Below are 54,254 nucleotides of genomic sequence, written 5' to 3'. Positions count from 1 at the left end.
TGGTCTGGCTGACGGCTGACCGTGTTACGCCGAGCCTGTCCGCCGTAGCCCGAAAATTGCGTTCCTCGGCAACCATGCAGAAGGTGGAAAGCGCGTTGAGATCAACATTCATTGGTTAGTAAATCTATCCATGGAGGTTATAATTAAGGTAATTATCACGACAATGGCAAAGCTTTATCTTTCCTGCAACGGCCTCCTCTCGAAAAAGCGGGCCGTAAAGCCAAGGAGAAAGCCATGACATTGAACAAAGTTATTCTCATAACAGGTGCGTCGAGCGGGATAGGTGAGGGTATCGCCAGAGAACTTGCCGCTGCAGGCGCGAAACTGGTTCTGGGTGCGCGCCGCATGGACCGTTTGCAGGCTTTGGCCGACGAACTGCGCCAAACGGGCGCTGAGGTTGTCGTCCATCCCCTTAATGTCACGGAAAGGCAGAGTGTCGAGGATTTTGCCGAGGCGGGACGCAAGGCGTTCGGACGGATCGACGTCATCGTCAACAATGCCGGCATCATGCCACTATCGTTGATGTCGTCCCTCAAGGTCGATGAATGGGACCGCATGATCGACGTCAACATCAAGGGCGTGCTTTATGGCGTCGCCGCCGTTCTGCCTGAGATGACCGCGCGTGCTTCCGGCCACATCGTCAACATCGCTTCCATCGGCGCACTGGCCGTTTCGCCCACGGCTGCCGTTTATTGCGCGACGAAATTTGCGGTGCGGGCGATTTCGGACGGGCTGCGACAGGAAAACCGCGACCTGCGGGTCACCTGCGTTCATCCCGGGGTGGTGGAAAGCGAACTTGCCGACACCATCACCGATCCGGCCGCTGCGGAGCTGATGCAAAGCTACCGAGCCATAGCATTGAAGCCGGACGCCATTGGCCGCGCAGTCCGCTATGCCATCGAACAACCCGACGACGTGGACGTCAATGAAATCGTCGTCCGCCCGACCGCCGCATAGGGAGGATCGGGCCGTGAAAGGGAATATGGACAAGATGGCCCAGACCGAAAGCCACCCCTATATCGGCATGTGGGTCACCGGCGACGGCCATATCCGTCAGGAGCTTTTGCCTGATGGCCGCTACGACGAGGCGCGCGGCCAACGCAAAAGCGCCTATCAGGGGCGTTACGAGGTGAGGGGCAACCATATCGACTATTGGGATGATACTGGCTTTACCGCCGATGGCGAGTTCATCGACGATGTGCTTTACCACGGCGGCATGATTTTCTATCGCGAGCCTTGAACCGTCACGCTAACAGGAAAAAATCCGTCCGGCTGATCGAGGCCGGGCGGATTATCTGTTTTAACGCTTCAGGCTTCCCAGTATGCCGCGCACGATGGCGCGGCCCACGGATGTGGCAACCGAGCGGGCGGCACTTTTCATTGCCGCCTCGATCACGGTTTCGCGCTGATAACCGCTCGTCTTGCGGGCGCCGGTGGTGGAGGCCTTTGTGGGTTCCTCGTCGCCGAAACCGGGCAGGCGCCAGCGTCCCGAGGCACTGTCGGACTGGCTGGAGGCATTTTCCTCTTCCGCGCGCTTGGCGGCTTCGGCTTCCGCAGCCTTCTGGGCGCGTGCGTTGAGGATTTCAAAGGCCGATTCCCGGTCCACATCCCTGTCGTATTGACCGGCAAGCGGGCCGGTATCCATCAGCAATTTGCGCTCGGCATCGGTGAGCGGCCCGACGCGGCCCGAGGGCGGCCGCACAAGGGTGCGCTCGACGATGGAGGGCGCGCCCTTGTCATGCAGGGTCGAAATCAGAGCCTCGCCCGTACCGAGCGTGGTGATGATGTCGGCTGTGTTGAAGGCGGGGTTCTGGCGGAACGTATCGGCTGCGGTGCGCACAGCCTTCTGCTCGCGCGGCGTATAGGCGCGAAGCGCATGCTGCACGCGGTTGCCCAGCTGGGCAAGAACGGTTTCCGGCACGTCCAGCGGGTTCTGCGTCACGAAGTAGACGCCCACACCCTTGGAGCGGATAAGCCGCACCACCTGCTCTACGCGCTCGACGAGCACCCTTGGCGCGTCGTTAAACAGCAGATGCGCCTCATCGAAAAAGAACACCAGACGCGGCTTTTCCGGGTCGCCCACTTCCGGCAGTTCCTCGAAGAGCTCCGAGAGCATCCACAACAGGAAGGTGGCGTAAAGGCGCGGGTTCATCATCAGCTTGTCGGCGGCGAGAACTGAAACCGTGCCACGCCCGTCCGTGCCGACGCGCATGATGTCGGCAATATTCAGCGCCGGCTCGCCGAAGAAGTTTGCGGCACCCTGCTGTTCGAGAACCAGCAGCCCGCGTTGCAGTGAACCGACAGAGGTCTTGGAAATCAGGCCGAACTGGCTGGACAGCGCACTAGCATTCTCGCCCATGTAGTTGAGCAGCGATTGCAGGTCTTTGAGATCGAGCAGCGGCAACCCGCCCTGATCGGCGATCTTGAAGGCGATGTTGAGCACGCCTTCCTGGGCTTCCGAAGCATCCATCAGTCGCGCCAGCAGCAGCGGGCCCATTTCGGCAATGGTGGCGCGCACGCGATGGCCTTTTTCACCGTAGAGATCCCAGAAGATCACCGGCGATTTGCCATAGGAAAAATCCGTGAAACCGATCTGTTCGGCACGTTTCTGCACCCAGTCCTTGGTTTCGCCCTGGGCGGCGATGCCGGAAAGGTCGCCCTTGATATCGGCGCAGAAAACGGGAACGCCGGCTTGCGAGAAACCTTCGGCAAGAACCTGCAGGGTCACGGTCTTGCCCGTGCCCGTTGCGCCGGTGATCAGGCCGTGGCGGTTGCCGAATTTCAGCTCCAGATATTCACCCTTATTCAGGCTGTCGTCCGGATTGCGGCTGGTCCCGATATAGATCTGTCCGTCCTGCAACATCGACCATTTTCTCCTGCGACTGATGCATGCCCCTTAAATCGCGATCGATTTGAAGATGGTCATGTCCGAATTGAACTTTTACGGCACCCTCTGGCCGCTACTGCCAAAGCGGCCTTTTCATAGTATGGTTGTGATGATCTTATAAGGACAGTTTCAAGGCGCAACAACTGCTTGATGGCGATGAAGAAAAACCGCTTCATGAAAGTTGCCGCACCCGCCTGCCGCCCGCTTGAATGCGGCATGAGATTGTTTTACGTTGACGTTAACGTCAGTTATTCGGTGTTGGCGTCGTTTTTCAACAGGAGGCAAGAATGAACGAAGTCGTTGACCAGATCGCCGCAAAGGCGGGCATAGACCCTGCGCTGGCCGAAAAGGCTGTTGGCATGATTCTGGGTTTTCTCCAGCGCGAGGCGGCAGATGGTCCGATCGCCCGCATGATCGAAGCCATTCCGGGTGCCAGCGATCTCGTGGCACAGTATAATGGCGAGGGCGCTGGCGGCGGCGGTCTGCTGGGCGGATTGATGAGCGCGATCGGCGGCGGCGGCATCATGGGTCTCGGCCAGCAACTGATGAGCCAGGGCATCGGCATGAGCGAAATCACCACGCTCGCCAAGGAAACCATCGCCGTTGCTCGCCAGCACGCGGGCGATGAGACTGTCGATCAGGTGATCGCTTCGGTTCCGGGCCTCAGCCAGTTCGCGTAAGGCGACATTTTATTCGATAGCGGGGCGCGGCGGCTGTTCATTGAACCGGCGCCGCGCCTCTTCTATTTCCGCATGGTGGGTTTCCGCCCATATCCACACGCCGCAAAAGGCGCTGCCAAGGGTCTCTCCGAGAGACGTGAGGCCATAATCCACATGCGGTGGAATGACTGGGTGCACGGTGCGGCGCACCAGTCCGTCGCTTTCCATCTGCCTCAGCGTTTTCGTCAGCATCTTCTGGCTGATGGTGCCGACCAGCCTGCCGATCTGCGTAAAGCGAAGCGTGCCATGCTCTTCCAGCACCTCAAGGATCAGCATCGTCCATTTGTCCGCCACTTTCGCGATGATATCCTCAACCAGCGCCTCGATGACCGGATCGGTTTCCGTGGACGGCGGAGACTTGCGCCTGTTCTCGATCATGGGATCGGCGGCATACCGTTTCATCTCACACTCTCCTTTGGGTAAGTATAATTCTTTTGGGTGCCTACTTACGAATGGAGAGTATAGCCGCTAATTTCCCGTCATCCAACAGGCAGAGGATTTTTCGATGAAAACGACAGGCAACACCATTCTCATCACCGGTGGCGGCTCCGGCATCGGCCGGGCGCTGGCGGAAGCGTTTCACCGGCTGGGCAACAAGGTCGTCATTTCCGGCCGCCGTCAGAATGTGCTGGATGAGGTAACGGCCGCCAATCCCGGCATGGCCGCGATGGTCATGGACGCGACCGACGCCGAAGGCATCCGCTCTTTCGCCGACAATCTCATCAAGACACATCCGACGCTCAACGCCGTCATCAACAATGCCGGCATCATGCGGCCGGAGGACATCTCCTCGGCCCCGGACTATCTGGATACGGCGGAGGAAACCATCGCCACCAACCTTCTGGCGCCCATTCGCCTGACGGCGGCGTTGCTGCCGCATTTCCTCAAGCAGCCTGAAGCGACAGTGCTGACCGTATCCTCCGGCTTGGCCTTCGTGCCCATGGTGGTCACCCCAACCTACAGCGCCACCAAATCGGCCATCCATGCCTACTCGGTCGCACTTCGCGAACAGCTGAAAGAAACCTCGGTTGAGGTCATCGAAATCGTGCCGCCCTATGTGCAGACGACGCTGATGGGGGAAGGCCAGGCAAGCGACGAAAGAGCCATGCCGCTCGAGGCCTTCATTTCGGAAGTGATGGACATTCTCGGCGGTCGCCCGGATGAGAAGGAAGTGGTTGTGGAACGCTGCAAGCCGCTGCGTTTCGCCGCGCAGAACGGCAATTTCGATCAGGTGTTTTCGATGGTCAACGGCATGCATCCGTAAGACTCGGCCCTGTCTCGGACGCATCGCCTGTGATAGCGTGGCGCTCTTTAAAGGGAGCGCCAGCTTTTCATGGGCAGCCGTCAATTCCTCATGCCGAAAACCGCCATGCCCGGTATTGCTGCCGTGGTTGCGGATAGCGACCGCTCTTTTCCACGTCACATGCACGACCAGTTCGGCATCGGCCTTGTGGAGCGCGGCGCACAGAAATCGCTGAGCGGGCGCGGCATGGTGGAGGCTGAAGCCGGCCATGTCATCACCGTCAATCCGGGTGAGGTTCATGACGGCATTCCGCTGGGAGAGGGCGGGCGCGCCTGGCGGATGATCTATCTCGACATCGATATCGTGCAGGCCGCCATTGCCGATATCATCGAAAAGGATCATGGCTTTTTCGAATTCGCCTATCCGGTCGACATCAGGCCTCTGGCGGACCGGTTCCGTGCGCTTTTTTCAGCCGTGACGGCAACTGATCGCCCGGGTGACACCCTTCGCTGCGACGAGACCCTCCTTATGCTGCTCGTGGGTGCAATGGAAACGGTGGCAACACCACGCGAGACGGCAGCGCCCGATAGCATAAGACGGGCGAAAAGCAGGATCGATGACGATCCTGCCCTGCCATTGCGCCTAACCGATCTGGCGCAGGAGGCCGGCATGAGCCAGTTCCGCTTCCTGCGATCCTTCAGCAAGACCACGGGGCTGACGCCGCACAGCTACCTTTTGCAGCGACGCCTGCATCTGGCACGGGGTGCGCTGGCCAGGGGTGCTCCACCCGCAGATGTGGCGTTTTTCGCCGGTTTCTCCGACCAGAGCCATTTGAACAGGTTTTTCGTACGGCAGTTCGGAGTGACGCCCGCGGCGTATAGGGCGGCGGCTTCGTAGCGCAGGTTGGGGTAATAGGGCTACAGACGCGAGCCTCCAAGCCTCAACGCTGCAATTTCATCCAAGACCCCCGCGCCGGACACAGTCATGCTCCTGTCCTCCGTTCAACAGGACCTGCAGAATCCATGACGCCCGAATTCCTCATCACATCCCTGATCATCGCCGCTTCTCCCGGAACAGGCGTGGTTTACACGCTGGCCGCCGGCCTGTCCCAAGGGTCGAAGGCGAGCGTCGTCGCGGCTTTCGGCTGCACGCTCGGCATCGTGCCGCATCTGCTGGCCGCCATCACCGGACTTGCCGCCATTCTGCACGCGAGCGCCCTTGCCTTCGGCGTGATCAAATATCTGGGTGTCGCCTACCTGCTCTACATGGCGTGGAACACGCTTCGGGAAGATGGGGCGCTGAAGATCGACGACAAGCAGGAGCACCGCAAGGCAGGGCGGGTCATCGGTGAGGCTATCCTCATCAATCTCCTGAACCCGAAACTGTCGATCTTCTTTTTTGCTTTCCTGCCGCAATTCATCGCGCCGGAGGAGGTTTCTCCGACGTGGCGCATGGTCGATCTCGGGCTGATCTTCATGGCCATGACGTTTCTGGTCTTTGCGCTTTACGGCTGTTTTGCCGCCTCGGTCAGGCGGCAGGTTGTGGCGCGCCCGGCCGTACTCACCTGGCTGAGACGCAGTTTCGCCGCCGCGTTTGTGGCGCTCGGGGCGAAACTGGCGTTGACGCAGCGGTGAGACCGGACCGGGTTCACGCAGTCAATCGTCCCAGTCGGGCGCGAGGTGACCGGGGTTGACGATGCGGCCATCGGGTTTGGCAAGCGCGTGGATCGCCTGCATTTCCTCTTCCGAGAGCGCAAAATCGAAAATGTCGAAATTCTCCTTGAGGCGGCTTTCGGTTGCGGTCTTGGAAAGCGCCACGACATCCGGCTGCTGCACCGCCCAGCGCAGCGCCACCTGTGCGGCCGTCTTGCCGTGCCTTGCACCAATATCCTTCAGAACCGAATCGTCGGGCACCTTGCCATCCGCCATCAGATAATAGGCAGTGACCGAAAGCCCGTGTTTGCGCGCGGCCGCAATCACCTTCGTCTGGTCCAGATAGGGGTGGTATTCGATCTGGTTAGTGGCAAGCGGCGTGTCGGAGAGTTTGACCGCCTCTTCCGTAAGCGCCACGTTGAAGTTGGAAATGCCGATATTGCGCACCTTTCCGGCCTTGCGCACGTCGTTCAGCGCGCCGATCCTTTCCGCCAGCGGCACATCGCTTTTCGGCCAGTGCAGCAGCAGGAGATCGACATAATCCGTCTTCAGCTTTTGCAGGCTTTCATCGACGGAGGCGAGAAAATCAGCGTGGCGGTAGCGGTCCACCCAGACCTTGGTGGTCAGGAAAATATCGTGCCGGGAAATGCCGGACTTTGCGATCACTTCGCCAACCGCACCTTCATTCTTGTAGATCTGGGCCGTATCGACATGGCGGAAACCGAGTTTCAGCGCCTCCGGCAAAATGCGCCTGATATCCTCTTCCGGAATGCGGAAGGTGCCGAAACCGAGGGCGGGAATGTTCGCGCCATTCGCGTTGACGTCATACATGCATGTCTCTCCTGTTTATTGCAAACATGGCCGGCAAGGACTGCCGGATGGGGAAGCGGTCTTTTATTAACTGGTGTCCGCGCCATTGGTTTCAAGCGTCTCGCCATTGCGAGGCGCTGTGCGCGAGGCTACCAGTCGATGGCGAAACGTCGTAGATGGCATGATCGGAATGTGGAGGAACCACGCGTGTCGCGCTCACAACGGCTTCTTGATCTGTTGCAGATCCTGCGCGCCCACCGCATGCCGGTCAGCGGTACGGCGCTGGCCGCTCAAACCGGCGTCAGCCTGCGCACGCTTTACCGCGATATAGCAACGCTTCAGGCGCAGGGTGCTGACATCGAGGGCGAGGCGGGTGTGGGTTATGTGCTGCGTCCCGGTTTTTTGCTGCCGCCGCTGATGTTTTCGCAGCAGGAGATCGAGGCGCTTGTGCTCGGGTCGCGATGGGTCGCGGGCCGTGCCGATGAGGGGTTGGCGCAGGCCGCCCGCGCAGCACTCGTCAAGATCGCCGCCGTTTTGCCCGATGCCCTGCGTGAGGAGCTCGATAATTCCACCCTGCTTGTCGGCCCCGGGCAGGCCATGGCCACCATCCACGTCGATCTCGTCGCCATTCGCGATATTATTCGCAAGGAGAGCAAGGTCGTGATGACCTATCGCGACGAGAAGGGAGAATTGACGGAGCGGGTGATCTGGCCCTTCGCGCTCGCTTTTTTCGATCTGGTGCGGGTGGTGCTGGCATGGTGCGAGACGCGGCAGGATTTCCGCAGTTTCCGGGCCGACCGCATCGAGAGCTTCAACCCTCTGGACAAGCGTTATCCCCGCCGCCGCCAGTCCCTGCTGAAGGAGTGGCGCGAGCGGGAAAAACAGCGACGGCAACAAAATCATGCTGACAAAAACTGACAGCACGGGGGTCTAGAACCTGTTCATCCGCAACTCAAGGAGAACAGCCATGACCCACCCCGATTTCACCATTCTCTACGTCGACAACCCGCCGGCCAGCACGGAATTTTATAAAGCCCTGCTCGGCGCAGAGCCGGTCGAAGCCTCTCCGACATTCTCCCTTTTCGTGCTTCAAAACGGCATGAAGCTCGGCCTCTGGTCGAGGCATACGGTGGAGCCGAAGGCATCGGTCACGGGCGGTGGCGGCGAGCTTGCCTTCCGCGTCGAAAGTGATGCGCAGGTGGATGAAGCCTTCGCCGACTGGAAGACAAAGGGCATCGCCATTTTGCAGCAGCCCGGCACGATGGACTTCGGCTACACATTCACTGCGGCCGACCCCGACGGCCATCGTCTGAGGGTCTACGCCTTCGCGGGTTAGAGATAATGCGTTGAGGCCGATTGGCTAAATAGTGTCGTAGCCATGTCGTACTCTAAGCTCTCCTCATCCCTGTGCTTGTCACAGGGATCCAGCCGCCGCGCGTCTGCGCGGCGAGAGAGCCTTTCCAGCCCAAGGACTTGGGCTGGCTGGATTCCTGTGACAGGCACAGGAATGAGGGGAGGCGAAAACTACGCTACTTCTTCACCGCCACCACGAACAGGCGCGGAAAACGCAACAGCAGCCGGCCGTCCGCCATGGGCGGATAGGCGGCTGCGATGCGCCTCGTATAGTCGTTGAGGAAGGCCTCGCGGTGTTCCTCGCCGGCGGCGGCAAGATATGGGCGCAGACCCGTGCCCTTCACCCATTCCACAATGCTTTCCGCATCCTTCATGGGGTGGTTGTAGATGGTGTGCCACACATCCACCCGCGCGGATTTCGGTGTCAGCGCATCGAAATAGGCTGATGGCGCGGGCAGGGGTTTGCGGCGTAATTTGCCATCCGCAAACTTGTCCTTCCAGGGGCCGTCTGCTCCCGTTTCCTCCATGGCGCGATGTGTCGGCTCCTGCAGATTGTCAGGCATCTGCACGGCAAGAACGCCGCCGCTTTCCAGCTGGTCCATCAGCTGCGAAAGAACGGCAAGATGATCCGGCACCCATTGGAACACCGCATTGGCATAAAGCAGGTCCGCCTTCTGGCTGGGCCGCCAGTTGCCGAGATCGGCCTTGCCGAAACGGGTGTTGGGCAGCCGGTCCGCCGCCTTTTCCAGCATGTCGTCGTCGCTGTCGATGCCGGTGATGACGTTAACGCCGTAACGATCGGTCAAAAGCTCGGTGGAATTGCCCGGGCCGCAGCCCAGATCGTAACCGTTCAGCACGCGCTCCAGCGGCACCTGCGCCAGAAGATCCCTTGCCGGGCGTGTCCGCTCGTCTTCAAATTTCAGATATTGCTGGGCGGACCATGCCATGATTTTCTCCTGCTGACGTGTTGCATTCGGATCGGCGAACAAGAATTGTAAAGGGCGTTGCAAGCGCCGTCAGACTGCCAGCATCGCATGGGCGAAATCCCCCCGCCATCATCCAATGCATGAATTATTGTGATGGATCTATTCATCAACCTTTTGTTTCGCCTCACAAAACGTCTTTGTCAGGGCATGCATTTGTTATTTTCCGTCAAAATAAGACATGGCGGCAATTAAAACTTGACCTCACCCGGTCAGAGGCATTCACTCCCGCCGATTTCAGAGCATTGCCAGCAAAAGTGCGGAGCGGTTTTGCGTGCGGCAATGTGGCAGGACGAAAAAGATGGAGCTCTTTCGCTTTTTGCAGAAAGGCGGAGATGCTCAAGACAGGAGACAGTCATGACCGTCGATACCGCACCCCGATCAACCACCTGGACCTATGTTGATGGTCAATGGCTGCCCGGCAATCCGCCGCTCATCGGCCCGACCTCGCATGCCATGTGGCTGGCCTCCACGGTGTTTGACGGCGCGCGCTGGTTCGATGGCGTGGCTCCCGATCTCGATCTGCATTGCCAGCGCGTCAACCGCTCGGCCATTAACATGGGCATGAAGCCGACCATGACGGCGGAAGAGATCGAGGCATTGGCGCTGGAAGGCGTCAATAAATTCGACGGCAAGACTGAAATCTACATCAAGCCGATGTATTGGGCAGAACACGGTTCGCCGGGCAGCGTCGTCGCGCCCGATGCCAATTCCACCCGTTTTGCGCTGTGCCTTTTCGAAGCGCCGATGAATGCCGGCGCATCGCTGACACTCACCGTCTCGCCGCTGCGCCGTCCTTCACCGGAAACCGCGATGACGGATGCCAAGGCCGGTAGCCTTTACCCCAATAGCGGCCGCGCCATTCTGGAAGCCCGTGCACGCGGTTTCGACAACGCCCTGATGTGCGACATGAACGGCAATGTCGCTGAATCGGCATCGTCCAACGTCTTCATGGTCAAGGACGGCGTCGTCTTCACCCCGGTTCCGAACCGCACCTTCCTTGCCGGCATCACCCGTTCGCGGGTGATGGGCCTTCTGCGCCAGGCCGGTTTCGAAGTGCGCGAAGCGACCCTGTCGGTCGAGGATTTCCGCGGGGCCGATGAAATCTTCTGCTCGGGCAATTATTCCAAGGTTTCCCCTGTTGTGAAACTGGATGACCGCGCATTGCAGGCAGGCCCGGTCGCCCGCAAGGCGCTCGATCTTTACATGGATTGGTCACGTCTCGGCGCAGACGTCTAGAGCGCCGTGAGTCCCGCCGGACGCTCTGACTCTCTTTGATCTGCGCATCGTTACGGACGAAAATCGAATGTGATTTTCTGTCTGGTGGGCAAAGCTGACACGTATTTCGATCAGGGCCACGGCAGGCGTTCCGTTTGCCGTGGCCTTTTGTTTTTTGCAGTGCAGTATTTTCCCGCGAAAACTGAGGGGAATTTAATCAATTTTAGACAAACCACACGTAGTTTGCAGCATCTTCCCTTCCGGCTAACGAGGGCCGCCAGATGTCTTTCAGCATTCGTAATGTACTTGTAGGATTTTTTCTTACCATCAGCCTCGCGCTGGCCGGTTTGGTCGGAAACGAGTTGTGGCGGTCGGCCAATCGCGCCGGCACCTTTTCAGAGGTTGCGCAACTCGTCTCGCTCGACAAGCTTCTTTTCAACGCTCTTTTGAATTTCCGCAGTGAACGCGGCGACAGCGCCACGGCACTGACGCTCGATCCGTCGAAATCGACGGGCAGCGTCGCCAGCGTGCAGGCCGCACGCCAGAAGGTGGATGCTGCCATGACGGCATTCCTCACGCAGTCTTCGTCGCTTGAAGACACGCAGCTTCAGGCACCGCTGAAGCGCGTGAAAGATGTCTACGCGCAGTTCGTCGAATTGCGAAAGAAGGTTGACGCCAACGTTTCGCTGCCGCTTGACCGGCGCGAAGGCGGTCTCGACAAGACGGTCATGGCGCTCGGCGGCGATTTCCTCGCCTCGCTCGAGGCGGGCTCGACGGCGCTTGAAGGCACCGTTCGCTCTCTCGATCAGGGTCAGACCGGTTTGATCCAGTTGCGGTCTTACGGCTGGTCTGCCCGTGCCCTTGGCGGCAGCGCCACCGTCATTCTCAACGCTGCCGTTGCCCAGAACCGTCCACTGACGGCGCAGGAGATGCAGCAGCTCGGCGCATTCGATGCCGGTGCGGCTTTCGCCTGGAAAGCGACCGGCGATCTGGTTACGCATGAATCGACGCCACAATCGCTCAAGGATATCTACGCCACGGCGGACAAGACTTACTTCAAGGGCGATTTCAGCACGCAGCGCGCCAAGCTCATCGACGATCTCATGAATGGTCGCACGCCTGCCTTCACCATGGACAGCTGGCGCACCACCGTCACCGAAAACCTCGGCACGATTGCGAAAATCGCTTCTGCCGCCATGGTTGTTCTGGACGCAAATGCCGCACAGGCCAAACAGGACGCCTTCATCGATGCGATGATCTATCTCGTCGTCTTCATCGCGACGCTGGCGCTCTGTATCCTCTCGCTTGCCGTCATCGTCGGCCGCGTCACCCGGCCGATCAGCCGCCTGACCAACGCGATGATGGAGCTTTCGGGCGGCAATCTTTCGATCGATGTCGCCGGCGCAAAACGCGGCGACGAGATCGGCGAGATGGCCCGCGCCGTGGAAATCTTCCGCGAGGCGGCAATCCGCAACAGGCAGCTGGAATCCGAAGCCCTGGCCAACCGCGAGCGGGCCGAGCGGGACCGTATCGAGTTGCAGCAGCGCGCCGAGGCCGAGGCCGAAGAACGGCTCAATCAGGCCACGGGTTCGCTGGCGGGCGGTCTTCGTCGTCTCGCTTCCGGCGACATGGTCTGCGAGATCGCCACGCCGTTCGCACCGCAATTCGAGGCGCTGCGGCACGATTTCAACAGCTCCGTCGTTCAACTGCGCGAAGCGCTGACAAGTGTCGGCCAGTCCGTGCAGACGGTAAATGGCGGCGCTCACGAGGTTTCGTCGGCATCCGACGATCTTTCCCGCCGCACGGAGCAGCAGGCTGCCTCTCTGGAAGAGACCGCTGCCGCGCTGGAAGAGATCACCGCCAATGTTTCGGCCACCTCCAAGCGGGCAGGCGATGCGCGTGACACGGTGCGTGAGGCAAGGGCAAAGGCCGATCTTTCCGGCAAGGTGGTGCGCGATGCCGTTTCCGCCATGGAACGCATCGAGCATTCCTCGCGCCAGATCGGCCAGATCATCGGTGTTATTGACGAAATCGCCTTCCAGACCAACCTTCTGGCGCTGAATGCGGGCGTCGAGGCGGCGCGGGCGGGCGATGCGGGCAAGGGTTTTGCAGTCGTTGCACAGGAAGTGCGCGAACTGGCCCAGCGTTCCGCCAAGGCCGCCAAGGAAATCAAGCAGCTCATCAACACGTCAGCCGTTGCGGTGGGTGAAGGCGTGAAGCTTGTCGCCGATACTGGCGTCGGGCTTTCCGAGATCGAGCAGCTCGTACTGTCCGTCAACACCCATATGGACGCCATCGCCACCGCGGCGCAGGAACAGTCCGCCGGTCTCTCCGAGGTCAACACCGCCGTCAACCACATGGATCAGGCTACGCAGCAGAACGCCGCGATGGTTGAGGAAATGAATGCGGCCGGTGCGGGTCTTGCGCAGGAATGTGCCAATCTCCAGGCTTTGTTGGCGCAGTTCCAGCTCGGCCAGCAGACCTCCGCATTGCGCGAGACGGCAAGGCACATGCGAGAGGCAAGCCCCGCACGTGCACCCGTCTCCCAGCCGTCCAGATCCCGCCCGGTCACTGCTTCGCGTGGCAATGCCGCGCTGGCCGTGAAGGGTGATGACTGGACCGAGTTCTGAGGACGAGATTGCCTTTGGCTTCGGGGTCCAGCGCGGTCAAGTCTCTGATCGCGTACGACTCTTCTCACGGCGCAGACGCGCCGTGGCTGGATGCCGGATCCAGTCCGGCATGACGATATAAAAAAGTCGCAAGCATCAACAGATCGAAGCCCGCGTCCGAAACCGACGCGGGCTTCATCGTTTCTGCAGGTTTGGCAATGCAGCAGCGAGCGCCCTTAGTGACGCGGTCATGTGCTTGTCGCGTCTGAGGGCAAGGGCGATCCGCCGTTCGAGCGGCGGCTCGAGCGAGCGCCATTCAAGCCCCGATGCAGCACCTTCATGCTCCATCGCCATGCGTGGCACGATGGCAAGGCCAAGGCCCGCACCCGCCAGTTTCTTGATGGCCTCGACGCTGCCCAGTTCCATGGCGGGTTGAACGGTGCGGCCGCTTGCCGAAAACCATTGATCCACGAGCTTGCGCGTATTGCCGCCCTCGTAAAGCAGCAATGGCTGTGTCGAAAGCGTCTCGGCATTCAGGATTGTTGCGTCGCTGATGGTTCCAAGCGGGAAAACCGCGACCAGTTCATCGAGATGGATGTCGCTGATATCGAAGCTGCGGCCGCTGGCCGGCAGGGCCACCACCGCCGCATCGATCGTATTGGCTTCGAGAAGCCTCAGTATATCGTGGGTATTGCCGGTCTGCACGACGATGTCTATCCCCGGCATCACCTGGCGGATTTTGCCCAGCACTGGCGGCAGAAGATAGATGCAGGCGGTGGCGCCCGTGCCGATGCGCAGGCGTCCCGTCACGCCGCTGCGATGAGGGGCTACGGTATCGATGGCATGCGCCACTTCTTCCGCAATCCGTCTTGCGTGGATGAGAAAGTCCCGGCCCGCCGCCGTCGGCTGCGCGCGCCTGCCGACCCGTTCGATCAGCCGCACACCGAGCTGCTTTTCCAGCAGCCGGATGTGCAGGCTGATGGCCGGCTGCGTCAGCCCCGCCTTATCGGCTGCGGCGGAAAAGCTGCCGAGATCGGCGACATCCATGAAGCTGCGCACCTGCCGCAGATCGAGGTCCATCATCAAAGAAAACCTTATCGTTTGTATAAGACAGATAATCTTTATTTTGACTGAGCCGCAATGCACAATAATGCCGTGAATGACCACAGGACACGAGAATGACCCTTCCCACAATTTCCAGCCTTACCATCCGCCCCTGCAAGGAGGCGGATATTCCAGCCATTACCGAAATCTACCGGGATGCCGTGCTGCATGGCCGCGCCAGCTTCGAGATCGATCCGCCAAGCGTGGATATGATGCTTGAGCGCCGCCGACTGCTGGTGGAAGGCAACTACTCCTATCTCGTCGCCGAAATCGACGGAAAGGTAGCCGGATATGCCTATGCCGGCGCCTATCGTCCGCGCCCGGCCTATGGTGCTGTTGTGGAGAATTCCGTTTATATCGATCCGGCCAAGAAGGGCATGGGAATTGGCCGCAAGCTGCTCGATGCGCTGATCGAGGATGCGACTTCGCGCGGCTTCCGGCAGATGATTGCGGTCATCGGCGATAGCGCCAACGCCGCGTCCATCGGTGTGCACCGCGCCGCCGGTTTCGAGCATGTCGGCACATTCAAGTCCATCGGCTGGAAACACGGCCAGTGGCTGGACACGGTGCTGATGCAGCGCGCGCTGGGCGATGGCGACACCACGCCCCGTTTCTGAAACCTCAGGGCTTGGTGGAACCAGGGATTTCAACCTTCAGCGTATCGCCGGCAAGCTCGCTGCCGAGTTCGACGGCCTTGGTCTTCTTGTCGTAAACGCAGATATGGCTGATCGTCGCATCCGCGCCCTTGGCCTTGCCGGTGAGGACGGCGAGGCCATAATTCTCGCTGCCCACCGGATCGACCACCACCTTGGCGTCCTCGATCATGTCTTTGCCGGCGCCAAGGCACGCCGTCTGCACATCCGCCACGAATTCCTTCCAGGCATCGTCAGACGATGCGACGGCCGGAAGCGCCAGCGAGGAGAAGGCGGCGAGAAGCAGCGCCCGATGGATCATGGAGCGGGTCATGGAATTTCCTTCCTGCAATTTCATCAAAAGCGAACCGATAGGGTGGAAAACGGTACGCCAGGGTTGTGAAACAAATGTGGTGGCGGCTGGCTTGAGAGGAATTTTCTCTTTTGTCGGAACATTTTGATATTTCACAGGTTGCCCAAACAGAGGTTCGCTCCTATGGTCCGCTCACACGGTTTCTAGGAGCGGTAACCCGCTGCAAAAAGGAGTAAAAACCATGGCCTTCGAACTTCCTGAACTCCCCTACGACTACGACGCGCTTGCACCATACATGTCGCGCGAGACGCTCGAGTTCCATCACGACAAGCACCACAAGGCATATGTCGACAACGGCAACAAGCTGGCGGCGGAAGCCGGTCTTTCCGACCTTTCGCTTGAGGAAGTCGTGAAGAAGTCCTTTGGCACCAATGCTGGTCTCTTCAACAATGCTGCCCAGCATTACAACCACGTCCATTTCTGGAAGTGGCTGAAGAAGGACGGCGGCGGCAACAAGCTGCCGGGCAAGCTGGAACAGGCATTCGCCTCCGATCTCGGCGGTTACGACAAGTTCAAGGCTGATTTCATCGCTGCCGGCACCACGCAGTTCGGCTCCGGCTGGGCATGGGTTTCCGTCAAGAACGGCAAGCTCGAAATCTCCAAGACCCCGAACGGCGAAAACCCGCTGGTTCATGGTGCAGAACCGATCCTCGGCGTCGACGTATGGGAACACTCCTACTACATCGACTACCGCAACCTGCGTCCGAAGTACCTCGAAGCCTTCGTCGACAACCTCATCAACTGGGACTACGTCCTGGAGCGTTACGAAGCCGCTTCCAAGTAAGTTTTGCGGATTGTAATTTTTTGAGCACCCGGCCCCCCAAAGGCCGGGTGTTCTGCTTTTGAGATCGACAATCCAGCGTGTCGCTCCCATTTGTCACAAGCCTGTCATCCGCCCGGTTTATCGCGGCGCATCATGACTGAAAAAACCACACCGCTCTTCTCATTCGGCATCGTTGCCGATCCCCAATATGCCGATGCCGAACCCCGCCCGGATATGGGCCGGTATTATGCCGAAAGCCCGAAAAAGCTTGGCGAAGCGATCGACGCCTTCAATCGCGAGGAACTGGCCTTCGTGGTAACGCTGGGCGATATCATCGATCGCGGTTTTGAAAATTTCGATGCGATCCTTGGCGTCTACGAGCAGCTTCGCCACCCTTCGGTGATGCTGCCGGGAAATCACGATTTCGCCGTTGCCGCCGAACACTTGTCGGCCATTCATGCCCGCCTCGGCATGGCGTCGCCCTGGCATGATTTCACCATCGGTGAGATACGTTTCGTGGTGCTTGACGGCAACGAGGTCAGCCTGTTTGCCCCGCCGCCGGGCGATCCGCGCCGCACGCTGGCGCAAGAGCGTCTGAGGCGCCTGCAAGAGGTGGGTGCGATCAATGCGCAGGACTGGAATGCGTCGCTCAGCGACGAACAGTTCGAATGGCTGCGGACCGTTCTGCAAAAGGCGGATGCGGCGGGTGAAAAAGTGGTCATTCTCTGCCACTATCCGGTCTATCCGGACAACGCCCATAATATGTGGGACGCGCCCCGCATCGTTGATCTTCTTGATGTACACCCTTCGGTCGTCGCATGGTTCAGCGGCCATAATCATGAGGGCAATTACGGGGTGCAGGGCAACACTCACTTCGTCAACTTTAAGGGCATGGTGGATACGCCCGACCAGAACACCTTCGCCATTGCCGATGTGTTTGCCGACCGAATCGTCATCCGCGGTTTCGGGCGGGAAGACGATAGGGTGCTGGAGCATTTGCGGCATAACGCTGCCGTGCTTTGAAGTCAGCACCACCCTCTCAACCGTCATTACTGTCACAGGAATGGCGGTTGAGACGGGGGCACCGACACACAACGAAGATTGAAAGACGCGCTAAATCAGTTGCTTTTACGCGCCGGCTTGATTCGTCGTTCGTTCCGAAGTCCCAAGCTGATTGCTCTGCCAGCCGCTCATCCACAATTGCCGCAACCTTTCGCCTTCCATCTTGAAAAAGCTGCCGGTTGTCTTGCAGGTCAGAACGCGGTCGGAGCGGAAATTGCGGATCGCTTGCCTGAGTTCGCACCAGGCGACGATATTGGTCGTCTCCGAATAATAGATCGTGGCGATGGGCCGGATCTGCCGCCGGGTCTCGGTGCCGGTTTCATCGCCATAGGTTATGTCCAACCGCTCCTCGTCGCGCACCGCCCGCCTGACCATGGCAAGATCGACGCCGGCGGGTGAGGGCGCGATGCTGCCCCAGGCGTGCAGGGCATTGGCCGACAGGGTTTTCGACAGGGGTTCGGGCAGGGATGCGGCAATCTTGTCGCTGACCTTTTTGGCCGCCTGCCGCAATTCGGTATCGCCCGTGCGCGCGACCATGGCGAGCGCAAGCACGATCGCCTCCGTCTCCTCGATGGAAAACATCAGTGGCGGCAGGTTGAAGCCGGGACGCAGGATGTAACCGACGCCGCGTTCGCCTTCGATCGGCACGCGCATGGTTTGAAGGGCCGAAATATCGCGATAGACCGAGCGCACCGTGACCTCCAGTGCCTCGGCAATGGTCTGCGCGGTGATCGGCCTGCGCGCCACCCGCAGGATCTGGATGATCTCGAACAGTCTCGATGCCTTGCGCATTGCCGTTTTTCCCGGTGGTTTCCCAACGCAACTGACACAACGCTGTCAGTTGGCTTTTCCTATAAGCAGCAAAACACATTGAGAAACATGAGTTTTCCCGAATGTGTCGAAAACTGTTTTGGGAGATACTGACATGAGTTACGCCGAAAATCTCTGGCTTTTCTTTCTGGTCCTGTTCGGCATCATCATCCTGCCGGGCATGGATATGCTGTTCGTGCTGGCAAGTGCGTTGACGGGTGGCAAAAGAACCGGGCTTTCCGCCGCAAGCGGCATGAGCGCCGGCGGCATGGTGCATTCACTTTACGGTGCGTTGGGCGTCGGCATGCTCGCCGCCTGGATGCCGTCGCTGTTCCTGCCGCTGCTGGTCGCCGGCGCCGCTTACATGGTCTGGATCGGCGTCGGCCTGATGCGCAGCGCCATCACCGTCAATGGCGATGAGGCGCAGGCGAGCGCCTCTGTCAGAAAGGCGTTCTGGCGGGCCGTTCTCACCTGCCTTTCCAATCCGAAAGCCTATCTCTTCATGATGGCGATCTATCCGCAATTCCTCAAACCTGACTATGGTCCAATCTGGATGCAGGGTCTGGTAATGGGCGCGATGGTGGCCATCACGCAGTTCACGGTCTATGGCGCTCTGGCGCTGACGGCGGATAAAAGCCGGGCATGGCTCGTTTCCTCGCCTGCCGCGACGATTTTCATCGGCCGCGCCGCCGGTTTCATGCTGATTGCCGCAGCCCTGGTTACGCTTTGGGAAGCACTCTCCTAGACTTCTGTTTTCTTGGGGAAATTCACTGCAATGTGACTTCTTTTCGCCATGCGGAAAGGGCATCCTCGCGCCGTTATCGCGCGTTCAGCATCTGCCGGAATCAAGGAGAGAGTGTATGAAACTGAAAACCATCGCGGCGGCCATGCTTTTCGGCTGTCTTTGCGCCGGAGCGGTCTTCGCTGCCGGCGAAGTCGAAAAACGTGAAGGCATGATGAAGCAGATCGGCGGCTCCATGGGGGCGCTTGCTGCCATCTCCAAGGGCCAGAAGCCTTATGACGCCGAAGCCGTAAAGGCTGCCGTGACGACCATCAGCACCAACGCCAAGGCTTTCCCCGACCAGTTTCCCCCGGGCAGCGAGACCGGCAGTGCTGCGGCACCCGCGATCTGGGAAAATTTCGATGACTTCAAGTCCAAGGCCGCCAAGCTCGGTGCCGATGCGGACAAGGTCCTCGCCAGCCTTCCCGCCGATCAGGCAGGCGTCACCGCCGCCATGCAGACCCTCGGTGCCGATTGTGGTGCGTGCCACCAGACCTACCGTCTGAAGAAGTGATCCTATTAAGAACGCCGCTTCCCGGCGGCGTTTTTTTCAGCGGGAATGATGCCTGATCTCATCAGGTAATAATGGGGAGAGGGGTCATGGCCTCCATTTGGACGAAGCTCGCGGGCGGGATCGCGGTGGCGGCCATTGCCGGTTTCGGCATTTTCGCCTGGGTCACCGCGCCTGTGCGTCAGGCACCCAGCCACTGGGTGAGCCTTGGCGAGCCGGACCTTGCCAATGGCGAAACGCTGTTCTGGGCGGGTGGCTGCGCAAGTTGCCATGCGGCACCAGATGCCAAGGGCGATGCGCTTTTGACGCTTTCGGGCGGGCAAGCGTTGAAAAGCCCCTTCGGCACCTTCCATGTGCCCAATATTTCCTCCGATCCGCAGCATGGCATTGGCGGCTGGACGCTTTCGGAATTCGGCGATGCGATGACGCGCGGCGTCGGCAAGAACGGCGAACATCTTTACCCGTCCTTCCCTTACGCCTCCTATGCCCGCATGACGCAGAAGGACATCAACGACCTCTTCGGTTATTTGCGGGTTCTGCCCGCCAGCCAGAATGACGCGCCGGATCACGAACTGCCGTTCCCCTTCAACATGCGCATGGCATTGGGCGGCTGGAAATTCCTCTATTTCGATACATCCGCGCCACCCCGCGTCGAGCTTGCCGATGCCAATGCCGAATTGCTGCGCGGCCAATATCTGGTGGAAGGCCCGGGCCATTGCGGCGAATGTCACACGCCGCGCAATGCGCTTGGCGGTTTTCTCGATGGCAAATGGCTGGCCGGTGGTCCCAATCCCGAAGGCGAGGGCCGCATTCCCGATATCACCCCCGGCTCGCAGAGCGTCGGAAGCTGGGAGGCGGCCGATATTGCCAACTATCTGGAAACCGGCTTCACCCCGGAATTCGACAGCGTCGGCGGCTCCATGGTCAAGGTGCAGCAGAACATGGCGCATCTGACGGCCGATGATCGAAATGCGATCGCCGCCTATCTAAAGGCCATCCCGGCACGGTAGCCTTTTGCCGTCATGCCGGACTTGATCCGGCATCCAGCCACGGCGCGCAATTCTCACGCTGGCCTGCCATTGACTCCAACCCACACCCATCGGATAACGATCCTGTGATGGTTCCTTCCGGGCGTTCCGGAAGGTGAAAAGGGAACACGATAGGGAGACATCCTCATTCGTGGCTGCCCCCGCAACTGTGAGCGGAGAGCCTGAAACGAAATGCCACTGGTAAGCATCTCGCCGAATATGGGCGAGGGCAATGCCGGGAAGGTGTTTCAGGTTTTGACCCGTAAGCCAGGAGACCTGCCATCACGGAAATGTCCATGCCGGCGGGGTGTCCGGAAGAGCGGAATTTCAGGGTGGTGGCGCTTGGACGTGCCGCCCTGTGTCAGTCTCGTATCCCCGTGGTGAAGTGTATCGCATGCGGCTGCACGGCGTTTTGCCGTTCCGCCGCGTCTAAAGGCGCGGGGTCGCGCCGTAAGAGGGGTCACCATGTCTATCAACCAGAATACGGCAAATGCCGCCGTTTCAGCAAAAACGGGCAGCTTCGCGCAATCGCTGACGGCGATCGTGCTTGGTCTGTTCGTCGTCGGTTTTGTCGGCTTTTCGCATGTGGAAGCCGTTCACAACGCCGCGCATGACACACGTCATGCCAATGCTTTCCCTTGCCATTGAGGTGGGAAGCATGTCGTTCTTTCGCAGTATAGTTTTTACCGCCGTCCTCGTCGGCATCGTTGGCGGCTTCGCCGTTTCGGCCATGCAGGCTTTCGGCACCACGCCGCTGATCCTGAAGGCGGAAACCTATGAAAATGCGGGTGGCGAAGCGCCCCACAGCCACGATGCTCCGGCCACGACCGGCGCTGCCGTTCCCGCGCACGAACATAACGAGGAAGCCTGGTCTCCGGCCGACGGCTTCGAGCGCACCGCCTATACGGTCGCCGCCAACGTGCTGACCGCCATCGGTTATGCGCTGGTGCTGACCGGCCTCATCTCGCTGCGCGGCACCGATGCCGGCTGGCGCGAAGGCCTTTTGTGGGGTGTGGCCGGTTTTGCCGCCGTCATGCTTGCGCCGATGATCGGCCTGCCGCCGGAACTACCGGGCAGCCCGGCGGCCGCGCTTGAGGCGCGTCAAATCTGGTGGCTTTCGACGGTTGCGGCGACCGCAGGCGGCATTGCGCTGATCGCATTCCGCCGCGAACCCTGGGCAATCGTGCTCGCACTGGTGTTGATCGTTGCACCACATGTGGTGGGCGCGCCCCTGCCGCCGGAAGGTGAACATGCGCTGGCACCGCTGCCGCTGGAACGGCAGTTCATCGTCGCCGCCACCGTGACCAGCTTTGTCTTCTGGGCCTTGCTCGGAACATTGAGCGCGTTTTTCCTGAAGCGCTTCCAGCAGGCTTAAATCCATGCAGGACGCAGCCGAATGGAGTGAGGAACTCGACGCGCTGCGTTTTGCCGTTCCCGGTCACGGCGCTTTCTGCGCCGTGCACCGCCTTGCATTCAAGGCAGTCCTTGGCGCCAGTCCGGAACGGGAAGCGGCGCTCGCCTATTTTCATGAGAATGAGGCTGCCTTTACGGCCGCAGCCCTTGCCAAGATAAAACGCTCGGCTTTGCCGGCCGGTCGCAGTCTGCATCTCAACAGCCGCGATATCCGCCGTGCGATTGCGGGGGAGTGCGGGGATGTCGCGCCCCGTGTCTGCCGGGTGCTTGATCGGGGGTGATTTGTGATGGTCTCGCGGCTTAACTTCCCCACCACCTCATTCCTGTGACAAGCACAGGAATGAGGTGGGAGGATCCGCAAAACTCCCGACACCAAGCTGAGCCTCACCGGTGCTCCGCCGCAAAAACCTGAAGTTCCGCCTCGGCTTCCGGACCAAAGAGGCCGAGGTGTTTCAGAATTTCCACTGCGAAACTGACCGGTGCACTGCCGGCTGCGGTTACGATGCCGCCATCGCTGACCGCCTTCGGCTGGTCGCGATAGAGCGCTTCGCCGCGATAGGACGGAGAGGCCTTGTGAGAGGCGAGCGAATTGCCGGTATGGGCGACGTCATCAAGGGCGCCCGTGCCTGCAAGCGCGCTGGCAGCCGCGCAGATGCCGGCAACCAGTCGGCCCTTCTCGCGAAACCGCTGTACCAGCCCGCCAAGATCGACAGCCGTTCCCTTTTCCCAGCCGAGGCCGCCGGGAATGACGAGCGCATCGATGTTAGCAGGATCAAGCGCATCATAGGATGTGTCGGGCGTAACGTTGAGCCCGCCCATTGAAACCACGGGCCGGCCGTCCGGGGTTGCGTAAACGATCTCGACGCCGAGATAGCCGCGCGCGGCGGCGGCAAGCAGCGCCGGTTCCCAGTCCGCAAAATCCTGCGCAAGCGCAATGGCAATCCGTGTCATGACCGTCTCCGAAGGTTGCAATCAGGCGATAGACTGCATGTAGCGCATGCCGGTGACCGGGCGCGGCGCGAAATCCATGCTTTCGTAGAAACGATGCGCGGCGACATTGCCGGTCGTGGCGCTGACGGAAAGATAGTCGCAACCGAGGCGCTTGGCGATATCGCGGGCGCGGGAAACCAGGTGCTGGCCGGTGCCATGGCCGCGGTGACCGTCACGCACGAAAAGATGGTGCAGCTCAAGCCCGCGGCGGCCTTCCTGCGCCCTGTAGAGCGGCAGCATCAGGGCGTAACCGATCAATGCGCCGTCGGCTTCCGCCACCAGCCCATGCACCCAGGGAAGCGGGCCGAACAGGTCGCGTTCCAGTTTCGCCGGCGTAATCGCCGCCGCATCGCCATGAAAGGTGGCAAGCAGGGTGATCATCTCATTGAGCTCAGGCAAATCGGTCTTGCGTGCGCCACGAATGATGACGACGGGCGGTCTTTCCAGTGTAAGGGAACTATCTTCGGTCATTTTTCTGGTCCTTCGGTTTTATCGGTGCCGTCAGGACGCTTGAAAAACAACAAAGCCGCCTGACGGCGGCTTGTTGACAAAATGATCTGTCGAGCCGCCCTTTACAGGTAGGCCCAAAAGTACGAGCAGGAGATGGGTGCGCGTTCGTTGATCATGTCCATGCAATGCGCTCGAATCTGAAATCTGTCAAGCCTGCTGTTTAGCCTCAATGCTCGCCTTCGCACATGCCATGGTCGGAAAGTGCGCGGATGACGTAACAATCCTCGATCGAATGACCATGGCAATGAGAGACGATACGTTCCAGCTCATGCTCGAGCTTCTTGAGGCTGCTGATTTTTTCGCGCACATGGGCGAGGTGTTCGGCGGCAATGCGATCCGCACCCTCGCACGGCATTTGCCGGTGCTGGCTGAGCGCGATCAATTCTCTGATGGCGTCGATATTGAGCCCGATATCGCGGGCATGGCGGATGAAAGCCAGCCTTTCGAGATCGGATTTTTCGTAACGGCGCTGGTTGCCTTCCGAGCGGTCTGCCTCGCGGATGAGGCCCATCTGCTCATAATAGCGGATCGTCGGAACCTTCACGCCGGTACGTTTGGACAATTCACCGATGGACAGCATTGCCTTCTCCATATCCTCAAGAGCAGCCGGGACAAGAACGAACCGGATGCTCTAGTCTCTAGAGATATAGCTTTTCAGCCTGCCGTTCAATGGGTGTCAGGCGGCGGCATCCACGCCGAGTGCCTGCGCCAGGGCTTTGAGAACTTCTGTCTCGATGCTGGAGGCGGCGTCAGGCTGCGCTGATGCGGCGATATCTACCGCCGGTTCGGTTCTGGCCTGTGCGCCGCTGTCCAGGTTCCAAAGTGCTGCGGCAAGGCCGGCGGAAACGCTGGCGGCGGCAGGTGCGGCGGAAACGGCAACGCTCTCGGCGCTGGAAATCGCGCGGTGTGCCGCCCGTGTCAGTTCCAGCAGGGCCTCGGTGGTTGCATTGGTTTCCCTGGTCTTTGTCGGCTCAAGGGTCCGGACCGGAGTTGCGTAATAGCTGCTGGTTGTTGCTGCGATAGTCGTCATGACTGAGTCCCCTAAGTTTCATGGGGTATTTTTAGGGGTCGAAACATTCGCGAAGATTGCGTCGCGCAGGGCTTGAACCAAAAAACGTCGCAATATAGTATACCCCCCTATAGTATATGAGGTATTCATGTCCCATACGATCCGCAACAAGGAGAAGCTTCTCGCTCGCATCCGTCGCCTCAAGGGGCAGATGGAGGCGGTGGAGCGTGCCCTGGACGATTCCAAGCCCTGCGGCGAGGTGCTGCAATTGCTGGCCTCGGTGCGCGGTGCGCTTTCCGGCCTGACGGGGGAGGTGATGCAGGAACATCTGCATGAGCACGTCGTGCACGCCGAAAATGAAGACGAGCGGGCGCGTGCGGCGGAAGAGCTGGCCCAGGTGCTGAAGACCTACATCCGCTAACCTCTCTCCCAAAAGTGTCCGCGGCTTTGGGAAAAGACATGCGTGAAACAGAATATTCCAGGATCGAACAGGATTAGCGACATGACGACGACATCCGAATTTTCCGCAGCGTCCGGCCACGACCATGTTTTCCTAGGCCGGAACCATGAGCGCAATGAAAAGCGCGTGTGGATGGTGATTGCGCTGACCACAGTCATGATGGTGGCGGAGATCGTCGCCGGCCACTGGTTCGGTTCCATGGCGCTGACGGCGGATGGCTGGCACATGTCCACCCATGCGGGCGCAATGCTCATCTCGGCGCTGGCCTATCTCTATGCCCGGCGTGAGGCGCGCAATCCGCGCTTCACGTTCGGCACCGGCAAGTTCGGTGATCTCGCCGGTTTTGCCAGCGCCATCGTGCTGGCGGTGGTGGCGCTGCTCATCGCCGTCGAAAGTGCGATGCGGCTTTTCAATCCTGTTCAGATCGACTTCAATCAGGCGATCCTCGTCGCCGTCATCGGTCTTATCGTCAATCTCGTCAGCGCCGTGCTGTTGAAGGATAACCACGATCACGGCCATGGCCATGGCCATGGTCACGCACATGGTTCGCATGCCCATCACGGCCATGGCAGCCACGCCCATCACGATCACGGCTCGCACGCGCATCACGGCGAGCACGGTGCGAAGGGCGGCAGGGACAATAATCTGCGCGCAGCCTATCTGCATGTACTCGCCGATGCGCTGACTTCCGTTCTCGCCATTGTCGCGCTGCTGCTCGGCAAGTGGAACGGCTGGTCCTTCCTCGATCCGTTGATGGGTATTGTCGGCGGTGTGGTGATTGCCCGCTGGTCATGGGGACTCATTCGCTCCACGGCAACGACGCTGGTTGATGCGGTTCCGCTGACGGAGGACTTGCCGCAGGAAATTCGTGAAAGCGTGGAAACGGAAGAAGATCGCATCACCGACCTGCACGTCTGGCAGGTGGGGCCTGGGCATCACGCCGCCATTGTCGCCATCCACTCGCAGGTGCCGAAGGCGCCGGCTTTCTACAAGCAGAAGCTTGCAGCCATACATGAACTCTCACATGTAACGGTGGAGGTCAGCCCGGCAAGGGCCTGATCGGAATCATCTATTCGTATTCGGAATAGGCGCTGCGCACCCATTCGGCCTGCGCTTCTGCCTTGTCTTCGGCGGAGGTCGCAGCCGGCGTGTGGGCCGGCGCGCTGCCATTGCCGACGGCCCACAGCACGTTGGCCAGCGAACGGGAAAGAACGGTGCTGGAAACGGTCGGGTTGCCGGGGCCGCGTTTAACGGCCTGTTCCTCGGGCGCGCTCTGCGCGCTGCCGGGTTTTTCGATGTCGCGGACACGAGCCTGATAATTGTATCCGCCAATATTGCTTTCGATCTGCATGCCAGTGATTCCGCGTTCAAAAGTTAACAAATGGTTAACGGCGGCGGCTTGCCCGAAGCTTGCGCTTGCTGCATTGCAATGTCTTTCCCGGCTTGACACGTGGCAAAGGGGTGCTTCGTTTTTGCATGGTTGGATGGGAAGGCGGGCATTGCCGGCCTTGCCCACACTTCGCGTCGTGCTCGCCATGGCGACCCTGTTGTGCCGCTCAAACTCTGGCGCCAAACACCCCAACTCCCGTCATGCCGGCTCTAGGCCGGTATGACGAAAGAGTTTGGACGCGGCCAGGCAGCTCCGATGTCTTTTGCGCAGCGGGGCTGGGGCTTTTTCGGTCCTCTGAAAGAAAGGCAAATCCTGTTGGTGCCGGATTACGCGGTTTCCTTCTCCACAGGCGCCGCCGGTTCCGGGATTTTTTCCGCTTCCTCCACGACTGCCAACCTGAGATCTGCCTCCTGAGGTGCCGGCGTGACCATCGCCGCCACCAGCGTGTCGAGGCCGATGGCGCCGACTGGCTTGCCGTCTTCATCCACCACATGGGCGCTGGTTTCGTTCGCCTCCGACATATCGCGGGCGATGGTTTCCAGAGTCGCGTTTTCCGGCACCGACATGCCCTCGGGTTTCGCCGTCAGCGGTTCCATCACGGTGGTCGCCTGAAGCACGCGGCTGCGGTTGACGTCGCGCACGAAGTCGGTGACGTAACCATCCGCAGGGGAAAGGATGATGCTCTGGCCGTCGCCCTGCTGCACCACTTCGCCGTCTTTCAGAATGGCAATATGGTCGCCGAGCCGCAAAGCCTCATCCAGATCGTGAGTGATGAACACCACGGTCTTTTTCAGCTCCTGCTGAAGGTCCAGCAGCATCGTCTGCATATCGACACGGATCAGCGGATCGAGAGCCGAATAAGCCTCGTCCATCAGGAGAATATCGGCATCGTTGGCAAGCGCGCGGGCAAGGCCGACACGCTGCTGCATGCCGCCGGAAAGCTGGTTCGGATAATAATCCTCATAGCCGGCAAGACCGACACGATCCAGCCAGTAACGGCCTTTCTCTTCGCTGTCCTTGCGTGGCATGCCCTGAATATCGAGGCCGTAGACGCTGTTTTCCAGCACGGTACGATGCGGCAGGAGGCCGAATTTCTGGAACACCATCGCCGTTTTGTGACGGCGGAATTTCCGCAGCGCCGAAGTGCTCATGCCGCAAATGTCCTCGCCGTCGTAGAGAACCTCACCTGCGGTCGGGTCGATCAGCCGGTTGATGTGGCGGATCAGCGTCGACTTGCCGGAACCGGAAAGCCCCATGACCACGGTGATCTTGCCGCCCGGCATGGTGATGTTGATGTTGTTGAGACCGAGCACATGGTTGTGTTTGTCGTTCAGCTCGACCTTGTCCATGCCTGATCGCACCGCTTCGAGATATTTCTCGGGATGCTTGCCGAAGATCTTGTAAAGATTCCTGATTTCAATGCTTTTAGCCATGGGAGACCTCGCGGTATTTCTGCAGGCGCTTGCCGAAAGCCTGGCTTGCCCGGTCGAACATGATGGCGATGGCGACCAGAGCGAAACCGTTCAGGAAGCCCACCGTGAAAAACTGGTTGTTGATGGCCTGCAGCACATTCTTGCCGAGCCCGCCGACACCGACCATGGAGGCGACGACGACCATGGCGAGTGCCATCATGATGGTCTGGTTGATGCCGGTCATGATGGTGGGCAACGCCAGCGGCAGCTGCACATTGAACAGCTTCTGGCCGTTGGAGGAGCCGAAGGCATCGGCGGCTTCCAGCACTTCCCGGTCTACCAGGCGGATGCCGAGGCTGGTCAGGCGGATGACGGGTGGAATGGCGTAGATCACCACTGCGATCAGGCCCGGTACCTTGCCGATGCCGAAAATCACCACCACGGGGATGAGATAAACGAAGCTTGGCAGGGTCTGCATCACGTCGAGCACGGGATTGATGATACGCTGCAACCGTTCGGAGCGTCCCATCAAAATGCCGAGCGGCAGGCCGATGACGATGGCGATCAGCGTGGCGATGGCGACGATGGAAAGCGTCGTCATGGCGTCGCGCCAGAGGCCGACTGCGCCGATCATGAGCAGGGAGATGGCCGTGCCACCGGTGATCTTGAAGCTGCGCCCGGCCAGATGCACGATCGCCAGAATGACCAGCATGGTGACGATCCACGGGGTCTGGATGAACAGCCGCTCCGAGGAGTTGAGAAAGAGCTGCAGTGGATGCACGATCACATCGATCGCATCGCCGTAATTGCGCACGATATCGCGAAAACCGTCATCGATGGTCTTGCGTGCCACACGCATCGTGCCGTTATCGATGGCCGGAAACTTGCACAGCATATCCGGCAGATAGTTACAGAGGGCCATTATTGTTATTTTCCCTTTGGTTTGGATGAATGGGAGGGACAATGGAGTCGCTGGAGCGTGCGGGCACCCCCCTCTGTCCTGCCGGACATCTCCCCCTCAAGGGGGGAGATCGGCAAGACGCGCCACATCGCTTCATCCGCTAGGTTGGAGTGGAGCGAGGCCTTGCCGCAGGTCGATCTCCCCCCTTGAGGGGGAGATGCCCGGCAGGGCAGAGGGGGGGTAAGCTACGGATACAAACCCAAGCTTTTCCCTCCTGCGGATGCGTTACATCGAAGCCTTGATCTTCTCCGCCACCTCGGGCGAAACCCACTTCGTCCAGATATCCTCGTTGTTCTCGAGGAAATATTCCGCGCCGTCTTCGTTGGTGCCCTGGTTTTCATCCATCCAGGCAAGAACCTTGGCGACGGTCTCGTTGTCCCACTGCCGCTCGCGGATGTAGTCGATGGAAGGACCGGCCTTCTCGGCGAAGTCCTTGGTGACAACAGTGAATACCTCTGCCACCGGATAGGCGTTTGGCTTGGGATCGGCGCAATCAGGCTTGGCGATGCAATTGTCGTAGGCCTCGCGGTCGAGTGCCACGCCATCGTCCAGTTTCACCATGTCGTACTTGCCAAGAATGGCCGTCGGGGACCAGTAATAGCCGAGCCAGCCCTGCTTTTTCTCATAGGCATTGGAGATCGAGCCATCGAGGCCCGCGGCGGAGCCGGTATCGATCAGGGCGAAGCCCTTCTCATCGGCCTTGCGTGCCTTGAACAGGTTGGCGGTCGTTGGCTGGCAGCCCCAGCCCGGCGGGCAGCCAAACACGGCACCCTTGCTGGCGTCTTCCGGCGCCGGGAAAAGCTCGGGATGCTTGAGTGCGTCTTCAACTGTCTTGATATCGGGGTGTTCGTCGGCGAGATATTTGGGAATCCACCAGCCTTCAACGCCACCTTCACTCAGGATTTTGCTTTCCTGGATCAGGTTGCCCTTCTTGACGGCGTCCTCATAGGGGGCGCCAAGGGTATTCACCCACATTTCGGGCGCCATATCCGGCTGGCCCTTTTCATTCATGGAGGTGAATGTGGGAGTGGTGTCGCCGCTGATGACGTTGACCGTGCAATCATAGCCGTTTTCCATGATGAACTTGTCGACGTAAGCCGCAACACCGGCGGACGCCCAGTTCATTTCGGCGATGGTGACGCTGCCGCATGTTTCTGCGGCGTTGGCGGAATTTGCTGCACCGGCAGCGATGGTAAAGCCCGTTACGAGAATGGTCGAGGCCAGGAGTTTCTTCATGGGAGACCTCCAAGTCTGATGCAGTGTTTTCAATTGGCAAAGCGGGAGCACTGCAAAGCCCGGATTGCCAAGGGCGAACTGACATGGCGCATGAAAAAGCCGAAAAAATCCGGCGATAAGATTATCCGCAAGACGTGCTGCAGGATTGCCGCGAGAAAGGCGGCGAAAAGGCGCATGAATATGTCAACGGCCCGGATAATACGGCCGAAAAGTGATATTGCAATGCGAAATGGCGCAACGCAGCCATGCGTTCGATTTCCGGAACATTTTTTCCGGTGACGTAATACATGGGAATTATTTGCGTTTGCGGAAGATATATTATGAGTTGCGGCAACTGGAAATAAAAATTCAATGTCGATAAAGATGTTATTTAAATAAAAGATGCGTATGATAATTTGTGGAAAAAATATTCAATAACGAGATTTTTGCAGGTATTTTCGTCCAAAATGAGATCGGGCGACGATTGGATCGCCGCCCGTTTCTGCATTGAGCGTGTCAGACGGTGTCCTTGCCCGCCACCTTCAGTGCGAAGGCATATTCGAAGGCAATTTCTTCCAGCCGCTGGAAACGGCCCGACTTGCCGCCATGGCCAGCCGCCATGTTGGTCTTGAGCAGGATCGGGGCTTCCCCCGTCGTCTTTTCGCGCAGTTTCGCCACCCATTTGGTCGGTTCCCAATAGGTCACGCGCGGGTCGGTGAGGCCGGAAAGCGCAAGCAGCGGCGGATAGGGCTTTTCCCCGACATTGTCATAGGGGCTGTAGGCGGCGATCCACTGATATTCCTCTTCCGATTCCAGCGGATTGCCCCATTCCGGCCATTCCGGCGGGGTTAGCGGCAGCGTGTCATCAAGCATGGTCGTCAGCACGTCCACGAAGGGAACCGCAGCGATGATGCCGGCAAATTTTTCCGGGGCCATGTTGGCGACGGCGCCCATCAGCATTCCCCCTGCCGAACCGCCTTCCGCGATAATGCGATCGTAGGAGGTAAAGCCTTCCTTGACCAGATGATCGGCAGCCGCGATGAAATCCTTAAACGTGTTCTGTTTGTCTTTCATCTTGCCGGTTTCATACCACTCGAAACCCTTGTCCTTGCCGCCGCGAATGTGGGCGATGGCATAGATGAAGCCACGGTCTGCCAAAGACAGCGTTGTGGTGGAGAAGGAAGCGGGGATGGTGATGCCATAGGCGCCGTAGCCATAAAGCAGGCAGGGGGCAGAACCGTCGAGCACTACATCCTTGCGGTAAAGCAGCGAGACCGGCACCAACTCGCCGTCATGGGCAGGCGCCATGATGCGGCGGGTAATGTAATCGTCGGGATTGTGGCCGGAAGGCACTTCCTGCGTTTTCAGCAGCGTGCGGTCGCGCGTCACCATATTGTAGTCGAACAACTGGCTCGGCGTCGTCATCGAGGAGTAGGAGAAGCGGATGACATCGGTGTCGTATTCTGCAGCGCCATGCAGGCCAAGCGAATAGGCTTCCTCGGCAAAGGCGATGGAATGCTCCTGGCCCGTGCGGCGATCGCGGATAACGATGCGCGGCAGGCCGTCGCGGCGCTCCAGCCAGATCAGATGGCGGGCATAGGCATCGACGGAGAGAATGAGGCGACCCGGCTCATGCGGCACGACCTCCTTCCAGTTTTCCTTGCCCGGCGCGGTAACCGGCGCTTCCATGATACGGAAATCCTTGGCATCGCCGTCATTGGTGAGGATGTAGAAGACATCGCCGCCTTCGCACATCGAATATTCGATACCTTCCTCGCGCTCCGCAACCACGACAGGCTCGGCCATCAGGTCCTTGGTGGAAAGAATGCGGTATTCGCTGGTCTCATGGTCGTGAATGTCGATGAAGATGAATTCGTCGAGCACGGACGCGCCAACGCCCATGAAGAAGCCGGGGTCCTTTTCCTCATAGACCAGCCGGTCGGCCGACTGCGGCTCGCCGATGATGTGGTGGAAGACCTTCGAGGGGCGGTGGTTTTCGTCCTGCAGCGTATAGAAAAAGCTCTTGCCGTCAGGCGCCCATGCCCCGCCGCCGCCGGTATTTTCCACGACATCGGCAAGGTCTTCACCGGTTTCGAGATTACGGATGCGCAGCGTGAAATATTCCGAACCCTTGTCGTCATAACCCCAGATGCCGTGACTGTGATCGGACGACTGGTCGAGGCCGGCAAGACGGAAATAATCCTTGCCTTGCGCTTCCCTGTCGCCATCAAGCAGCACGTGCTTTTCGCCGCCATCACGCGGGGTGCGGAAATAATGCGGTTGCTCGCCGCCGGTCACGAACAGCGTGCCATAGGCATAAGGTCCATCATTGACCGGAACAGAGGAATCATCCTGCTTGATACGGCCTTTCATCTCCTCGAACAGCTTTTCCTGAAGCGCCTTGGTGTCGCCCATTGCGGCTTCCATATAGGTATTCTCGGCCGCCAGATGGGCGCGGATGGCTGGGTCGAGCAGGGTAGGGTCCTTGAACATGGCCTGCCAGTTATCGGCCCGGAACCATGCGTAGTCATCGGTGCGGGTGATGCCGTGATGCGTATCCTGGACGGGCCGTTTTTCGGCGGTCGGGGCGGCGGGCAGGTTCTTGAAAATCGGCAAGGGAAACTCGCTTTCGTATGAAAAATGCGTGGGCGGCACCCAAGATGTAGAGTGCCCCTCACCACCGATCAAGTTTCAAATCTCCACAGGTGAAATGAGGCTTGGGCACAATTTCGTCAGTTTTCGATCACATTTTGGCAATATCCGGCAAATCAGCGATGATACGCGCCTGCCACCGGCCTGCCGTGCATCGATAAGAACAAACGAAAACTGACAGGATCCCATGCGAAAGTTTCTTCCCGCTGCTCTTTCTGCGTTTTTCCTTGCCTTGCAGGCATCTACACCCGCTTTCGCAATAGACGCCAACGTCATGCGGCAGCTGAACGTGCTCGCCCCCGAGGAGCGTCTGGAGCAGCGTTGCGACATAGAGGCGATGGAGCGGATCGCGACCGAGCAGAAGGGCATGAAGCCGGATAAGGTCATTGCCTATACCTTCGGTGATCCCGAGGTTGGCAAGAATTCGATCAAGGCGTCGGGTGCAGTCTTCAGAAGCGCCGGTGAATGGTACAAGCTCAAATACAAGTGCCAGCTGAAAAGCGACAGCCTCTCCATCCAGTCCTTCGATTACCGTGTCGGCGACAAGATTCCCGAAGAGCAGTGGAAGAAGTTGTATCTTTATGACTGATCGGGGAATTCTTCGTCCGCGGTCGCCGGTTTAACCCCCGCTTTTCTTGCCGCCCTGCCAATGGGTCTGTAACGCTGTCCTTCGATCGAATTGAGGGGCGAGAACATGGCGAAGCAATTCAAGGGACTTTCGGCTTTTCCGATCACGCCCGCCGACGAGGCCGGGCAGGTGGATAGCCAAGCCTTTTCCGCCCTCGTCGAGCGGCTGGATGCGGCGGAGGTCGATTCCATCGGCATTCTCGGCAGCACCGGAACCTATATGTATCTGTCGCGTGCCGAGAGGCGGCGCGCGGTTGAGGCAGCCCATGCCGTCCTCAAGGGCAGGCGCACATTGATGGCAGGCGTCGGCGCGTTGCGCACCGATGAGGCCGTGGCGCTGGCGAAAGACGCCGAAGCTGCCGGTGCCGATGCGCTGCTTCTGGCGCCCGTTTCCTATACGCCGCTGACTAAGGAAGAGGCCTATCACCATTTCGCCGCCGTCGCCGGCGCAACCGATTTGCCGCTCGCCATTTACAACAACCCGACGACGACGCGATTCTCCTTCAGCGATGAGCTTCTGGTCAGGCTCGCCTATATCCCGAATATCCGTGCCATAAAGATGCCGCTGCCGGCCGATTCCGACTATGCGGGAGAGCTTGCGCGGCTGCGGCCGAAACTGACGGATGATTTCGCCATCGGTTACAGCGGCGACTGGGGATGTGCGGAAGCAACGCTTGCCGGTGGCGATGCCTGGTACAGCGTCGTTGCGGGCCTGCTGCCGGTTCCGGCATTGCGGTTGATGCGCGCCGCTCAGGCCGGGGATGCGGAGGAGACGCGCAGGCTCGATCTGGCCTTCCAGCCGCTCTGGGCGCTCTTCAAGGAATTCGGCAGTATCCGCGTGATCTACGCCGCCGCCAATGCTTTGTCGGTAACGGCATGTGAGCCGCCCCGGCCAATCCTGTCGCTCACCAGCGCGGAGCGCCAGCGGGTGGAAGAGGTGCTGAACGCTCTGTCAACGCTGGAAGCCGCGCCATAATTCGGGCGTTTTGCAGGCGGATTGCCACATCTTACCCTTCGGAAACTGAAAAATGCTGCGTAGCCTGCCCTTTGCCGCTCTCTTCCTGTCGCTCTCCACGGCCGCCTTCGCGGGGACGGGTCTCGTCGAGCCGACGCTGAAAATGACGCCGAGGCATGACGGCAGGGTGCTGGTGGCGATGACTCTCGACGCCTGCATGGGCAAGACTGACCATCGCATTCTCGATACGCTGGTGCAGGAAAAGATACCGGCGACGATCTTTGTCACTGCCCGCTGGCTGAAGCACAATAGCGAAGCGCTTGCCGTAATGATGGCGCATCCGGATCTGTTCGAGATTGAAAACCACGGCGAAAACCATGTGCCAGCGGTGGATAAGCCCGTTGCCATCTATGGCATTGCCGCTGCCGGTTCGGAAGCGGCAGTCGAGCAGGAGGTCGAGGGCGGCAGGCAGGCAATTGTCGCCATGACCGGTCTTCAACCGCAATGGTTTCGCGGTGCGACGGCGAAATACACCACCTCGTCCATGGCCACCATCAACAGGCTCGGCATGCGGGTGGCGGGTTATTCCGTCAATGGCGATGGCGGCTCGCTTCTGGGCGCGGCCGCCACGGCAAAGCACATCGCTTCGGCCAGGGACGGCGACGTCATCATCTCCCACATCAATCAGCCTACCCACGAAGCGGGTGAGGGCGTGGTGAGGGGCCTTCTGGCGCTGAAGGCGCGCGGCGTGGTGTTCACAAGGCTGGACGACCCGTCGTTTACGCCGCCGGGTAATTGAGCGGGGCGGCTCTCTCCTCATTCCTGTAACAAGCACGGGAAGGAGGGAAATGAGCATCCCACATCCACGCCCGTTTTTCGGCGGCATACCGCGCAAATTTGCGCTAGCATCCTCCCATGCTGTTCAAACGCCCCGACACCGAAACCCTATATTCCGCCCTTGTGAACAAGGACCCCGCCTATGAGGGCGTGGCCTATGTGTGCGTGACCTCGACGAAGATTTTCTGTCGCTTTACCTGTACGGCGCGAAAGCCGAAGATCGAAAACTGCCGGTTTCGCGAAACCATCGCCGAATGTCTGGAAGCTGGCTTCCGCCCCTGCAAGCGCTGCAAGCCGATGCTTTCCTATGGCACGGCGGATGAAACCGTCACCACCCTTCTGACGGCGCTGGAAAGCGAACCGGCGCGGCGCTGGCGTGAGGAGGATGTGGTGGCGATGGGCCATGACCCTTCCACCGTGCGCCGCACCTTCAAACGCCGTTTCGGCATGAGTTTTCTGGAAATCGCAAGGTTGCGGCGGCTGGGAGATGCGGCGACAAGCCTCGCATCAGGAGAAGCCGTGATCGGCGCGCAGATCGATGCCGGATATGAATCCGGCAGCGGTTTCCGCTCGGCCATCAACCAGTTCTTCGGCACCTCTCCCGCCGCCATGAAGGGCAAGGGGTTTCTGAAGGGCGACTGGATCGACACGCCGATCGGTCCGATGCTGGTGGTTGCCGATGATCACGCCCTGCATCTTCTCGAATTTGCCGACCGTCCAGCGCTTCCGGCCGAATTGAAGCGGCTGAAGGCCCGCACCGGCGCGGATATGGTGCTGGGCAGGACGCCGGTCACCGGCCAGATCGCAGCAGAACTCGCGGCCTATTTCGCCGGGCATTCGGCTGACTTCGAAACCCGGCTTGCCGGACACGGCACACCCTTCGAGCGCGATGTCTGGCACGCATTGCGGGAGATACCGGCGGGAGAGATCGTCAGCTATTCTTCGCTTGAGACGTCGATGCAACGGCCATCCGCCGTGCGTGCCGTCGCCCGCGCCAATGGCGCCAACCAGATTGCCATCGTCGTTCCCTGCCACCGGGTGCTGGGCGCAGATGGCAGCCTGACCGGGTATGGCGGTGGGCTGTGGCGCAAGAAATGGCTGATCGAGCACGAGCGGCGCATGGCCGATAAGCTCCGCATCCCTCTCGCCTCTTGACCGGCCATCAGGCCGGCAGGTTTGGAACGATGCGGCGTGAAGGAAACAGCTCGCGCGTTACTGTCATGGCGATCAGCGACAGCGGCAGTGCCAGCATGGCGCCCGCAGCACCCCACATCCACGTCCAGAAGATGATCATCACGAAGACGAGGAAGGGGTTGATCTCCATGTTGCGGCCCACCACTGCCGGAAAGGCCAGGTTTTCCATCAACAGGTGAATGGTGAAGAAGATCGCGGATGGCAGCAACGCCAGCACCATGTTGTCATGCGTGATGATGCCTGCCACCGCCAGCGACACCGTCATGGCGGTGATGCCGAGAAATGGCACGAAGCTGGAGAGGAAGGCGAAGAGCCCCCACAGAAGCGGCATGGCCAGCCCGCCGAAATAGGCGATCGCCACCATCGTCACGCCCAGCGCCGCATAGATCAGCGCTGCCGTGGCAAAATAGGTGCCGAGCACTTCTTCCACCGAAGCGATGATCCGAATGGCCCTCAGCCGCTGGTGCCGGGCCGGAAAGGCCATGATGATCGCCTTGCGCAGCCGCAGGCGGCTGTAGAGGAACATCAAAAGCGCGGCGAGGAAGATCATGCCCTGAACGACTGCGGGGGTGACGTTGGAACCGAGCAGGGAAATTATCTCGCCGCTGCGCGAAATGAGCGACTCCATTGAAATCGACCCCATGCTGAAGGTCGCTGCCGAAATGTTCAGCCATCGGATGCTTTGAAGATAGGGCAGGAAGCGGTCCATACTGCGTTCGATCAGCGCTGGTCCTTCGGATGCGAGCTGCGACAAAGGGTCGATCAGCGAATTGATCACGAAAAACATGACGGCCGCGACAAGGCCGGAGAGAATGACCGCCACACCGGCACCGGGAATGCCATAGGAACTAAGCTTTTCCGCCGCGATGCCGAGGATCATGCCCACGACAATCGCCAGCACCACCGGTATGAGGATCAGAGACAATTCATGAATGACCGCCATCATGACGACGAGAAAAATGCCGATAACCGACCATGCAACGGCCACATCGAGCGCTTCTCGGCCAAGCGGTTGCTGGCTGCGCGCGTCGTCACGGTGCGACCCGGACGCCAGACCCTCGAAAGGGTCGGCCTTCGTCGACGGAGCGTTTGCGGCGCGCCGCCCGATATTGCCCAATATGCCGGTTTTTTCCGGCCTGGCATTCTCATTCATCGAACTGTCCCCCAATAAGACATCAAACGTTCGAAAAATGAGGCGGTTCCGGAGCGGCAAAAATTTCTGCCGCCCCGTGGTCTTTACGCGGAAAGCTTCAGGCCTATGCCCCACGGGTCTTTGAGAACAATACCGTCGCTCTGCCGTTCCGTAGCTATTTCCAGCCGGTCTAGAGCAGCCATTGCAGTATCGAGCGCCGCACTATCGTTGAACTTCAGCGAGTAGCCCGAAAGGCCGGTCATATTGTCCGTGCGGGCCGTGGCGCCGCGGCTGTTCCAGATATTGGCGGCCACATGGTGATGATAAGCGCCTGAGCCGAAGAAGCTGGCACCCGGATAACGCGCCATGATCTTCAACCCCAGCACATCCTGATAAAACTCATCCGCCTGCGGAATATTGCCGACCTGCAGATGCATGTGGCCGATGGCCGTTCCATCGGCAGCGCCCTCGAACGCCGTTTTCGGCGCACTGTCATACAGCGCCTGTAGGTCGAGGCGGAGCGTGGCCATCTCCACCGTGCCGTCCTGCTGGTAGGTCCATTCCGAGGGCGACCGGTCGCGATAGACCTCGATGCCGTTGCCTTCGGGGTCGGCCAGATAGATTGCTTCACTCACCAGATGGTCGGATGCGCCCTGAAGCTGGATATTGTTGTGCGCGGCATGGGCCAGCCAATGGGCCAGATCCTCGCGGCGCGGCATCAGGAAGGCGGTGTGGAACAGGCCTGCGGCATTGCGCGGCGCGCGTTCAACCGTGCCGGAGGTGGAAAGTGTCAGCAGCGGCTGGCCGTTGACGCCCAGAACCTCGCCGCTCGGGCTTTTTTCGATGACGGAGAGGCCGATGATTTTCTGGTAGAATTCCGAAATGCGCGGCAGATCGTGAACGACAAGATGAGCCTGACCGACATAAGCCGGCCGCGTCAGGGCGAATTGTTTGATTTCACTCATCATAATCTCCATATTGAATCCGGCGTGCTGACGACGCGGATTTGCGCGTCTGCATCAGCCGACGCCGCTTTGCGGCGTTCATTTGTGGTGAATATGGGCGGGTTTTGTCGTTCAGCAAAGATCGCCATCTGGCGATTGACCGTCCACTATTCGTTGACAATGGCCCTGTTGCTGCTCCGACGCGGCTTTGACTTCAATCAAGGCGAAGGGCGCATCGGCAGGGAAATATGAGCCCGACACGTGAACGGCAGATTACGCCAAAGGAGATAGCCATGTACAAGAAAATCATCGTACCGGTAGACCTCAGCGCCATCGACAAGGGAGAGAAGATTCTCGCCAAGGCCAGGGCGCTGCTGGATGTCGATGGCGAGATCGTCCTCATCAATGTGGTTGAGGAACTGCCCGGCTATATGGCGATCGACCTGCCGGTAGACCTCATCGAAAATGCCATCAAGGATGCCAAGACGAAACTTGCGGATATTCAGGCGAAGGCCGGCTTCAAGGGCAAGCACGAAATCAGAAGCGGCGCGCCAGCGCGTGAAATCATTGCCGCTGCCGAAGAGCACAAGGCCGATCTCATCATCATCGCATCGCATATGCCTGACTTTACCAATTATTTCATCGGCGCCACCGCCGACCGCGTGGTGCGCCATGCCAAGTGCTCGGTGCTGATTGACAGGTAAAGTGAGTTGAAATCTTGGGGTTGCGGGCGATTTTCGCCCGCACCGGCTGGAGGAGAAGACCATGAATGTCGAAAGTTACGAGAAAATCCTGCGCGACCGCCAGCGCGAGCTTTACAGCCGCCTGCACAAAATCGAGGCGGATTTCGAAGAACCGCGCAACCCCGATGACGACGATCGCGCCGCTGAACGCAGCAATGACGAGGTGCTTGATGAAATAGGGCAGGTGGGCCAGGACGAGCTGCGCGCCATCGACGCCGCACTGGACCGCATCGCGAACGGTACCTACGGCACCTGCGTCAAATGCGGCAAGAAAATTTCGGAAGACCGCCTGAAAGCCGTGCCCTATACGCCGTTCTGCCAGGAATGCGCTGTGGCCTTGTGAGGGCGCTCCTTTTCCATCCTCATTCCTGTGACAAGCGCAGGAATGAGGGAAACGGCTAGGCCGCCACTCAACCTCTCCATTCGCAACATCCCGGAACGCAATTTGATCGCCGTTAACTGGCTGCTGTCTTGTTCCTGTCTAATATTGTTGTCATGCTTGGCCACAAGCAGGCAAACGGGAATGGACTATGAGTAACGTGTGGCGGTTTGGTCGCCAGTATGATTTTCACGAGATTGTCGCCGATGGTATCGTCCACGGCGTGGGTATCGTTTTTGCGCTGGTGGGCGCCACGGCGCTGATTTTTTACGCGACCGTCTGGGGCAGCCTCAGCGCTATTGCGGCGGCCTGGATTTACGGACTCGGCCTTGTCGCCTGCCTTTCCGTGTCCTTCACCTATAATATCTGGCCGCATTCCAACGTAAAATGGTTCCTGCGCCGGCTGGACCACTCGGCGATCTTCATACTGATCGCCGCCACCTACACGCCGTTCCTGATGCGCGGTATCCACGAGCCGCTGATTGCCACCATGCTGGGGCTGATCTGGCTTGCCGCCATCTGCGGCATATTGCTCAAATGCGTGTTTCCCGGCCGTTACGACCGGGTCGCCATAGGCCTTTATCTCGCCATGGGCTGGAGCGGCATCATGGTGGTGCAGCCGCTCTCAACGCATCTGGCCCCCGTCACGCTCTGGCTGATTGTCGCTGGCGGTGTCATCTATTCGCTCGGCGTGGTCTTCCATGTCTGGGAAAAGCTGCGATTCCAGAACGCCATCTGGCACGGTTTCGTCGTTGCCGCCGCCGTTGTCCACTATTTTGCCGTGGTCACTTCCTTCAGCCTCGTTCCCATGTCTTCCTGAGCTAGAGAGCACTGGACAGCCATCCGCGTCATCGCCTAATGCTCGGCTGAAGGTCGTGCCCCGGAAGGTTGGGCGCGCGATGCAGACAAGAATGAGGGCGAACGATAATGAGTTTGGAACTGCGCGATGCCACCGTGGGCGATCTTTCCGGCATCATGGAGATTTACAACGACGCGGTCCTGAACACGACGGCGATCTGGAACGAAGTGCTGGTCGATCTGGAAAACCGCAAGGAATGGTTTTCCGCCCGCAAGTCACGCGGCTTTCCTGTGATCGTCGCAATTCTTGACGGCAAGGTTGCCGGCTATGCTTCCTATGGCGACTGGCGCGCCTTCGACGGCTATCGCCACACCCGCGAACATTCGGTTTATGTCCACAAGGACGCGCGCGGCCACGGCATCGGCAAGCGGCTGATGCACGCGATCATCGACCACGCCTCCGGCAACGATGTGCATGTGCTGATCGCCGCGATCGAATCGGAAAACGCCGCCTCCATCCGCCTGCACGAAAGCCTCGGTTTCACCGTTGCCGGCCGGTTTTCGGAAGTGGGCACAAAGTTCGACCGCTGGCTGGACCTGACTTGCATGGAGCTTAAACTGAACTAGTACGCGGGCCGGGATTTCTCTCAGGCGGGGCGCCGGGCGAAGGCCAGCATGACGCCGAAAGCCATCATCATCGAGCCGCTGATCCGGTTGACGCGCTTCAGGGCGCGCGCATTGCGCATAAGACCGGACAGTCGCGAACCGACAAAGGCATAAACGGTGATCGCCACCACCTCGAGCAGCAGGAAAATTGCGCCGAGCGTGGCGAAGCTCTGCCAATAGGCGTCCTGCTGGATGAATTGCGGGAAAAAGGCCGTGAAGATCAGGATGGCCTTCGGATTGCCGGAGGCGACAAAAAACTCCTGCCGCAGATAGGTCTTGAGAATATTTCCGTTGCCCGAGGAGATATCGGGAGCGGTGACATCCGCCCTTGAGCGGATGAGCTTGAAGCCGATCCACAGCAGGTAGAGAACGCCGATCCATTTGATCAGCGAAAACATCATTTCGGAAGCCATCAAAAGTGCGCCGAGGCCCAAAGCGGCGATCGCGATCATGCCCGCAAACGCAACCAGCCGGCCGCTCGCGGCCATCACTGCCGTTGCCATGCCGTATCGCGCACCAACCGTCATCGACAGGAGATTGTTGGGCCCGAACGCCATGTTCAGGGCAAAGCAGGCGGGAATGAATATGAGGATGGTTTCGAGCGCCATGACGGTGATCCGGAAGGAGTGAGATCGCGATAATCTCACTCTCCGGTCCGGCTGTCGAGACGGTCATTTTGTTCGCAAAAACGGCCGGCAGGCAACCGGCCGTTACCTGTCTCTCATCAGATCGGTTCGAACACCATCGAATGGCCGTTGATGCAATAACGCAGGCCGGTGGGCGGTGGGCCGTCCGGGAAGACGTGGCCGAGGTGGCCGCCGCAATTGGCGCAGCGGATTTCGGTGCGCACCATGCCAAGCGTCGCATCGCGATGTTCCGTCACCGCACCCGGTTTCACCGGTTCGAAATAGCTCGGCCAGCCGCAACCTGCATCGAATTTGGTATCGGAGAGGAACAGCGGTTCGTCGCAGGCGGCGCAGCGATAGAGGCCTTTCTGGAACGTGTCCCAGTAGGGACCGGTAAATGGGCGCTCGGTGCCGTGTTCACGCAGGATGCGATATTGCTCCGGCGTCAGCTGCTCGCGCCAGTCGGCATCGCTCTTGTTCACTTTCGGGGATGTCAGATCGCTCATGGAATGATCCTTTCTGTTCCTGCCAGAAATAGGCATCGGCGCTGCAGATTGAAAGAGGGCAGCTGTCATAACGAGTACGTTATGGGCAGGTATGAGAGTCGATTTGGGTTGAGATGGCGGTGTCTATGCCTTAACTGAAAAATACGATTTGAAAAGAACGCCATTCATGGGCGTACAGGGGTAGGGGAAGCCCTGGGAGATGTGAATGACATCAGATGTCACGCAGCTGACATTCCTGTCGCTGTTTTTGCCGTTTCTGGCAGCGCTTGCCGCACCGATGCTGGTGAAAAGATTAGGTCACAATGCCGTCTGGATATTGGCGATCGCGCCCGCGCTGGCTTTTGTACACTTCGCACTGATGCTGCCGCAGGTGGCGGCTGGCGGCGTGGTCACGGGCGGTTACGTCTGGGTTCCAAGTTTCAATCTCAGCTTTTCGTGGTTCATCGACGGCCTGTCGCTGACCTTTGCACTTCTGATCACCGGTATCGGTCTGCTGATCGTGCTTTATGCCGGCGGTTACATGAAGGGGCATCCGCAGCAGGGCCGCTTCCTGTCTTTCCTGCTTCTGTTCATGGGCGCGATGCTGGGCGTCGTGGTTTCGGACAGCCTGTTGATGCTGTTCGTTTACTGGGAACTGACCTCGATAACCTCGTTCCTGCTGATCGGATTCGACCATGCGCGCCCGGCCGCACGCCGTGCCTCCTTGCAGGCGCTGGTGGTAACGGGCGGCGGCGGTCTGCTGCTGCTCGCCGGGTTGATCTTCATCTGGGACATGAGCGGCATGACGCAATTGTCCATGCTGGTGCGTGGCGGCGATATATTGCGCGACAGCCCGTTCTATCTGGCTGCGCTGCTGCTGGTTCTCGGCGGCGCGTTCACCAAATCGGCGCAGTTTCCGTTCCATTTCTGGCTGCCCAACGCGATGGAGGCACCGACACCGGTTTCGGCCTATCTGCACTCGGCAACCATGGTGAAGGCCGGCGTCTATCTTCTGATGCGCCTCAACCCCGTTCTCGGCGATACCGCTGCCTGGCAGATCCTGCTGCCGTTCTTCGGCGGGTTGACCATGCTGACCGGCGCGCTGCTGGCCGTGCGCCAGACCGACCTGAAGCTGATGCTGGCCTATACCACCATGTCCTCGCTCGGTCTGCTGGTGATGCTGACCGGCTTCGGCTCGGACCACGCGATTGAGGCGGCTGTGCTTTATCTGGTGGCGCATTCGCTTTTCAAGGGCGCACTGTTCATGGTTGCCGGCATCATCGACCACGAGACCGGAACCCGCGATGTGACGAAGCTCGGCGGCTTGCGAAAGGCCATGCCGATCACCTTTGCGGCAGCGCTGGCAGCGGCCATCTCCATGGCCGGCCTGCCGCCCTTCTTCGGCTTTCTCGCCAAGGAAGAGATTTATTATGCGCTGGCGCATGGCAATCCGCGTGCCGTGCTGTTCACCGGCATCGCCATTCTCGGCAATGCGCTGATGTTTGCCGTCGCTTTTGCCGTGGCGCTGAAACCTTTCCTCGGCAAGCCCGTGAAAACCCCGAAACACGCGCATGAGGGACCACTGCTGCTGTGGCTCGGCCCGGTGCTGCTGGCGATAAAGGGGCTGACCATCGCTCTCTTCGCTGGCCTTTCGCATTTTTACATTTCGACGCCGATGGCAAGCGCGATCGCGGGTGAGGCGCGCCCGGTGGAAATCTCGCTCATTCCCCATATCGGCGTGCCGCTCGGCCTGTCGCTGCTGACCATCGCGCTCGGCATCGTCCTCTATATGCAGCTTTCCGCCGTTCGCAGCCTGATGGTGCGCACCTTCAAGGCGCTGGGTGCAGGGCCGGACAGGGGCTTCGATGTTTTCATCGAAACGCTGGTCAAAATCTCGTTCCATGTTGTCAGGCTTATCCAGCCCGGCAGGCTGGAATTTTACGTCACCGCCACTTTCGCCGTCATCGCCGTCGTGCTGCTTGCGCCGCTGTTTCTCTATGGCGAACTGCCATCAATGCCGGCGTGGCCGCACGACATGAAAATCCATGAGCTGACCTTCATTGCCATCGCGGTTGCGGGCCTTGTCGCGGTGCTCACGGCGTCCAGCCGGCTTACGGCCATCATCGCGCTCGGCATTCAGGGGTTTGCGGTGGCGGTCATCTTCCTGCTGTTCGGCGCGCCCGATCTGTCGTTTACGCAATTCATGGTCGAAACCCTTTCCGTGGTCATTCTGACGCTGGTCATGACAAGGCTTCGCCTGTCGCCGTCAGACCACCGCGGCCCTGGCCAGAAGCTTCTGGACAGCGCCATCGCCATTGCCTGCGGAACCGGCTTTGCCCTGTTCCTGATGCGGGCGACGGAAGCGTCGTTCGATAATCGCCTAACCGATTTCTACAACACCTATTCCAAGGTCATCGCCCACGGGGCGAATGTGGTGAACGTCATCATCGTCGATTTCCGCGGCACGGATACGCTGGGCGAGATTGCGGTGGTGATGATAACAGGCCTGGCCATTCTCGCGCTCATCCGCATCCGCCCGGCTGCTGCCATCAAGGGACCAGCAAAAATAGCGAAGAAGAAGGGAGCGCGGGCTTGAACACGCTTATCCTGCGCACCGTCGCCCCAGTAGTCACCAGCCTCATGGTGCTGTTTTCCATCTTTGTATTGCTGCGCGGCCATAACGAGCCGGGCGGCGGTTTCATCGGCGGGTTGATCGCGGTCTCGGCGCTGGCGATCTACGGCATCGCTTATGGTGTGGCTGCGGTCCGGCGCGCCATCGTGTACCATCCGCTGTCCATTGCCGGCGCGGGGCTGCTGTTGGCGATGTTGTCTGGTCTCGTCTCGATTGCAGCCGGCGTGCCCTTCATGACCGGGCTGTGGGTCTATCCGAGCCTGCTCGGTGTGGAAGTGCCACTCTCCACCGTCATGTCCTTCGATATCGGCGTTTATCTCGTCGTGGTCGGTGCCATCACCTCCATTGCGCTGGCTCTGGAAGAAAGGGATAGCGACTGATGGAAGCTGTTTTCTCCATTCTCGTCGGCATCTTTTTTTCGGTGGCGATCTATCTCATGCTCTCGCGTCACAGCATCCGCATGCTGCTCGGCATCGCCATTCTCGGCAACGCAGTCAACCTCCTGCTGTTCACGGCGGGAAGGCTGACGCGCGAAGTGCCGCCGATCATTCCGCCCGGCATGGACGCCCTGCCGGCGGGTGCCGCCAATCCGCTGCCGCAGGCGCTTATCCTCACGGCAATCGTCATTTCCTTTTCCTTCTTCTGTTTCCTGCTGGTGCTGACCTGGCGCGCGTTCCAGGAATTGCAGACCGACGACACCGACGAAATGCGCACCGCAGAACCGGCAGGCGAGCCTTTGCCGCCGCTCGGTTATTGAGCGGGGCGGGGCACAGACACATGGCTTCATCCACCACTTCCGCAATATCAGATCTTTCCGCAGCGCTTGTCACGGCACCCGTGCCGTTATCCGACTGGCTGATCATCCTTCCCGTCGCGCTCTCAATCGGCGCAGGTGCGGTGCTGATGATGCTGCGCCACACCATGCGTCTGCATGCGCCCATTGCAATCACGGCACTTGTTCTGCTGGTACTGCTCGATGCTGCGCTTCTGTGGAAGGTCGTGACCCAAGGGCCGTTCACCATGGTCATGGGCCGCTGGCTGCCACCCTTCGGCATTGCCTTTACGGCTGATCTGACCGGCACGCTGCTGTCGCTCGCCGCCGCCATCGTAGCGCTGGCCGGTGCCATCCATGCCAGCGCCGATATCGACGCCAGCGGCAGGCGATACGGTTTTTATCCGTTCCTGATGCTGTTGATGGCGGGTGTCACCGGTGCGTTCCTGACCGGCGACCTCTTCAACCTCTATGTCTGGTTCGAGGTGCTGCTGATCTCGTCCTTCGGCCTCATCGTGCTGGGCTCCACGCGCGAGCAGATCGATGGCGCGCTGAAATACGCCATCCTCAACCTCATCGGTACGACGCTGTTCCTGATCACGGTCGGTTATCTCTATGCCATCTTCGGCACGCTCAATATGGCCGATATCGCGCTGAAGGCGACGCAGCTGCGCGGCACGGCTCCGCTGATGACGCTGGCCAGCCTGTTTGCTCTCGCCTTCGCCATGAAGGCGGCGGCCTTTCCGGTGAATTTCTGGCTGCCCGCCTCCTATCACACGCCGCGCATCGTCGTTTCCGCCCTGTTCGGCGGCCTGCTTACCAAGGTCGGCATCTACGCGCTGCTGCGCGTCATGGTCATGCTGTTTCCGGTCGAGCGGGAGGAGCTGAGTATCGCCATCGCCATCTCTGCGGCGCTGACAATGGTGCTCGGCGCCATGGGTGCGCTGGCACAGAACGATATCCGCCGCATGCTCGGTTACATCGTCATATCGGGCATCGGTTACATGATGGCGGGCATCGCAATCGGCACGCCCTCCGGCGTTGCCGGCGCGATCTTTTACGCGCTGCACTCCATGGTGCTGATGACGGCGCTTTATCTCGCCGCCGGCCACGCCGCCCGCCTTGCCGGCAGTTTTACCCTGACTTCGCTCGGTGGCCTTTATCGGCAGGCGCCGTGGTTTTCGGGCCTCGCGCTCGCCTTGTTTTTCGCCGGTTCCGGACTGCCGCCGTTTTCCGGCTTCTGGCCGAAGGTGGTTCTCGTCAAATCGGCGATCGATATCGGCGCCTGGTGGCTTGCCGCCGCCCTTCTCCTGTCCGGCTTCATCGCCACCATCGCCTTCGGGCGGGTCTTCCTCTTATGTTTCTGGCGCCCGGCAGTGGCCTCAACCGGCCAGGCGCCGTCGCTGCCTGCGTCGCCTCTGGCGGCCCCTTCTTTCGTCCCGCTGGTCGGGCTGACATTGCTGGTGGTGTTCTTCGGCCTGTTTCCGGAAAGCCTGCTCAATCTCAGCCAGCAGGCGGCGGCGGGGCTTGGCAACCCCGAAGCCTATATCCAGTCGGTGTTTCCCGAAGGGAGCAGACCATGAGCCGCTACATCCTGTTACTGCTCTTCGTTGGCGTATGGCTCGCCGTAAGTGGCAGCGTCACGCCGGCGAACATTCTCTTCGGCCTCATCGTCTCGGCGCTGGCGCTGGGCCTTATCCGTCACCAGATCCCCAAGGACGGCCGTCATCGGCTGCGTCCGGTCTGCGTGCTGTCGCTGCTTATGCTGTTCTTCAAGGAGCTGGCGCTGTCGGCCTGGAAGGTGGCGGTGATGGTGACGCGGCCGAAGCTCGATGTGCAGCCCGGTATCTTCGCCTATCCGCTCAGGCTGACGACGGATTTCGAGATCACGCTGCTTGCCAATCTCATCACGCTGACCCCCGGCACACTTTCGGTCGATGTTTCCGAGGATAAAACAACGCTCTACGTCCACGCGATCGATTGCAGCAATATCGAAGCCGCCAAGAATGACATCAGAAACGGCTTCGAGAAAAAGATCATGGAGGCGTTTCAGGGATGACGCCGGAACTCATAGTTTCATTTGCAACTGTACTTGCCACGGTTGTACTGTCCGCTGCCTTTTTGCTGACAGTATATCGCGTCGTCGTCGGTCCGACCTTGCCGGACCGAATCGTCGCGCTCGACATGCTGGTCGGTATCGCCATCGGCTTCATTGCGGTTATCGCCATCCGCACCGGCGTCGATCTTTATGTCGATATCGCCATTGCGCTCGGACTGGTGGGTTTTCTCGCAACGGTGGCTTTTGCCCGCTTCGTCCTGTCGCGCGGTGCAGATGGCAGGCGCAGGACAAAGGCTGTTCTGGACGGCGAGCGGGCATCGGAAGTTGTTGAAAAGCCTGAAAAACAAGTATCCAGGCGTGGAAAAAGAAGGGGCGGGCGATGATGGGCTGGATCGTGGCTATTCTGGTTGCGGCACTGACGGTCTCAGGTGCCGCCTTCTCGCTGATTGCGGCAATCGGGCTTAATCGCCTGCCGGATGTCTACACCCGCATGCATGCGGCTTCCAAGGCGGGAACGGTGGGCTCAGGCCTGTTGCTGCTGGCTGTCGGCATTCATTCCACGGAAATATCGACGCTGGCACGGGCACTTGCCGGTTTCTTTTTCTTTGTTCTGACAGCACCGGTCTCCGCACATCTTCTTGCAATGGCTGCACACAAGGCAGGTTATCCACTTGCTGATAAATCGGTAGTTGATGACCTAAAGAAAATTTGAAGTTGAATTACCCCCTAATAATGGGGGGTCTTCGTTTTGCATTACTACTTGGCATAGTATTTTATTACCCGTGATTTTTTGTATTCCAATTAGACTGTTTTGAACTGAAAAAATCATAATAGGAATTTGACTTTTGCTGTTTTGATGCTATCCAAATTAAGTGTAAAATTGCTTATTGCGATTTGCATCTAGCCTCTTCATGGTCGGCATAGGCATTTTATTAATGTCTAATCTATGGTTGATCAGACCTTTGTTGGCCATGTCGCGGGCTACAAGTTGAATCTCGGATCAATTCGTTTCCGGTTTCGCTTGAAATCTAGGGGTAGATTTCACGTTGGTTTCAACAGGGCGAAGGAGGGGCACCGGGTAACTTCACATCGCTCGATGCGGCGTTCATCCGTGTCTGGAGATAAATAACAGGAGATACTTAAATGACGGAAACTGCATACGGTAACGCCCAGGATCTGCTGGTCGAACTGACGGCGGATATTGTGGCTGCCTATGTTAGCAACCACGTCGTTCCGGTAACTGAGCTTCCCGGCCTTATTTCGGATGTTCATACGGCACTCAGCGGAACATCGGCACCGGCATCGGTGGCGGTCAATGTTGAAAAGCAGAAGCCTGCTGTGTCGGTTCGCAAGTCGGTTCAGGACGATCATATCGTCTGTTTGGAATGTGGTGGCTCGTTCAAGTCGCTCAAACGCCACCTGACGACGCATCACAGCATGACGCCGGAAGAATATCGCGAAAAATGGGATCTGCCGGTCGATTATCCGATGGTTGCTCCCGCCTATGCCGAAGCCCGTTCGCGGCTCGCCAAGGAAATGGGTCTCGGTCAGCGCCGCAAGGCGAACCGTTGATTTTCTAAGACGGATTGTGTCGCGGCTGTATTTTCTCCCCGTCCGGGGAAAGATGGCCCGAAGCGCCGGATAAAGGGGACCTTGGCAGCATATTGCTGGCCTTGCCCCTTAACTCGCCGCCGTGACCTTTTCCCTTAGCAGGAGATGGCGGCAGGGCGCGCATGCCCGCTCCATACACAACTTGCACCATAGTGTTATGTCCAGCTGGTCCTTAGACCGGCTTTTTTATTGCCGCGCGCAATTTCGACAGAGGAAAAAAATCCTTGTCGAGGCGTCACCTTTATTCAAAAACAAAGCGAAATCAATCGTATGTTTTTCGACGCCAAATTTGCCCTTCCCCGCGTCCATCCTCAGGTGTATGAATTAATTCCTATTCGTAAAGGAGTTGCATATGCCTTCGGACATATCGTCTTTGCCTGCCCCCTTTCGGCCCTGTGTGCAGGTTGCCGATAGCAATTTCCGCCGTTTTCCGCCTGCTGCCGGGCGGGATGAGATTTCCCGGATTTGCCGGCTGGTCCGGCAACTGGCCGGTGAAATGGTGCAATTGACCGGCGATCGTGTGGCTGCGCGCCGGGACAGGCGGCGCACCGAATGCCACATCCGCCAGATCGCCATGTATGTGTGCCATGTGCAGCTCGGTATTCCCATGTCGGATATCGGCCCCTGTTTCGGCAGGGACAGAACGACAGTCGGCCATGCCTGCCAGGTGGTTGAGGATCGTCGCGACGAACCCGCCTTTGACGAGTTCGTCGCCACACTGGAGCGGCTTTCCGGCAGCATTTTCAACGTGATGAAGGGTGTTCGGGATGAGTGAGACAAAAAGCGCTCCATCGATACTTCCCGATACTGTCCTGTTGCGGCTCCTGCGCTGCATTGCTGCGGGCACGGCTGAGATATCGGGGGATCGCGGCGATATGGTATTGCAGCGACCGGAGGCCGGGAACGGCAGGAAAGGGCGTCCGGCGTTGCGGTTTCCGGCCGCCACGGTGCAGCTCGCCCTCTCTTCGGGGCTGATCGAGAGACGTGAAAACACGCTCTCCGCCGCGCCGCCGCTCGCCTCCTATTTGAAGCGCGCTATAGCCAGGGATCGCGACGAGATTTTTCAGCAACAGCACTGGGATTTGCAGACGGTGGTTCTGGATGTCGGCAAGGACAGGCAGCCGGCCCGGCGCAACCTCAATAGCTCGCCACTGACAGGCCTTTCACGGCTGAAGGAAAAGGATGGCACGGCATTCTTCCCCAGCGACGCCTTGCAGGCGGGCGAACGCCTCGCCGCCGATTTTCACCGCGCGCAATTGAACCCAAAGGTGACGGCAACTTGGGAACCGAAAATTGCAAGCCGCACGAAGGGGGAGGCGGGTGGCAAGCTCGATCTTACCGATGCGGCGATTTCCGCCCGGACGCGGTTTTCCCGTGCAGCCGATGCTATGGGGCCTGAACTTTCAGGTGTCGCCATCGATATCTGCTGCTTTGAAAAGGGGCTGGAGGCCGTAGAGCGCGAGCGGCAATGGCCGGCGCGTTCGGCAAAACTGCTGCTGCGGGCCGCTCTGCTATCGCTTGCCCGGCATTATGCGCCGCAAGCGCAACGCAGCAGAAGGACAAGCCACCATTGGGGCGACGGAGATTATCGCCCGCCGATGGCGCCAACGATGGCAACAGAATGAAGGCTCAGGCGGTCAGAAGTCTCGCTTCCTCGCGGATACGTTTGACCATGGAACGCAGGCCATTGGCGCGCTGCGAGGACAAATGTTCCACTAGCCCGATCTTGTCGAACACCTCAATGGCGTCGAGACCGGCGATTTCGGAAGCTTTTTTACCGGAATAGACGGCAAGAACGATGGCGACGAGGCCGCGCACGATATGCGCATCGGAATCGCCCTCGAAGGTCATGAGAGGATCTTCAGCACCATCGCTGTGGCTGACGAGCCAGACCTGGCTTGCGCAGCCCTGCACCTTGTTCTCAGGCGTGCGCTTGTCTTCCGCAAGGTCGGGAAGCGCCTTGCCGAGTTCGATGACGTAACGATAGCGATCCTCCCAGTCGTCGAGGAAGGCGAAATCGTCAAGGATCGTATCGAGAGAGGCCATGTTGCGCGCCGTACCGTTCGTTATTGCCATGCTTTGCTACGATATAGGGCAAGTGCAGACGGTTTTGAACCATGCGGACCATGAAAAAGCCCACGGAAACAGGTTTCCGTGGGCAAGTTTGGCAGGCAGTGACGCAGGCGGACATATCCGGCTGCAGAGAAGGGGCGGCGCGGCGTTAGGCGGCGGCGCAAAATATCAGGGGGTGGGGCGCTTCTGCGGCAGGGGAATGATGGTGCCGGTCTTCAGCATGTCGGCATTCCCAGGGAATTCGACGCTGATCGCCGGTGCTGCGGCCAGTTTTTCGCTCTCGCTGGCGAGTTCGGCTGCGGGTGCCGTTTTATCACCGGATGCAAGCTGCGCGTCGAGCAATTCATAGGCGACCTTGGCGCCTTCCTTTGCCCGTTCACCGAGCGCGTGGAAGGTTTCGGCGCCCTTGACGCAGACGTCGGGTTTTTCGATGCAGATGGCGCTGACATAACGATAGGCCTCACCGGCTGCCGAAACGGCGCTGGGAATATCGAATGCCGAAGGTTCCTTGGTCGGATCGTTGCTGCTGCCGAAATAGGACAGCGCGACCAGCACCAGCGAAAACCAGAATGTTCCTTTGATCAGAAACCACATTGTCAGACTACCCTGCCAGATGATCTTTGTTTTGAAGCCCCGCCCGTTTTGGGTCATCGGCCTTTGTCCCGTTTTTCGGGCTTGGAGAGAAGCTACAGGCGACCGGCGAACAGCCAATTGCAAAAAGCCGCGCAATTTAATTCAAATTGTATCTATTCTCCTCGCATCGGGACCGGCTCCAGCAATTCCGTCGCATTTTAACAGTCCATGTTAAGCATAATTGCGACAGATGCCGTCTGTTCCGGGCAAAAGTGCTCACCCGTGCTGCCACAAAGGTTAACGCGATGGCAAAAATAAAGCGAAATCCGTCGCTTACCCGTCATTAACCATGATTGTCAAAGCTTGGTTGAAATGCTCCGTAATGGGACTGCGGCGCATTTCGAGGCTGTTTGGTGCCGTTCTTTTTATCCATTCCTTAAGCCGCGGGCTTCTATTGTCGGAGCCGTTAGATCCGTCTCAGGGATTCAGGTTTGGTATTGCGTAATATGAGAAAAAAAGCGGTCGCATTGGTCGACCATGCCGCAGGCAGATGGCTTGCGCGTATGGAGGAGGACGCCGAAAGGCGCGCCGGCACCGTTGCGCGCCTGCGCCGCCTGTTTGCCTTCAGCGCCGTCGGCTTTCTGGTCGTTCCCGCCCTGTTCAGCCTCGTCTTCAGCCCCGCCATCGCGCTGCCCATCGGCGCCGCTCTGGTGCTGGCGCTCTATCTGGCCGCAGCCGCCCTGTTGATCGCCTTTTCGCGTCCCGCCCGTGGCGCAGCGTCCCTGTCCGCTCAAGCCGGCGACGATGACCTCGTTGCGGCATCGCAGGTGCCCGGCCTCGTACTCACCATCAATGAAAACGGCCTCGTCGAGCGCGTCTCCGGCCGCGACCTTGAAACGTTTCCAGCCGATCTTCAGGCCTGCAAGGGCCATGTCTTTGCCGAATATGTCTATGTTTCTGATCGCATCGAGCTGATGCAGGCTTTCGACCTTCTGCGGCAGGGCGAGGAAAAGTCCAGCGTGGAACTGCGGTTCGAAACCGGTGCGAAATCGCGCCAGGCGCAGTTCATTCACGCGCGTATGGAAATGACGGCGATCCGCAATGCGGCCGGCAGGCTGCGCCGCGTCGTCGCCCAGCTCTCCGACGTTACCGAGATGGAGCTTCTGCGCCGCGATGTCGCCCGCAAGGCGGCGGAGGCGGAATCGGCCAACGACGCCAAGTCGCGGTTCCTCGCTGCCGTCAGCCACGAGCTGCGCACCCCGCTCAACGCCGTCCTCGGCTTTTCCGACATTCTGGCGGGCGAATATTTCGGCCGGCTGGAAAACGACCGCCAGCGGGAATATGTCGGCTTGATCCGCCAGTCCGGCGCGCATCTCCTGTCGGTGGTCAACACCATGCTGGATATGAGCAAGCTGGAAGCGGGCCGTTACGAGCTGATGATGGAAAGCTTCCCGATCGGCGAAACTATCTCGTCCTGCGAGGCCATGCTCGGCTTGCAGGCGAAGGAAAAAGGTCTGACATTGACCAGCCGCATCCAGCGCGGTATCGGCGAAATCTCCGCCGACCAGCGCGCCATCCGCCAGGTTCTCATTAATCTGGCCGGTAACGCCATCAAGTTCACCGATGCCGGCGGTGTAGTGTCGATCGATGCTGCGCGTGAAGGCAGGATGCTGAAACTGACGGTCAGCGATACCGGCATCGGCATCGCATCCGACAAGATTGAACTCCTGGGCCAGCCTTTCATGCAGGTCCAGAATGAATATACCCGTCGCTATGAGGGCACGGGTCTGGGATTGTCCCTGGTCAAGGGTCTGGTAGCACTGCATGGCGGCACTTTCGCCATCACCAGCCAGCCCGGCGCGGGGACGGTCGTAACGATCATGTTGCCTGCTGACGGTTCCGGCATGGCAGGTGGCGAAAACGCTGAAACCGAATGCATGGTGGAGTTTCCGCCGCGCATCAAACGGCTCGGCGAAATGGCCGCGATTATGAGGAAGGATGGTGACGATGGCCCCGCGAAAGCGAAAATCGCCTAAGAAAACAACGGCCCAGATTGGCGCCGGGATTGTTTCCTTGGTGGTTTCGGCCATCGGGCGCGAACTCCTGCGCCGTCCGAAACTGGTGGGCGGCTCAGGCGCCTTCGTGGTCGTCTTCGGTTTTGTCGCCGCCAACGCGCTCTGGTACCAGCCGGGCGTTCACCCGTCTCCTTTCCTGCGTACCCGCGATGCGGCAAACCCGAACGGCATTGCCGGCTATCGCGCGGCAGAGCCGCTCGGTACGCAGGGCCATGTTACGACCTTCCGCATAGAACGCCCGAGCGAAACCGAAACGGCACAGGAACCGGCGGCCGCAACGGCGACGCCCGCGACATCGGTTGCGGCGGAAAACCAGAAGCCGCAGCAGATCGTTGCCGATATTCAGGCCGAACTTAGAAAACGCGGGCTTTACGAAGGCGAGGCGGACGGCAAGATGGGACCGCGCACGGCTGCCGCCATCATGTTCTTCGAAGAAACGCTTGGCATGGAACAGACCGGCGAACCGACGACACGGGTGCTGGCGGCGCTCAGGATCGACGGCGCAACCGTCGCCGCAATTCCG

At 59.5% G+C, this 54,254-nt stretch carries 65 protein-coding genes and 1 riboswitch (1 of these 66 only partly in view); of the genes, 42 read left to right on the top strand and 23 right to left on the bottom strand.

Features of this window, described 5'->3' with window-relative positions; translation table 11 throughout:
- On the bottom strand, positions 1-112 hold the start of the coding sequence (locus T18_RS05150; protein ID WP_025592731.1) for a LysR family transcriptional regulator. The gene continues 785 nt to the left of window position 1, outside the view; only the first 112 of its 897 coding nucleotides appear in the window; it begins with the start codon at positions 110-112; its stop codon lies beyond the left edge, outside the window.
- Positions 113-234: 122 nt separating this feature from the next.
- Between T18_RS05150 and T18_RS05145 the strand changes: the two genes are divergently transcribed.
- Together T18_RS05145 and T18_RS05140 are read left to right on the top strand one after the other, a co-directional pair.
- A complete protein-coding gene (locus T18_RS05145) occupies positions 235-957 on the top strand; it encodes an SDR family oxidoreductase (RefSeq protein ID WP_038490210.1) in 723 nt (240 codons plus the stop codon).
- A 25-nt stretch (positions 958-982) separates the two neighbouring features.
- Complete coding sequence (locus T18_RS05140; RefSeq protein WP_198848186.1) at positions 983-1,240, top strand: Atu4866 domain-containing protein; 258 nt, start codon at positions 983-985, stop codon at positions 1,238-1,240.
- 60 nt (positions 1,241-1,300) lie between these two features.
- On the opposite strand, the gene T18_RS05135 is transcribed toward T18_RS05140, so the two are convergent.
- Positions 1,301-2,863 (bottom strand): helicase HerA-like C-terminal domain-containing protein, encoded by a 1,563-nt coding sequence (locus tag T18_RS05135; RefSeq protein WP_013635664.1) that lies wholly within the window; start codon positions 2,861-2,863, stop codon positions 1,301-1,303.
- Between the two features lie 311 nt (positions 2,864-3,174).
- On the opposite strand from T18_RS05135, the gene T18_RS05125 reads away from it, so the two are divergent.
- A complete protein-coding gene (locus T18_RS05125) occupies positions 3,175-3,567 on the top strand; it encodes a hypothetical protein (RefSeq protein WP_003511926.1) in 393 nt (130 codons plus the stop codon).
- 9 nt (positions 3,568-3,576) lie between these two features.
- Here the strand turns inward: T18_RS05125 and T18_RS05120 are convergent, their stop codons facing one another.
- The gene (locus T18_RS05120) at positions 3,577-4,008 is read right to left on the bottom strand and encodes a winged helix-turn-helix transcriptional regulator (RefSeq protein ID WP_038490213.1); all 432 of its coding nucleotides are present in this window, start codon (positions 4,006-4,008) and stop codon (positions 3,577-3,579) included.
- Positions 4,009-4,111: 103 nt separating this feature from the next.
- Here T18_RS05120 and T18_RS05115 point away from each other — a divergent pair, with 103 nt between their 5' ends.
- The 3 genes from T18_RS05115 to T18_RS05105 all read left to right on the top strand — a co-directional run bounded on the left by T18_RS05115 (position 4,112) and on the right by T18_RS05105 (position 6,483).
- The gene (locus tag T18_RS05115; RefSeq protein WP_038490216.1) at positions 4,112-4,870 is read left to right on the top strand and encodes an SDR family oxidoreductase; all 759 of its coding nucleotides are present in this window, start codon (positions 4,112-4,114) and stop codon (positions 4,868-4,870) included.
- A gap of 69 nt (positions 4,871-4,939) precedes the next feature.
- On the top strand, positions 4,940-5,746 hold the full coding sequence (locus T18_RS05110; protein ID WP_038490219.1) for an AraC family transcriptional regulator: 807 nt from the start codon (positions 4,940-4,942) through the stop codon (positions 5,744-5,746).
- 125 nt (positions 5,747-5,871) lie between these two features.
- Positions 5,872-6,483 (top strand): LysE family translocator, encoded by a 612-nt coding sequence (locus T18_RS05105; protein ID WP_038490223.1) that lies wholly within the window; start codon positions 5,872-5,874, stop codon positions 6,481-6,483.
- Positions 6,484-6,504: 21 nt separating this feature from the next.
- On the opposite strand, the gene T18_RS05100 is transcribed toward T18_RS05105, so the two are convergent.
- Positions 6,505-7,332, bottom strand: a complete 828-nt coding sequence (locus tag T18_RS05100; RefSeq protein WP_013635670.1) for an aldo/keto reductase — start codon at positions 7,330-7,332, stop codon at positions 6,505-6,507.
- 186 nt (positions 7,333-7,518) lie between these two features.
- Here T18_RS05100 and T18_RS05095 point away from each other — a divergent pair, with 186 nt between their 5' ends.
- Both T18_RS05095 and T18_RS05090 read left to right on the top strand, forming a co-directional pair.
- Positions 7,519-8,229 carry a helix-turn-helix transcriptional regulator gene (locus T18_RS05095; RefSeq protein ID WP_038490226.1) on the top strand — a complete coding sequence of 237 codons (711 nt, stop codon included), beginning with the start codon at positions 7,519-7,521 and terminating at the stop codon, positions 8,227-8,229.
- A 49-nt stretch (positions 8,230-8,278) separates the two neighbouring features.
- Positions 8,279-8,647 carry a VOC family protein gene (locus T18_RS05090; protein ID WP_038490231.1) on the top strand — a complete coding sequence of 123 codons (369 nt, stop codon included), beginning with the start codon at positions 8,279-8,281 and terminating at the stop codon, positions 8,645-8,647.
- Between the two features lie 193 nt (positions 8,648-8,840).
- Here the strand turns inward: T18_RS05090 and tam are convergent, their stop codons facing one another.
- Positions 8,841-9,611, bottom strand: coding sequence for a trans-aconitate 2-methyltransferase (tam, locus tag T18_RS05080; RefSeq protein WP_025592746.1), 771 nt, complete (start codon positions 9,609-9,611; stop codon positions 8,841-8,843).
- Positions 9,612-10,004: 393 nt separating this feature from the next.
- Here tam and T18_RS05075 point away from each other — a divergent pair, with 393 nt between their 5' ends.
- Complete coding sequence (locus tag T18_RS05075) at positions 10,005-10,886, top strand: branched-chain amino acid aminotransferase (protein ID WP_038490234.1); 882 nt, start codon at positions 10,005-10,007, stop codon at positions 10,884-10,886.
- Between the two features lie 260 nt (positions 10,887-11,146).
- Positions 11,147-13,495, top strand: a complete 2,349-nt coding sequence (locus tag T18_RS05070; protein WP_038490237.1) for a methyl-accepting chemotaxis protein — start codon at positions 11,147-11,149, stop codon at positions 13,493-13,495.
- Positions 13,496-13,669: 174 nt separating this feature from the next.
- On the opposite strand, the gene T18_RS05065 is transcribed toward T18_RS05070, so the two are convergent.
- On the bottom strand, positions 13,670-14,557 hold the full coding sequence (locus T18_RS05065) for a LysR family transcriptional regulator (RefSeq protein ID WP_038490240.1): 888 nt from the start codon (positions 14,555-14,557) through the stop codon (positions 13,670-13,672).
- Between the two features lie 95 nt (positions 14,558-14,652).
- On the opposite strand from T18_RS05065, the gene T18_RS05060 reads away from it, so the two are divergent.
- A complete protein-coding gene (locus tag T18_RS05060) occupies positions 14,653-15,195 on the top strand; it encodes a GNAT family N-acetyltransferase (protein WP_038490243.1) in 543 nt (180 codons plus the stop codon).
- 4 nt (positions 15,196-15,199) lie between these two features.
- Here T18_RS05060 and T18_RS05055 read toward each other — a convergent pair whose 3' ends face one another.
- Entirely contained in the window at positions 15,200-15,544 is a 345-nt protein-coding gene (locus T18_RS05055) for a hypothetical protein (RefSeq protein WP_205756756.1), read from the bottom strand.
- Positions 15,545-15,764: 220 nt separating this feature from the next.
- Here T18_RS05055 and T18_RS05050 point away from each other — a divergent pair, with 220 nt between their 5' ends.
- Both T18_RS05050 and T18_RS05045 read left to right on the top strand, forming a co-directional pair.
- On the top strand, positions 15,765-16,367 hold the full coding sequence (locus T18_RS05050; protein ID WP_003511955.1) for a superoxide dismutase: 603 nt from the start codon (positions 15,765-15,767) through the stop codon (positions 16,365-16,367).
- Positions 16,368-16,499: 132 nt separating this feature from the next.
- Complete coding sequence (locus T18_RS05045; RefSeq protein WP_038490249.1) at positions 16,500-17,369, top strand: metallophosphoesterase; 870 nt, start codon at positions 16,500-16,502, stop codon at positions 17,367-17,369.
- 105 nt (positions 17,370-17,474) lie between these two features.
- Here T18_RS05045 and T18_RS05040 read toward each other — a convergent pair whose 3' ends face one another.
- Positions 17,475-18,200, bottom strand: a complete 726-nt coding sequence (locus T18_RS05040; protein ID WP_038490252.1) for a helix-turn-helix transcriptional regulator — start codon at positions 18,198-18,200, stop codon at positions 17,475-17,477.
- 133 nt (positions 18,201-18,333) lie between these two features.
- Here T18_RS05040 and T18_RS05035 point away from each other — a divergent pair, with 133 nt between their 5' ends.
- From T18_RS05035 to T18_RS05010, 6 genes are all read left to right on the top strand, one after another.
- A complete protein-coding gene (locus T18_RS05035; RefSeq protein WP_003511960.1) occupies positions 18,334-18,963 on the top strand; it encodes a LysE family translocator in 630 nt (209 codons plus the stop codon).
- Positions 18,964-19,078: 115 nt separating this feature from the next.
- Positions 19,079-19,513 carry a c-type cytochrome gene (locus T18_RS05030; protein WP_013635681.1) on the top strand — a complete coding sequence of 145 codons (435 nt, stop codon included), beginning with the start codon at positions 19,079-19,081 and terminating at the stop codon, positions 19,511-19,513.
- An 86-nt stretch (positions 19,514-19,599) separates the two neighbouring features.
- Positions 19,600-20,520, top strand: a complete 921-nt coding sequence (locus T18_RS05025) for a c-type cytochrome (protein ID WP_038490255.1) — start codon at positions 19,600-19,602, stop codon at positions 20,518-20,520.
- A 91-nt stretch (positions 20,521-20,611) separates the two neighbouring features.
- Positions 20,612-20,837: riboswitch (cobalamin riboswitch) on the top strand.
- A gap of 166 nt (positions 20,838-21,003) precedes the next feature.
- Positions 21,004-21,186: a CbtB domain-containing protein gene (locus T18_RS05020; protein WP_003494386.1), complete on the top strand. Its 183-nt coding sequence runs from the start codon at positions 21,004-21,006 to the stop codon at positions 21,184-21,186.
- 10 nt (positions 21,187-21,196) lie between these two features.
- Positions 21,197-21,913, top strand: coding sequence for a CbtA family protein (locus T18_RS05015; RefSeq protein WP_038490258.1), 717 nt, complete (start codon positions 21,197-21,199; stop codon positions 21,911-21,913).
- A gap of 4 nt (positions 21,914-21,917) precedes the next feature.
- The gene (locus T18_RS05010) at positions 21,918-22,232 is read left to right on the top strand and encodes a hypothetical protein (RefSeq protein ID WP_038490261.1); all 315 of its coding nucleotides are present in this window, start codon (positions 21,918-21,920) and stop codon (positions 22,230-22,232) included.
- A 103-nt stretch (positions 22,233-22,335) separates the two neighbouring features.
- On the opposite strand, the gene T18_RS05005 is transcribed toward T18_RS05010, so the two are convergent.
- The 4 genes from T18_RS05005 to T18_RS04990 form a co-directional block, all read right to left on the bottom strand.
- Positions 22,336-22,902, bottom strand: a complete 567-nt coding sequence (locus T18_RS05005) for a type 1 glutamine amidotransferase family protein (protein ID WP_038490264.1) — start codon at positions 22,900-22,902, stop codon at positions 22,336-22,338.
- Positions 22,903-22,923: 21 nt separating this feature from the next.
- Entirely contained in the window at positions 22,924-23,412 is a 489-nt protein-coding gene (locus tag T18_RS05000) for a GNAT family N-acetyltransferase (RefSeq protein ID WP_003511975.1), read from the bottom strand.
- Positions 23,413-23,617: 205 nt separating this feature from the next.
- Complete coding sequence (locus T18_RS04995; RefSeq protein WP_025592768.1) at positions 23,618-24,031, bottom strand: MerR family transcriptional regulator; 414 nt, start codon at positions 24,029-24,031, stop codon at positions 23,618-23,620.
- 96 nt (positions 24,032-24,127) lie between these two features.
- On the bottom strand, positions 24,128-24,481 hold the full coding sequence (locus T18_RS04990) for a hypothetical protein (protein WP_003511979.1): 354 nt from the start codon (positions 24,479-24,481) through the stop codon (positions 24,128-24,130).
- A gap of 127 nt (positions 24,482-24,608) precedes the next feature.
- Here T18_RS04990 and dmeR point away from each other — a divergent pair, with 127 nt between their 5' ends.
- Both dmeR and dmeF read left to right on the top strand, forming a co-directional pair.
- A complete protein-coding gene (gene dmeR, locus T18_RS04985; RefSeq protein ID WP_003494395.1) occupies positions 24,609-24,881 on the top strand; it encodes a Ni(II)/Co(II)-sensing transcriptional repressor DmeR in 273 nt (90 codons plus the stop codon).
- Positions 24,882-24,962: 81 nt separating this feature from the next.
- A complete protein-coding gene (dmeF, locus tag T18_RS04980; protein WP_038490267.1) occupies positions 24,963-25,979 on the top strand; it encodes a CDF family Co(II)/Ni(II) efflux transporter DmeF in 1,017 nt (338 codons plus the stop codon).
- Between the two features lie 10 nt (positions 25,980-25,989).
- On the opposite strand, the gene T18_RS04975 is transcribed toward dmeF, so the two are convergent.
- From T18_RS04975 to T18_RS04950, 5 genes are all read right to left on the bottom strand, one after another.
- On the bottom strand, positions 25,990-26,271 hold the full coding sequence (locus T18_RS04975) for a hypothetical protein (protein ID WP_038490269.1): 282 nt from the start codon (positions 26,269-26,271) through the stop codon (positions 25,990-25,992).
- A 365-nt stretch (positions 26,272-26,636) separates the two neighbouring features.
- On the bottom strand, positions 26,637-27,743 hold the full coding sequence (locus tag T18_RS04970) for a quaternary amine ABC transporter ATP-binding protein (protein ID WP_038490272.1): 1,107 nt from the start codon (positions 27,741-27,743) through the stop codon (positions 26,637-26,639).
- Positions 27,736-28,644: an ABC transporter permease gene (locus T18_RS04965; RefSeq protein WP_003511991.1), complete on the bottom strand. Its 909-nt coding sequence runs from the start codon at positions 28,642-28,644 to the stop codon at positions 27,736-27,738. Before T18_RS04965 ends, T18_RS04970 begins: the two co-directional genes overlap by 8 nt.
- A 264-nt stretch (positions 28,645-28,908) precedes the next feature.
- Entirely contained in the window at positions 28,909-29,919 is a 1,011-nt protein-coding gene (locus T18_RS04955; protein WP_013635689.1) for an ABC transporter substrate-binding protein, read from the bottom strand.
- A gap of 495 nt (positions 29,920-30,414) precedes the next feature.
- Complete coding sequence (locus T18_RS04950; protein ID WP_038492718.1) at positions 30,415-32,514, bottom strand: S9 family peptidase; 2,100 nt, start codon at positions 32,512-32,514, stop codon at positions 30,415-30,417.
- A 223-nt stretch (positions 32,515-32,737) separates the two neighbouring features.
- On the opposite strand from T18_RS04950, the gene T18_RS04945 reads away from it, so the two are divergent.
- The 4 genes from T18_RS04945 (at position 32,738) to T18_RS04930 (ending at position 36,124) form a co-directional block, all read left to right on the top strand.
- The gene (locus T18_RS04945; RefSeq protein ID WP_003511997.1) at positions 32,738-33,139 is read left to right on the top strand and encodes a DUF930 domain-containing protein; all 402 of its coding nucleotides are present in this window, start codon (positions 32,738-32,740) and stop codon (positions 33,137-33,139) included.
- Between the two features lie 105 nt (positions 33,140-33,244).
- Positions 33,245-34,153 (top strand): dihydrodipicolinate synthase family protein, encoded by a 909-nt coding sequence (locus T18_RS04940; protein WP_038490275.1) that lies wholly within the window; start codon positions 33,245-33,247, stop codon positions 34,151-34,153.
- Between the two features lie 52 nt (positions 34,154-34,205).
- A complete protein-coding gene (locus T18_RS04935; protein WP_038490278.1) occupies positions 34,206-34,931 on the top strand; it encodes a polysaccharide deacetylase family protein in 726 nt (241 codons plus the stop codon).
- A gap of 116 nt (positions 34,932-35,047) precedes the next feature.
- On the top strand, positions 35,048-36,124 hold the full coding sequence (locus tag T18_RS04930) for a bifunctional transcriptional activator/DNA repair enzyme AdaA (protein ID WP_038490281.1): 1,077 nt from the start codon (positions 35,048-35,050) through the stop codon (positions 36,122-36,124).
- A 7-nt stretch (positions 36,125-36,131) separates the two neighbouring features.
- Here the strand turns inward: T18_RS04930 and T18_RS04925 are convergent, their stop codons facing one another.
- Together T18_RS04925 and T18_RS04920 are read right to left on the bottom strand one after the other, a co-directional pair.
- A complete protein-coding gene (locus T18_RS04925) occupies positions 36,132-37,316 on the bottom strand; it encodes an AI-2E family transporter (RefSeq protein ID WP_003512001.1) in 1,185 nt (394 codons plus the stop codon).
- An 83-nt stretch (positions 37,317-37,399) separates the two neighbouring features.
- Positions 37,400-38,260, bottom strand: coding sequence for a VOC family protein (locus T18_RS04920; RefSeq protein ID WP_038490283.1), 861 nt, complete (start codon positions 38,258-38,260; stop codon positions 37,400-37,402).
- On the opposite strand from T18_RS04920, the gene T18_RS26550 reads away from it, so the two are divergent.
- The 5 genes from T18_RS26550 (at position 38,243) to T18_RS04900 (ending at position 40,786) form a co-directional block, all read left to right on the top strand.
- Complete coding sequence (locus T18_RS26550) at positions 38,243-38,491, top strand: hypothetical protein (protein ID WP_139322509.1); 249 nt, start codon at positions 38,243-38,245, stop codon at positions 38,489-38,491. The two genes, T18_RS04920 and T18_RS26550, sit on opposite strands and share 18 nt — an antisense overlap.
- A gap of 41 nt (positions 38,492-38,532) precedes the next feature.
- Positions 38,533-38,943, top strand: a complete 411-nt coding sequence (locus T18_RS04915) for a universal stress protein (RefSeq protein WP_038490286.1) — start codon at positions 38,533-38,535, stop codon at positions 38,941-38,943.
- Between the two features lie 61 nt (positions 38,944-39,004).
- Entirely contained in the window at positions 39,005-39,325 is a 321-nt protein-coding gene (locus T18_RS04910; protein ID WP_038490289.1) for a TraR/DksA family transcriptional regulator, read from the top strand.
- Positions 39,326-39,512: 187 nt separating this feature from the next.
- Complete coding sequence (gene trhA / locus T18_RS04905; protein WP_013635699.1) at positions 39,513-40,181, top strand: PAQR family membrane homeostasis protein TrhA; 669 nt, start codon at positions 39,513-39,515, stop codon at positions 40,179-40,181.
- A 107-nt stretch (positions 40,182-40,288) separates the two neighbouring features.
- Complete coding sequence (locus tag T18_RS04900) at positions 40,289-40,786, top strand: GNAT family N-acetyltransferase (RefSeq protein WP_038490293.1); 498 nt, start codon at positions 40,289-40,291, stop codon at positions 40,784-40,786.
- Positions 40,787-40,806: 20 nt separating this feature from the next.
- Here T18_RS04900 and T18_RS04895 read toward each other — a convergent pair whose 3' ends face one another.
- Together T18_RS04895 and msrB are read right to left on the bottom strand one after the other, a co-directional pair.
- Entirely contained in the window at positions 40,807-41,433 is a 627-nt protein-coding gene (locus tag T18_RS04895; RefSeq protein WP_019564107.1) for a LysE family translocator, read from the bottom strand.
- A gap of 116 nt (positions 41,434-41,549) precedes the next feature.
- Complete coding sequence (gene msrB, locus T18_RS04890; RefSeq protein WP_003512009.1) at positions 41,550-41,957, bottom strand: peptide-methionine (R)-S-oxide reductase MsrB; 408 nt, start codon at positions 41,955-41,957, stop codon at positions 41,550-41,552.
- A 205-nt stretch (positions 41,958-42,162) separates the two neighbouring features.
- Here msrB and T18_RS04885 point away from each other — a divergent pair, with 205 nt between their 5' ends.
- The 10 genes from T18_RS04885 (at position 42,163) to T18_RS04840 (ending at position 50,635) form a co-directional block, all read left to right on the top strand.
- The gene (locus T18_RS04885) at positions 42,163-44,532 is read left to right on the top strand and encodes a putative monovalent cation/H+ antiporter subunit A (RefSeq protein ID WP_038490296.1); all 2,370 of its coding nucleotides are present in this window, start codon (positions 42,163-42,165) and stop codon (positions 44,530-44,532) included.
- Positions 44,529-44,948, top strand: coding sequence for a Na(+)/H(+) antiporter subunit B (locus tag T18_RS04880; RefSeq protein WP_003512013.1), 420 nt, complete (start codon positions 44,529-44,531; stop codon positions 44,946-44,948). The genes T18_RS04885 and T18_RS04880 overlap by 4 nt, the downstream gene beginning before the upstream one ends.
- On the top strand, positions 44,948-45,325 hold the full coding sequence (locus T18_RS04875) for a Na+/H+ antiporter subunit C (RefSeq protein WP_003512021.1): 378 nt from the start codon (positions 44,948-44,950) through the stop codon (positions 45,323-45,325). Before T18_RS04880 ends, T18_RS04875 begins: the two co-directional genes overlap by 1 nt.
- Before the next feature lie 20 nt (positions 45,326-45,345).
- Positions 45,346-46,923 (top strand): Na+/H+ antiporter subunit D, encoded by a 1,578-nt coding sequence (locus T18_RS04870; protein WP_038490299.1) that lies wholly within the window; start codon positions 45,346-45,348, stop codon positions 46,921-46,923.
- On the top strand, positions 46,920-47,399 hold the full coding sequence (locus tag T18_RS04865; RefSeq protein WP_038490302.1) for a Na+/H+ antiporter subunit E: 480 nt from the start codon (positions 46,920-46,922) through the stop codon (positions 47,397-47,399). Before T18_RS04870 ends, T18_RS04865 begins: the two co-directional genes overlap by 4 nt.
- Complete coding sequence (locus T18_RS04860; protein WP_003512027.1) at positions 47,396-47,782, top strand: cation:proton antiporter; 387 nt, start codon at positions 47,396-47,398, stop codon at positions 47,780-47,782. The genes T18_RS04865 and T18_RS04860 overlap by 4 nt, the downstream gene beginning before the upstream one ends.
- Positions 47,779-48,111, top strand: a complete 333-nt coding sequence (mnhG, locus tag T18_RS04855) for a monovalent cation/H(+) antiporter subunit G (RefSeq protein ID WP_003512029.1) — start codon at positions 47,779-47,781, stop codon at positions 48,109-48,111. Before T18_RS04860 ends, mnhG begins: the two co-directional genes overlap by 4 nt.
- Before the next feature lie 431 nt (positions 48,112-48,542).
- A complete protein-coding gene (ros, locus tag T18_RS04850) occupies positions 48,543-48,971 on the top strand; it encodes a MucR family transcriptional regulator Ros (RefSeq protein WP_003512037.1) in 429 nt (142 codons plus the stop codon).
- A 391-nt stretch (positions 48,972-49,362) separates the two neighbouring features.
- Positions 49,363-49,785, top strand: coding sequence for a helix-turn-helix domain-containing protein (locus tag T18_RS04845; protein WP_003512040.1), 423 nt, complete (start codon positions 49,363-49,365; stop codon positions 49,783-49,785).
- On the top strand, positions 49,778-50,635 hold the full coding sequence (locus T18_RS04840; protein WP_038490304.1) for a DUF6456 domain-containing protein: 858 nt from the start codon (positions 49,778-49,780) through the stop codon (positions 50,633-50,635). Before T18_RS04845 ends, T18_RS04840 begins: the two co-directional genes overlap by 8 nt.
- A gap of 4 nt (positions 50,636-50,639) precedes the next feature.
- Here the strand turns inward: T18_RS04840 and T18_RS04835 are convergent, their stop codons facing one another.
- Together T18_RS04835 and T18_RS04830 are read right to left on the bottom strand one after the other, a co-directional pair.
- The gene (locus T18_RS04835; RefSeq protein WP_025592801.1) at positions 50,640-51,056 is read right to left on the bottom strand and encodes a SufE family protein; all 417 of its coding nucleotides are present in this window, start codon (positions 51,054-51,056) and stop codon (positions 50,640-50,642) included.
- 195 nt (positions 51,057-51,251) lie between these two features.
- Complete coding sequence (locus tag T18_RS04830; RefSeq protein WP_025592804.1) at positions 51,252-51,677, bottom strand: DUF5330 domain-containing protein; 426 nt, start codon at positions 51,675-51,677, stop codon at positions 51,252-51,254.
- 485 nt (positions 51,678-52,162) lie between these two features.
- On the opposite strand from T18_RS04830, the gene T18_RS04825 reads away from it, so the two are divergent.
- On the top strand, positions 52,163-53,692 hold the full coding sequence (locus tag T18_RS04825; protein WP_038490306.1) for a sensor histidine kinase: 1,530 nt from the start codon (positions 52,163-52,165) through the stop codon (positions 53,690-53,692).
- The coding region (locus T18_RS27540; protein WP_323455190.1) for a peptidoglycan-binding domain-containing protein at positions 53,664-54,254 on the top strand (591 nt) is incomplete at its 3' end. The genes T18_RS04825 and T18_RS27540, both read left to right, overlap by 29 nt.

It is taken from the genome of Rhizobium sp. TBD182 (genome assembly GCF_001950375.1).
Lineage (GTDB): Bacteria > Pseudomonadota > Alphaproteobacteria > Rhizobiales > Rhizobiaceae > Agrobacterium > Agrobacterium tumefaciens.
This window is presented reverse-complemented; position numbering and strand designations above follow the sequence as displayed.

Coding starts and splice junctions, on each gene's coding strand:
- T18_RS04955 (WP_013635689.1), bottom strand. CDS start 29,919: ATGAAGAAACTCCTGGCCTCGACCATTCTCGTAACGGGCTTTACCATC.
- T18_RS05065 (WP_038490240.1), bottom strand. CDS start 14,557: ATGATGGACCTCGATCTGCGGCAGGTGCGCAGCTTCATGGATGTCGCC.
- T18_RS04935 (WP_038490278.1), top strand. CDS start 34,206: ATGCTGCGTAGCCTGCCCTTTGCCGCTCTCTTCCTGTCGCTCTCCACG.
- T18_RS04860 (WP_003512027.1), top strand. CDS start 47,396: ATGACGCCGGAACTCATAGTTTCATTTGCAACTGTACTTGCCACGGTT.
- T18_RS05135 (WP_013635664.1), bottom strand. CDS start 2,863: ATGTTGCAGGACGGACAGATCTATATCGGGACCAGCCGCAATCCGGAC.
- T18_RS05090 (WP_038490231.1), top strand. CDS start 8,279: ATGACCCACCCCGATTTCACCATTCTCTACGTCGACAACCCGCCGGCC.
- T18_RS04895 (WP_019564107.1), bottom strand. CDS start 41,433: ATGGCGCTCGAAACCATCCTCATATTCATTCCCGCCTGCTTTGCCCTG.
- T18_RS05110 (WP_038490219.1), top strand. CDS start 4,940: ATGGGCAGCCGTCAATTCCTCATGCCGAAAACCGCCATGCCCGGTATT.
- T18_RS04865 (WP_038490302.1), top strand. CDS start 46,920: ATGAGCCGCTACATCCTGTTACTGCTCTTCGTTGGCGTATGGCTCGCC.
- T18_RS05100 (WP_013635670.1), bottom strand. CDS start 7,332: ATGTATGACGTCAACGCGAATGGCGCGAACATTCCCGCCCTCGGTTTC.
- T18_RS04995 (WP_025592768.1), bottom strand. CDS start 24,031: ATGCTGTCCATCGGTGAATTGTCCAAACGTACCGGCGTGAAGGTTCCG.
- dmeR (WP_003494395.1), top strand. CDS start 24,609: ATGTCCCATACGATCCGCAACAAGGAGAAGCTTCTCGCTCGCATCCGT.
- T18_RS04965 (WP_003511991.1), bottom strand. CDS start 28,644: ATGGCCCTCTGTAACTATCTGCCGGATATGCTGTGCAAGTTTCCGGCC.
- T18_RS05140 (WP_198848186.1), top strand. CDS start 983: ATGGACAAGATGGCCCAGACCGAAAGCCACCCCTATATCGGCATGTGG.
- T18_RS05060 (WP_038490243.1), top strand. CDS start 14,653: ATGACCCTTCCCACAATTTCCAGCCTTACCATCCGCCCCTGCAAGGAG.
- T18_RS05070 (WP_038490237.1), top strand. CDS start 11,147: ATGTCTTTCAGCATTCGTAATGTACTTGTAGGATTTTTTCTTACCATC.
- T18_RS04900 (WP_038490293.1), top strand. CDS start 40,289: ATGAGTTTGGAACTGCGCGATGCCACCGTGGGCGATCTTTCCGGCATC.
- T18_RS04915 (WP_038490286.1), top strand. CDS start 38,533: ATGTACAAGAAAATCATCGTACCGGTAGACCTCAGCGCCATCGACAAG.
- T18_RS04830 (WP_025592804.1), bottom strand. CDS start 51,677: ATGTGGTTTCTGATCAAAGGAACATTCTGGTTTTCGCTGGTGCTGGTC.
- T18_RS04970 (WP_038490272.1), bottom strand. CDS start 27,743: ATGGCTAAAAGCATTGAAATCAGGAATCTTTACAAGATCTTCGGCAAG.
- T18_RS05000 (WP_003511975.1), bottom strand. CDS start 23,412: ATGACCGAAGATAGTTCCCTTACACTGGAAAGACCGCCCGTCGTCATC.
- T18_RS05020 (WP_003494386.1), top strand. CDS start 21,004: ATGTCTATCAACCAGAATACGGCAAATGCCGCCGTTTCAGCAAAAACG.
- T18_RS04875 (WP_003512021.1), top strand. CDS start 44,948: ATGGAAGCTGTTTTCTCCATTCTCGTCGGCATCTTTTTTTCGGTGGCG.
- T18_RS04945 (WP_003511997.1), top strand. CDS start 32,738: ATGCGAAAGTTTCTTCCCGCTGCTCTTTCTGCGTTTTTCCTTGCCTTG.
- T18_RS04940 (WP_038490275.1), top strand. CDS start 33,245: ATGGCGAAGCAATTCAAGGGACTTTCGGCTTTTCCGATCACGCCCGCC.
- dmeF (WP_038490267.1), top strand. CDS start 24,963: ATGACGACGACATCCGAATTTTCCGCAGCGTCCGGCCACGACCATGTT.
- T18_RS05045 (WP_038490249.1), top strand. CDS start 16,500: ATGACTGAAAAAACCACACCGCTCTTCTCATTCGGCATCGTTGCCGAT.
- T18_RS05115 (WP_038490216.1), top strand. CDS start 4,112: ATGAAAACGACAGGCAACACCATTCTCATCACCGGTGGCGGCTCCGGC.
- T18_RS05025 (WP_038490255.1), top strand. CDS start 19,600: ATGGCCTCCATTTGGACGAAGCTCGCGGGCGGGATCGCGGTGGCGGCC.
- T18_RS04925 (WP_003512001.1), bottom strand. CDS start 37,316: ATGAATGAGAATGCCAGGCCGGAAAAAACCGGCATATTGGGCAATATC.
- msrB (WP_003512009.1), bottom strand. CDS start 41,957: ATGAGCGATCTGACATCCCCGAAAGTGAACAAGAGCGATGCCGACTGG.
- T18_RS04870 (WP_038490299.1), top strand. CDS start 45,346: ATGGCTTCATCCACCACTTCCGCAATATCAGATCTTTCCGCAGCGCTT.
- T18_RS04825 (WP_038490306.1), top strand. CDS start 52,163: ATGAGAAAAAAAGCGGTCGCATTGGTCGACCATGCCGCAGGCAGATGG.
- mnhG (WP_003512029.1), top strand. CDS start 47,779: ATGATGGGCTGGATCGTGGCTATTCTGGTTGCGGCACTGACGGTCTCA.
- T18_RS04840 (WP_038490304.1), top strand. CDS start 49,778: ATGAGTGAGACAAAAAGCGCTCCATCGATACTTCCCGATACTGTCCTG.
- T18_RS05035 (WP_003511960.1), top strand. CDS start 18,334: ATGAGTTACGCCGAAAATCTCTGGCTTTTCTTTCTGGTCCTGTTCGGC.
- T18_RS04920 (WP_038490283.1), bottom strand. CDS start 38,260: ATGAGTGAAATCAAACAATTCGCCCTGACGCGGCCGGCTTATGTCGGT.
- T18_RS05120 (WP_038490213.1), bottom strand. CDS start 4,008: ATGAAACGGTATGCCGCCGATCCCATGATCGAGAACAGGCGCAAGTCT.
- ros (WP_003512037.1), top strand. CDS start 48,543: ATGACGGAAACTGCATACGGTAACGCCCAGGATCTGCTGGTCGAACTG.
- T18_RS05040 (WP_038490252.1), bottom strand. CDS start 18,200: ATGCGCAAGGCATCGAGACTGTTCGAGATCATCCAGATCCTGCGGGTG.
- T18_RS05075 (WP_038490234.1), top strand. CDS start 10,005: ATGACCGTCGATACCGCACCCCGATCAACCACCTGGACCTATGTTGAT.
- T18_RS04835 (WP_025592801.1), bottom strand. CDS start 51,056: ATGGCCTCTCTCGATACGATCCTTGACGATTTCGCCTTCCTCGACGAC.
- T18_RS04885 (WP_038490296.1), top strand. CDS start 42,163: ATGACATCAGATGTCACGCAGCTGACATTCCTGTCGCTGTTTTTGCCG.
- T18_RS04990 (WP_003511979.1), bottom strand. CDS start 24,481: ATGACGACTATCGCAGCAACAACCAGCAGCTATTACGCAACTCCGGTC.
- tam (WP_025592746.1), bottom strand. CDS start 9,611: ATGGCATGGTCCGCCCAGCAATATCTGAAATTTGAAGACGAGCGGACA.
- T18_RS05105 (WP_038490223.1), top strand. CDS start 5,872: ATGACGCCCGAATTCCTCATCACATCCCTGATCATCGCCGCTTCTCCC.
- T18_RS05145 (WP_038490210.1), top strand. CDS start 235: ATGACATTGAACAAAGTTATTCTCATAACAGGTGCGTCGAGCGGGATA.
- T18_RS04845 (WP_003512040.1), top strand. CDS start 49,363: ATGCCTTCGGACATATCGTCTTTGCCTGCCCCCTTTCGGCCCTGTGTG.
- T18_RS05055 (WP_205756756.1), bottom strand. CDS start 15,544: ATGACCCGCTCCATGATCCATCGGGCGCTGCTTCTCGCCGCCTTCTCC.
- T18_RS05005 (WP_038490264.1), bottom strand. CDS start 22,902: ATGACACGGATTGCCATTGCGCTTGCGCAGGATTTTGCGGACTGGGAA.
- trhA (WP_013635699.1), top strand. CDS start 39,513: ATGAGTAACGTGTGGCGGTTTGGTCGCCAGTATGATTTTCACGAGATT.
- T18_RS05050 (WP_003511955.1), top strand. CDS start 15,765: ATGGCCTTCGAACTTCCTGAACTCCCCTACGACTACGACGCGCTTGCA.
- T18_RS04910 (WP_038490289.1), top strand. CDS start 39,005: ATGAATGTCGAAAGTTACGAGAAAATCCTGCGCGACCGCCAGCGCGAG.
- T18_RS05125 (WP_003511926.1), top strand. CDS start 3,175: ATGAACGAAGTCGTTGACCAGATCGCCGCAAAGGCGGGCATAGACCCT.
- T18_RS05030 (WP_013635681.1), top strand. CDS start 19,079: ATGAAACTGAAAACCATCGCGGCGGCCATGCTTTTCGGCTGTCTTTGC.
- T18_RS04930 (WP_038490281.1), top strand. CDS start 35,048: ATGCTGTTCAAACGCCCCGACACCGAAACCCTATATTCCGCCCTTGTG.
- T18_RS05010 (WP_038490261.1), top strand. CDS start 21,918: ATGCAGGACGCAGCCGAATGGAGTGAGGAACTCGACGCGCTGCGTTTT.
- T18_RS04975 (WP_038490269.1), bottom strand. CDS start 26,271: ATGCAGATCGAAAGCAATATTGGCGGATACAATTATCAGGCTCGTGTC.
- T18_RS05015 (WP_038490258.1), top strand. CDS start 21,197: ATGTCGTTCTTTCGCAGTATAGTTTTTACCGCCGTCCTCGTCGGCATC.